The following is a 53,804-nucleotide window of genomic DNA, read 5'->3' as shown; positions in this document are numbered from 1 at the left end:
ACGGCTCCACAGGCCTCGGCCTTTGGAAATATCACTATGAGACCATAAAAGGCTATTGATTTTGAAGGAGGATACCAACCATGCAAACCAAACGACTTGCCGCCGCCGCCCTGTCCTTCACCCTGCTGTTGTCCGCCTGCGGCGGCGATCCCGTCCCCGCCGGCGGCAGCGCCCAGCCCAGTAGTCCCGCTCAGGAGAGCCCCTCCGCCCCTCCTTCCTCCGGCATCGACACCGGAGTCGAGATGTACCGGGACTATGTGGACGATTTTTATGGCTTTAAACTCAAGACCCCGGTACTCCAAAGCGAAAACACAGCGGGTGTGGGCTACTTTATTGAGCGTGGCGGCGGAGACGATAATGCTGCCATCGTATTCATCAACCACTACAACGAGAAGCAGGACGGGGACACCTACGACACCACCCAGTTTGACACCGCCGAGCATGCCCTGGCGGAACTCCACCAGGACAAGGTGGATGGAATGCTAAGTTATTTGTACGGTGAGCATGTGATGGATTCCTCCTACACCACTACCGACTGTGAGATCGACGGTCTGGAGGCGGTGCGCTATGAGGGCACCTATACCATAGGCCGCCACAAGGACGAGCCGGAGAAATGGCAGGAAGTGGGCGTGACCGGCTACTGTATCCTGGGCAGCCAGACCCCTGTGCTGCTCTGCGTCATTGATTTGAGCCAGGGCCAGGACAAGATGGAAGTCCTTGCCGCCATTATTGACGAGATGGCCTATACCTACGAGGACGGCCCCGCGGAGTGATTATTCTCCCATAGAAAGGAGGATACCAACCATGCAAACCAAACGACTTGCCGCCGCCGCCCTGTCCTTTACCCTGCTTTTGTCCGCCTGCGGCGGAAATCCCGTCCCCGCCGGCGGCAGCGCCCAGCCCAGTACGCCCGCCCAGGAGAGTCCCTCCGCCCCTCCTTCCTCCGGCATCGACACCGGGGTCAAGATGTACCGGGACTATGTAGATGATTATTATGGCTTTAAACTCAAGACCCCGGTACTCCAGACTGAAGACGTAGTAGGTGTTGGTTACTTTATCCAAAGGGGCGGTGGAGATGATAATCGCGCCGTAGTGCTGATCAACCACTACAACGAGAAGCAGGATGGTGACGCCTACGACACCGCCCAGTTTGACACCGCCGAGCATGCCTTGGCGGAACTCCAAAAGGGAAAAACTGAGTCAATGATGGGGTATCTCTACGGTCTTCATATACAAGATTGGACGTACACTACGACGGCTTGTGAGATTGACGGACTAGAAGCAGTTAGGCATGAGGGCACCTGTGTTTTTACATATGATGAAGAAGGTTTGGATACCCCTTGGGAAGTAGGTATGGTTGGCTATTGTATTTTGGGCAGTGAAACTCCTGTATTACTTTTTGGCATTGATATGAGTGATGCGCAGGATAAACTAGATGTGATGGCCGCCATTATTGACGAGATGGCCTATACCTACGAGGACGGCCCCGCGGAGTAATTGTTCAGAGAGAGGAAAGAAGGTGAAGTCCGATGGTACGGCAGGGAAAAAAGGGGGAGCGCGGTTCCATTTCCATTGAAGCCTCCATTTCGCTGACCCTGTTTATTTTTGCCATGCTGGGACTGCTGTTTTTTATCCGGGTCAGCCGCGTTCAGGCGGCGGTGCAATACAGCATCAATATGGCGGCGCTGGATATTTCTCAGTATACATACCTGTATTATTCCACCGGACTATACGATCTGGAACAGGACATCAAGGGCAGCGGCGAACAAGCGGAAGAAGCCCTGTCCGATGCTGGCAACCGGCTGGACCAGTCCGTCAAGGGTGTGGAAGCCATTTTTAACGCCATCAGCGGCACTGACCCCGGTGACGGCGAAAGTTCCAGTAGTCCAGGCGACCTCATGGACAAGTTAAAAGAGCAGGCCGAGACCATAGAGACGGAAGGAAAAAACATTGTCGAGCAGATCGACGGCCTGAAAGGCCTGGTGTCCCAGGTGGGCGACGATCCCATTTCCTTTGCCCGCAGCCTGGCTGCGCTGACCGCAGGTACCGGCCTGGATACGGTCAAGGGCCGGGTGTTGGGCGGCCTGTTCGGCAAATCCATGTGCCAGAAGTACATTGGAAACGGTGTGGAGAACGGCGCAGATGGATGGCTGAAGGGTATGGGCGTGGTGGACGGATTGGAGGGGCTGAACTTCAACTGGTCCTCCATCCTGGGCGGCACCAGCCAGGATGTGAACCTGGTGGTGACCTATGAGGTAAAGATCTTTCCCGGCCTCTACGACGGGCTGACCGCCACCTTTGCACAGAGCGCCTCCACCAGAGCATGGCTGGGCGGCGACGCCAACGTGAAGAAATTTGAGCCCCTGCCCCAGGAGTCCGAGAGCCCCAGCCCGGAGCCCTCCGGCACGCCGGAACCCTCTCCCTCGCCGGAGAGAACCAACATTTGGGACGAGACCAACAACCTTGTCAAAGGGGCGGCTATGAAGGAACTGGTGCGCTCTGAGTATGAGGGCGTGGGCTTCGTTTCGGAGGAGACCGGCATTTACGGCTATCATGCGACCAACAATACCTTCTATAACTGCACGGCTATGGACGTGTTTTCCGCAAGCTATCAAAAGGACAGCGGTATCAAGAGCCGGATCAAGGAAAGCGCGTCCAAGACCAGGGAAAAAGTAACCCGAATGGACAGCCTGTCCACCGACGACGGCGCCACCCACACCATTGATCCCAACCAGCCGGCTGGGGTGGAACTGCTGGTAGTCATCCCGGAAAACGCCGCCGACCGGAAAGAACATATCCAGGAGATTGCAAACAAGGCCGCCCAGGAGCTGAACAGCAGCCAGGCGGAGGGAGAACGTACTGTTACCGTCAGCATCCGCGTGGTCACGGGCGGCGGCAACTCATCCAAGGGCGAGGGAGGAAACGCATCATGACCATTGCAGTGTCTGTGTGCCTGCTTCTGCTCTTTGCCGCCGCCGCGGCCCTGTGCTGCGGCAGAGAGGTTGCCGTGCGGAGCCAACATCTGTCCGCCGGCGGGGAAGAGACCGGGCAGGCGCTCCCCCCAAAAGCAGAGAAAGTGGATCGGTTCAGCGCCCTGCTCTGCGGCGGGATCTGCCTGGTGGGCGGCGGCGGTTTGCTGCTGCTGCAACTGCTATTCTATCAGAGACCGCTGCTGTACAGCCTCCAGATGCTGTTCTGCTTTGACTATCTGGCGGTGGCGGCGCTGGTGGACAAAAAATTTCAGGTCATTCCCAACAGCCTGGTGCTGGGCGGATGTGTGGGCGCGGCGGGCTTTTTTGCCGCCCAGGTTCTGATGAGCGCCCCGCCGGTACCCCTGCTGAAAGAGCTTTTGCTGGGCCTGGCGATGGGCGGCGGCGTCTTCCTTATATGCGCGCTGCTGACCAAGGGCGGGATCGGCATGGGCGATGTAAAGCTCTTTGGCGTGCTGGGTATGGTGCTGGGCTGGACGGGCGTGTTCGATCTGATTTTTCTCTCGGTGCTGCTGGTGGCGCTATACGGTATTGTGCTGCTGCTGCGCCGGCAGCTCAACCGGAAAAGCCAGGTCCCCATCGGGCCCTTCGCCTTTGCGGGGATGGTCCTGATGATGCTGCTGGGTGTATAGGAGGACGTGTCTATGAAAAAAATCATCGTTGCCGGCGTTGTGGTCCTGTGCCTGCTGGGCGGCTGGGCGGTCACAATGCTGACGCTGCTTCGTCCAGACGATACCCAGGCAAAGATCGCCCAATACCAGCAGCTGGCCCAGGAACAGGCCGCCCGGGGCGGATACGGCCTGGCCGCCGACTGTTACAGTAAGATCATCGCCCTGCAGGACAGTCCGGAGGCCCGCCTGGCCATGGCGGAGATGTACCGGGAAGCAGGACTGACCAACACTTACAAGGCTACGCTGGAGGAGATGATCGCGGTCTATCCCAAGGACAGCAGAGGCTATGAGGCGCTGGCGGGATATTATGACAGCGTGGATGCCCACAGCGACTGCGTGGAGGTGGTGCGTCAGGCTTACCAAGCAGAGGCGGGTTCGGATACTCTGCAGCAGCTCTACTACGCCCACGCCTTTGAGTATTACGCCATGCGGGGCAGCTATGACAGCGTAACCCCCATGCTCCACGGCTGTGCCGCCGTATCCGACGGGGACCGGATGGGCCTGGTGGACAGTACCGGCTATATCATAGGCAATACCCTCTATGATATGGTGACCCCCTATAACGGCGACCTGGCCGCCGCCCGGGACGGAGAGCGGTGCGGCTTCCTGAAAGCCGACGGAACCTGGTATGTGGTGCTGGAGGAGCCCTTTGAGGAGGCCTATCCCTTCCACGACGGGCTGGGTGTGATCGTCCGGAACGGGCAGGCCCTGTTTGTGGACCGGATCGGCACGGTGCGCCTGGGCCCCTACGAGGATGCCACCGGTTTTGCCGGCGGGGTGGCCGCGGTAAAGACCAACGGCAGCTGGCAGCTCATTAACACCTCGGGGGAGGCGGTGTGCGCCGACTTGTACGAGGATGTGCTACGGGACACGGACGGCCTGTGTTCCACCGCGGGCGTGATCTTTGTCAAGTCCGCAGGTCAGTGGCGCCTGGTGAACACCAAGGGCGAGGCCTGCTCCGAGCTGACCTTTGACGAAGCGCGGCCCTTCTACAGCGATACCGAGCCCGCCGCCGTGTGTGTGGACGGGAAGTGGGGCTTTGTGAACACGGAAGGGGCCTGGTCGGCGGAGCCTCAATGGGAGGGCGCCGATTCCTACAGCGCGGGCCTGGCCGCCGTACAGGTGGATGGCGCGTGGGGCTATATGGATCACAACCTGCGGGTGGTGATCGAGCCCCAGTTTGACGCTGCGGGGCCCTTCTCGTCCTACAAGACCGCGCCGGTGGAGTCCGGCGGCGCGTGGTACTTTATAAAACTGTTGGTATAGGAGGCTGGTGGAGATGTTGGACTTTGTGGTGGAACAGCGGGAAGCGTGTACCTTTCTGACCTGCTCGCTGGAGGAGAAGCAGCTGGACAGCACCGTGTCGGGAATGCTGCTGCGCAACAATATTGAGGGATTGCTGCCCTATTCGGCGGCCCAGGTGGACGGCCGGAGAATCATCAGCTACAACATCACCTCGAAAATCCCGCTTAAGCAGTATTTTTCCAGGCCGGTCCGGCGGAACACGCTGCTCCAGGTCATGCTGGGTATTCTGGACGGGGTGGATCACGCCAAGGAGTATCTGATCCGCCAGAGCGATCTGGTGTTTGATCCGGAGTATATTTACATATCCGTGTCCGACGGAATGCCGTTTCTGCTCTGCCTTCCCGTGGCGCAGGACAACGCCGGCCCGGATCTGCTGGCCTTTTTCCGGGAGCTGCTGTTCAAGACTGTGTTTGACGAGCATGAGGACCGCAGCTATGTGGCGGAGCTGATCAGCATCATGAACCAGCCTGCCGGAGGCAGCTATCGGCAGTTCCATGACCGGCTGAAGAAAATGCTGGACGGCGCGCCCGGAAAGGAGCAGCCGGCTCCCCGGCCTCAGGCAGGCCCGGCGCCGGTCCAGTCCGCGCCGCCGCAGCAGCGGCCCCAGCCGGCCCCCCAACAGCCCCCTCGGCCTCAGCCCGTTCCGCCGCAGCCCCAGCCGGAGCCGGAGAAAAAGAAGGGCCTGTTCGGCGGCAAGCGGGAGAAGAAGCCCTCCGCCCCCAAAAAGGAGCGCAAGCAGAAGGCGGGAGCCGCGCCCCAGCCCGACCTGGGATTCCAGGTGCCCGGTATGGAGGCCCCTGTTGTCCAGCAGGCGGAGGTGAGTTCCCCCGCGCCGGAGCGGGTGTCCGCTCCGGCCGCCCAGCCCCAGAACGCAGCCCGCCCGGTCTATCAGGCCGCGCCGGCGGGCGGCGTGCCTGTGGTGGACCTGGTATCGGAGGAGACGGTGGTCATGGGCGCGGGCAGCTCAGCCGTGGCAGGCAAGCCCTGGCTGATACGCCTGCACACCGGCACGGCCCAGCCGGTGGATCGGCTGCCCTATCGACTGGGCAAGGAACCGTCCTATGCCGATTTCTGCATTACGGGCAACGCGGCGGTCAGCCGCAGCCATGCGGACATCCAGCAGGATGAACAGGGGTATTGGCTGACCGACAACAACTCCAAGAACCATACCTATGTGGACGGCAAGCGCCTGGTGCCGGGCCAGCCCTGCCAGATCTTCCACGGCACCCACTTTTTCCTGGCCAACGAGGAATTTGTGTTTGAACTTCGGTAGGAAAGGAGCGATGGAGCATGGCGCTTGCAGCCGGTGCGTACACGGATGTGGGCACGCGAAAAAACATCAATCAGGATGCCTTTGGCCTGCGTATCGTCAGCAACGGCCTGGATGAGAGCGCCATCGCCATTGTGTGCGACGGAGTGGGCGGCATGTCGGAGGGCGAGATCGCCAGCAGCGTGGTGGTATGCGCCTTTCTGGACTGGTTTCAGGCCAGTATGTCCCAGCTGATGACCGGTGGCCTGACAGAGGCGGACATTTTCAGACAGTGGGGAGAGATCACCAACAAGGCCAACCTGGGCCTGCTGGACTATGCGGGAGCTAAAGGGACCAGCATCGGGACCACCGCCACGGTGCTGCTGTTGGCCCAGGGGCGGGCCTATGCCATGAATATCGGGGACACGCGGCTTTACCATATGGCGGCCAAGCAGCTGCGCCAGGTGACACGGGATCATACGCTGGTCCAGCAGGAGGTGGAGCGGGGCCTGCTCACCCCGGAAGCCGCCCGGCACGACCGGCGGAAGAACATTCTGATACGCTGCATTGGCGCGGAAGCGGGGGCAAAGCCGGACTACTACTCCAGCGCCCAGGTACCGGACAGCGTGTACCTGCTGTGTACCGATGGATTCCGGAACGTGCTGGAGGAAAAGGAACTGTGCCAGGCCCTCCAGCCAAGGCGGTTTCCCTGCCGGGAGGACCTGGAGGAACAGCTGCGGAATTTGGGCGAGACCGTCAAGTCCCGGGGCGAGCGGGACAACATCACTGCGGTGACCATCCGTATGGGCAAGCAGAACGCGGCTATGGAAGATACCATAGACCTGGAAAGCACCATCCGTCTGTTATGCAAGCGGGAACGAATACAGCCCGAAGCAGAGGAGCTGTGGGGCCGGATCAACCAGCCCTAGGCGTCCCACAGGGCAAAAAGACCCGCCCATCCTGATCCATCAGGGTGGGCGGGTCTTACCATAAGCAGATTACAAGAACCACTCCGGCTGCCGGGGCGCGGCGGCCTTTTCCGAGAGCATGGCGGCGGTGGCCTGGAAGGCGGGGGCGGGGATGGCCCGGGCCTTCCGGGGGCAGAGGGAGACGCAGCGCATGCAGGTAATGCACCGCTCCGGGTCGGTATGGCCGGGCTGTCCCGGCGGGATGGCCCCCACCGGACAGCGGGAGGCGCACAGACCGCAGGCGATGCAGCTCTCACCGGCGGCGGGGTGGAAGGGGACGCCCTTCCAGTCCTTGTAGGGGAGATTTCCCGGCGGAGTGACCAGCGTGGGCGGAACAGGTTGGGCCAGCTTGTCCAGCACCGCCTGGCCGAAGCGGGCGGCGGCCTCCAGATCGCTCTCATCCGGACGGCCGGCGGCAATGGCGGGGACAATGGAGTGCTGAGCGACGAAGGCGGCGGCGGCAATGACCTGAAAACCTGCGCCGGTCAGAGCGTCGCACAACTCCAGCAGCGCGTCCTCGTAGGCGCGGTTGCCGTAGACCACCACGGCTGCCGCAGGTCCGCTTCCGTGCAGCGCGGCCAGCCGATCCAGGGCCACGGCGGGGATACGCCCGCCAAATACCGGGACAGCGGCCAGCATGACCGCAGAGGCGGGAACGGGCGTGTCGGGCGCGGGAACAGACAGGTCCACCACCTGCCCGGCGCCCCCCGTGATTGCTTTGGCGATGGCGGCGGTGCCGCCGGTGGGGCTGAACAGGGCGGAGAGCCAGTGCCGGTCATTCATGGTGAGACGCCTCCTCTTTCTCTGCACGGTTGCCTATAAACTTTTGCAGGATATCGGCGGGCGGGATGGAATCCTCCCGGGAGAGCAGGAGTTTTTTAATGAGGAAGATCAGGGCCACGGCGGCCACGCCCAGCAGCGCGTCCATGGAGCTGGAGTGGCTGACCACCAGCTGCCGGGCGATGGCAAAGAGCAGCACGTCGGTGACCGCCCGGGGGGTATGGAGGATGAGCATCTTCACAAACTCCAGGCCCACCACGATATTCATGGTGCTGATAAAAAAGTCGTTAAGGCTGAACTGGCCCAGGGTCAAATAGTTGAGAGAATCCTTTCCTGTCAGCACCATCTGCACCACGGTGACCATTAAGATAAACAGCGCGATGACCAGCTCCAGGATCCAGGCGGTCTTGAGCAGGAACTTTACGATGGTAGATTTCATGGGTGGGCTCCTTTCGGCCTGTTTTCTCTCCAAATTATACCGGATGGGGCGGTAGTCCGTCAACGGCGGGAAGGCATAGCGGCGGAAATTTTCGGGCATCCTACCAGAATAAGATTGACTTGCCGTTGAAACTATGCTATGATGACCGCAGTTGAAAAGGGAGTAGTTTAAAGCCATACCGTCAACACCACGGCTCTCTTACCGGCCTGGCGGTATGCACCCTGTGGGTAACAAGACTTTTCGACAACTGCCGGGAATGTTCGGCGGTTGGCGAAGGGTCTTTTTTCTTTTACTCTTCGCCGGAAAGTAAATTGTAAGGGAAGGATCTACATGGCAGAGGTATATTACCGAAAAACCGTCCAGCAGGCGCTGGAAGCCCAGCAGGCCGGGGCGGACGGCCTGAGTGAGCAGGAGGCCCGCCGCCGGGCGGAGCAATACGGCCCCAATAAGCTGTCCGAGGGCAAGAAGAAGAGCGTGATCCAGGTCTTTGCCGAGCAGTTCAAGGACCTGCTGGTGATCATCCTCATCATTGCGGCAATCATCTCCGCGCTGTCGGAAAATGTGGAGAGTACCATTGTGATTTTTGCGGTACTCATCCTCAACGCCGTCCTGGGTACCGTCCAGTACCTGAAGGCGGAGAAGTCGCTGGAGAGCCTGAAGGCCATGTCCTCCCCCAGTGCCAAGGTGCTGCGTGGGGGCGTGCGGGTGGAGATTCCTTCCGCCGACGTAGTGCCCGGCGACATCGTGCTGCTGGAGGCCGGGGACATGGTGGTGGCCGATGGCCGGGTGCTGGAGAATTTTTCCCTCAAAGTCAATGAGAGTTCCCTCACCGGCGAGAGCGAAGGGGTGGATAAGGCCGCCGACGCCATAAACGCCGACCAGGTGGCTCTGGGCGACCAAAAGAATATGGTGTTCTCCGGTTCTCTGGTGACCTATGGTCGTGCCACCGTGCTGGTCACCGCCACCGGTATGGACACCGAACTGGGCAAAATCGCCGCCCTCATGAATCAGACCCAGCAGCGCAAAACCCCGCTGCAGCAGAGCCTGGACAACTTCTCGGCCAAACTGGCGGTGGTGATCCTGGCCATCTGCGCCGTGGTATTTGCCCTGTCCATCTTCCGCACCGGCATGGAGGTGCTGGACTCCCTCATGTTCGCCGTGGCCCTGGCGGTGGCCGCCATCCCCGAGGCTCTCAGTTCCATCGTCACCATCGTACTGGCAATGGGTACCCAGAAGATGGCCAAGCAGAACGCCATTATGAAGGATCTGAAGGCGGTGGAAAGCCTGGGCTGTGTGTCGGTGATCTGCTCGGACAAGACGGGCACCCTGACCCAGAATAAAATGACCCCCCAGAAGGTGTACGCCGACGGTTCCCTGCTGGAGGGAGACGACCTGGAGCTGGTCAACGACGTACAGCGGCTGCTCCTCAAGGCCGCCCTGCTGGCCAGCGACGCCACCAACAACGAGCAGACCGGCGCCTCCATCGGCGACCCCACCGAGGTGGCCCTGGTGATGCTGGGGGAGAAGTTCGGCGTGGACGAAGAGTCCTACCGCGCCCAGCACCCCCGGCTGGGTGAACTGGCCTTTGACTCCGACCGCAAGCTCATGAGTACCCTCCACGACATTGACGGGACACCCACCCTCTTTACCAAGGGCGCCATTGATGTGCTGCTGGACCGCTCCAAGTGGCTGCTGACCCGGGAAGGCCGGGTGGAGCTGACCCCCGAACGGAAAGAGGAGATCGCCCGGATCAATATGGAACTGTCCATGGAGGGCCTGCGGGTGCTGGCCTTTGCCTACCGGGAGCTGGAGGCCGTCCGGCCCCTGACCCTGGAAGACGAGAACGAATTCACCTTCATCGGCCTCATCTCCATGATCGACCCGCCCCGGCCCGAGGCCATTCAGGCGGTGGCCGACGCCAAGCGGGGCGGTATCCGCACCATTATGATCACCGGCGACCACAAGGTCACCGCCTCCGCCATCGCCCGCCAGCTGGGGATCTTCCGGGACGGGGACCAGGCGGTGTCCGGCGTGGAACTGGACCAGATGAGCGATGCCGACCTGGATGTGCGCCTGGAGAAGATCTCGGTATACGCCCGGGTGTCCCCGGAGCATAAGATCCGCATTGTCAACGCCTGGCAGCGCCGGGGCAACATCGTGTCCATGACGGGCGACGGCGTCAACGACGCCCCCGCTCTGAAGAAGGCGGATATCGGCGTTGCTATGGGTATCACCGGCACCGAGGTGTCCAAGGACGCCGCCTCCATGATCCTGGCCGACGACAACTTCGCCACCATCGTGCGGGCGGTGGTCAACGGCCGCAGCGTATACGCCAACATCAAAAACGCCATCCAATTCCTGCTCAGCGGCAATACTGCCGGTATCTTCTGTGTGCTGTACGCCTCCCTGATGGCTCTGCCGGTGCCCTTCCAGCCGGTGCATCTGCTGTTTATCAACCTGCTTACCGACTCCCTGCCCGCCATTGCCATCGGCATGGAGCCCGCCCGCCAGGGCCTGCTGGACCAGAAGCCCAGAGACCCCAAGGAGCCCATCCTGAACAAGTCCCTGCTCTCCCGCATTGGCGGCCAGGGCCTGCTCATCGCCATCGTCACCATGATCGCCTTCTATCTGGGCTATCAGGGCGGAGACGCCGTGCTGGCCTCCACCATGGCCTTCTCCACCCTCACCCTGGCCCGGCTGTTCCACGGCTTCAACTGCCGGGGCAGCGAGTCCATCTTCCGGCTGCGCCTGTCCAGCAACCCCTACTCCGTCATGGCCTTTTTTGCCGGTGTGGTGCTGCTGATGCTGGTGCTGTTTGTGCCCGGCCTGAACGGCCTGTTCATGGTGGCCCCCTCCTTCCGCTTGATCCACCTGGGCCAGGTGGCGGGCCTTGCGTTCCTGCCCACCCTGGTGATCCAGATCGTGAAGATTATTGCCGGCCTGGGTAAGGGCCGAAACTGAGCCTGGACTGTTTTTTCTCCCCGTCGGTGTACTGCGGCGTGCAACCCACGCCGGTGTTGCGCCATAAGTAGAGAAGGGGAGGAATGGCCCATGTGGGAGCGTGCTTTGTTTCCGTTTGGCAGTGAGAGTGAGGCCCGGCAGTTCTGCCGGCTGCTGCAGATGTTTGCCGCGCAGCTGGAACCGTCTCAGGCCCTGGAAGTGCCCTGGGTCTTTCCGGAATTTGTACCGGGCGCAGTCTATCAGACGGGGGACTACCTCCGCTGGGGTACCAACGCCGTGGGAGACCCGCAGCTCTATCAGGTGACCTTGGATCACCGCGCCAGCGTCCACCTGCCGCCGGAGCGCACGCTGGAACTCTACGAACCCATCGGTACCGACAGCCGTGGCCTGCCGCTGTGGAGCCGCCCTGCGGGGGAAGGCGACGGGTACCAGATGGGAGATACCGTCAGTTTCCGGGGAAAGGCATACCGCTGTTTGGCGGCGGATTGTCTGTACAGCCCGGAGGAAGCGCCGGAGCGGTGGAAAAAGCTGCCCCGGATCTAAAAAAGAACAGGAGCCGCCGGTCAAACGACCGGCGGCTCCTGTTGTATGACGGGGCTTTTATCCCGATGGATGGCGTCTTACTTGCCAGCCATACCGTTCTCGTAGGCCTGGATCATCTTCTTCAACGTGTGACCCGTACGACCTCTGAGTTTAGAGAGGTACTTGTCCGTAGTTTCCCCGGTAAAAATCTTGATTTGCAGGCGCATGGTGCCGTCCGCCTCCGGGGTGACAAAAATCTTGTCAATATACTTGTCGATGAAATCCTTGTTGATAATCCCCTGAGCGGCGTCCCGTTTGGCGTCATGCAGCACCCGGCGGATGGTGTCGATGTGCTTTTTGAATTCCTCTTTGGAAAGCTGCTGCTGTTCCAGCTCGTAAATCTGCCGCTCGGCCTCCTCGATCTCCTTGTCACACTCCTTATTCATGGCGAGGAAGTCCTTGTCGGAGAGCTGACCGGCGGCATTGTAGCCCAGCAGCTTACTTTTTTTCTTTCGTGCTAAGTCTGCCTGATCCCGGAGAGCGTCAATCTGTTTTGCGGTGTCTCCGCCGTCTGCCAGGGACTTGTACATCTCAATATATTCCTCAATCAATGCCTCAGCGTCTGCCTCTGTCTCTTGGAACACCTCAAAAAGTAAGGGCTTTAATTCTTCTTCATAAATAGGGAAAGAGGCGCAGGCGTCAGCCCCGCTTTTGATTTTGTTGCTGCATACCCACTTGCTGTTTTTGTTTCCCTGCTTATCTTTGGACTCCCGGCGATAGTAGGCCGTGCCGCAGTCGGCGCAATACAGTTTCCCGGTTAGGAGGTTGGCGTGGTTACATATCCCTTGCCGCCCCTTTACGTCCTCGCTCCGCTTTTTCAATACCTTGTTGGCCTGTTCCCAAAGTTCTTCATCCACGATAGCCGGGACAATCTCGCCTGTCTCGTCCTTGAACATGACCCATTCCTCCGGGGGGAGGAATTTCTGTTTCTTGGTAAACAGGTCAATAACCTTCACCTTGTTACCCACGTAGTAACCCTTATATTTGGGGTTGGAAATCATGCCCGACATGGTGGTGTGGGCGATCTTCTTGCCGTTGTGGTTGCGGTAGCCCTTTGCCCAAAACAGGGTTTCGATCTGCTTCATGCTGTATTGTCCCGTGGCGTACAGTTCAAACAGTTCCCGTACCATGGGAGCCTCGTCCTGGTCAATCACCAGCCGCCCGCCGTCTTTGGTGTATCCAAAAATTCGGCTGTTTCCCAGCACCACATTTTTCTTGATGGCCTGGGCGTGACCAAATTTGACACGGCTGGACAGCTTGCGCAGCTCGTCCTGAGCGATACCGGACATGATGGTAAGGCGCAGCTCGCTGTCCTCGTCCAACGTGTTGATATTATCGTTCTGGAAGAATACCCCCACCCCGGCGTTAAGCAGTTCACGGGTAAACTGAATGGAATCCAGGGTGTTACGGGCAAAACGGGAAATCTCTTTCGTAATGATGAAATCAAAAACGCCCGCTTTCCCATCGTCCACCATGCGGTGGAAATTCTCTCGCTTTTTGGTGGTGGCGGCGGAAAGGCCCTCGTCAATGTAGCCCTCTACATAAGTCCAGTTGGGATTTTTCTTAATAAAGTCCTCATAATAGGAAATCTGGTTGCCCAGGGAGTTGAGCTGTTCGTCTTTCTCGGACGAAACACGGGCGTAGTAGGTAACCCGCATAGGAATGTCATAGATAGATTTTGTTTTGAGCTGCTGCCGTGCGGTATGTATGTCCATACTGGCTACCTCCAAAAAGTTCGTTTTATCATCATCTATATTATATCATATTCAAAGAAAAAAGCAAGAACAAAAGGCGTTCAGAGGTATCATTCTGAGCGCCTTTTAATTATCACTATCCAATTTTTTGCCGCATTTTCCGCCATTTCTCCTCGGTAATAATTCCACGCTCCCGAAGGTAGTCATTATAGTAGTGGAGCCAAGTTTGACGGACAAGGCTCTCCATGGATGATTTGCTGTCAATCTGCAAAGGTGGCTCCCCCCTTACAGATACCTTTCCCCAACAAAGAAAATATATTCTCCATACGATCTGCCCTCTCTGTCAGGCGGAAAGGCAGTATATGTGCAGCCCTGTATGCCTCCTATGTCATCGGGGGACATTAGGTATCTCCCCCGATCATATAACCGGCGATAGCCTCCAAATTGCGATAGTAGGCCGTCCAATCATCGTCATCGTGAAGATGGTCCAGATTGTCCTTGATATAAGTGACCAACAGGGCCGGGGCTTTTTTACGGTGTACCAGAGCCAGAGCCTTGGGGAGCATTTCAGCGGCAGCAGTCAAACGGGCTTCAAAGGGGAGCGTCTTTTTCTTGCTACGTTTCATCTCCCGAAGTAGACCGTTAAAATCAGTGGGTTTCATATCAGCCAGCAGAGAGGCCATCGTCTCAGCGTACTTGCCAACAAACTCGGGGCGAAGGTACTTAGCACCCTTGTCGGTAATGGCATAGTAGCCAGCAGAGAGATAGTCGGCAGGCAGATAAACGGGGGTGTTATCACTGGCGATGGTGCTGGTGCTGGGGGTGTCCACGGCGGGGGCCTGTTCAGTGACAGGCTCCCCGGTGGAGATAGTTGTATTGATGTTATCCATTGTTAGTGTCCTCCTTATCATCTGGTGTGAGCCTTTCCTTATGAAGAACAATTCGTCCCTCGGCGTCACACGTTACATTGACTTTTTCATCTATTGTCCCGTCCCAGTATTCTGGGGCGCAAACTGTCACATGATGCGTTCCTGTGACAATCCGCTCAATTTCGGCATCTCTCCATCCGAAATCATATACTTTGGGGTCAATAAAAACCTCAAACGTATACGACCTGTTTTCGTTGGGAATCAATATCGTGTAGATAACAGACACCTCGGTGGTGCTGGGGGTGTCCACGGTAGGGGCCTGCTCAGTGACAGGCTCTCCAGTGGCAATGGCGATCTTGAAGTTATCCATAATAGTTCCTCCTTAAATTTTTGAGGGGTTGTCCCTCTTGATGGCCTAATGGTATCACGGGGACAGGAATCCTGCAATGCCAATAGTGGCAAGATTTGTTGCCATTTCAGCAACCCTAAAATGGGAGGCCAAACTGCTCCGGGGGTGTTTCGTCGTTCTCGATCTCCCGGACCCAATCGGGGGTTGGTTTAGGCGGGGGAAATATGTAGTCCAGGGCGGTGCCGTGGTCCGTAGGGGGCTTGTCCCGGTTCTGTTCAACGACATGATGAATTCTTCGGAGAAACGCTTTCCAGGTGGCTGGCTCTGTCTCCTGCACGTTTTTGTATTGCTGGGAGAGGTCAATATTGCTGATAATATAGACCGTTGTATAACAGGCTTGTCGGTTGGCGTATCTTGCTGGGAGGGCCAGAGGGTAGCCGTCCAGGTAGTCCAACATATCACCGACCATAAGAGAGGAGCGAAATTCATCGAACAATAAAACCGGCTCCTGAGCATAGCGGTCAAATGGGTGGGTGTAGTCCGTGACACGGTAGACATTGGAATAACCATGCTTTTCCATAACCCCTCTGGTTTTTCCAGTTGCAGTGGGGCCGAAAATATAGGTCACATCCAGTTGCCGAAATTCGTCCCGGTATTTGGCTTCTAAAATATCCTGCCGTATTTTATCCATGCGGGAGATGTGGATTGCAAGGTCTGGATTTTGGGCCATGATTTCGGCGTTGCTCATGCCGTCTGAAATCATAGCGTAAAGTTGAGCAATATCGGAGCGGTAGCCTTGTCCGGGTTCGTCTGGCAGCTCTCCCCACTCCTCAAAGGTGCCGGGGGTGCTGGTGTCAGCCTTGGGATCATCAGCCCACTTACCCGACTTCTGAACATAATCCCTGCACTCTACGCTACTCCCATTAGCCGGGTCAATATGAGCGGTAGGAAACATTTTTTTAACAGTGGAAAACCGAACCGCTGAAGCCGCCGCTACAAAGTAGATATGCGTGTGAGGTGTCTGTTCTTGCAAGCCGATTTCGTCAGCCATACACCAATAACGCAAATTCAAGTTTTTCAGCACTGTGCGAATTTTTTCGTGTGACCAATCGTTGCCGGGATTGTTGATTGTCAAAAGGTATCGCCTGTGGCGTGTGTCAGTCATTTGTGTTCACCTCCTATCTGTTCGATGTGGGTCCAGTGCAAGGCAGAAGGCCATATCTTGTAATGCCAAAAGTGACAAGGAAACAATGATGGTACACGGTACAGAAGTGCCCTAAAGGTAATACTAGGCTTTAGGGCATCCGGGCGGCACATGGATGTGAGCCTTACAACTGACAAGAGGGTGGGCGGCAGCTTCGGCTTGCGCCTGCGCCGCTCGCTCACCCCCTTGGTGTTGGCTTTGGGCCAACACGATCATGTAGGACTTTGGGAAATAGATGTGCCGCCTATTATATAAACACCGTAATATAGTATTGAGTAAAATTACCATATTCGGTGGGATAGTCTTCTACGCTGTAAACTTGGGGCCTGAATTTGCCCACAGAATTGACAGCGCCCAACAGATCCTGAATAGCTTGGGTACCTATTGGCTCGTCATTACGGGTGATAACCTCCCATTGGTACAACCGGTGGGGGCCATAATCCCACCTGACGGGGACCGGGTCCCGGAGGAGCAGGGTAATCCCTAACTCCCCCAGGGCGGCCAGAACCTTGCCAATAACAGCCAGATCCTCTAACGAGATATAGTCACGATTAAATTTTAAGAGGTTCATCATTGATTTCCCTCTTTGCTGCAACCATATCCCTCGCAAATGCAAGTGCAAATTGAACCTGGTTGCACGCAAGATATTGTACAGTTACTTGAATCTTGGGAATGCCGCATTGCTTACACAGACGGCGCATCTCGATATTCAAAATGCGCTGTACATCCCTAGCAGAAATCTCAAAGCCAGGACGACGCCAACCAACAAGACACACTGCAAGAAAGCCCTTTTTGGCACGCCGAACCGGATGTTCAGAGTAAAAATCCTCAAACGAGTCTGGTTCAACCAGATGCGTCAATTCCACAGTGTTGTGGACAGCACTCTGGAACAGGCAAGCGAAGGTTGCCAGCCAATTCCCAGAAAATTGATTCTCCTCCGCTGTACGGGCTTGAGCTACCGCTAAAGCATTGGCTCTAGCCAAGTAACAGCGATAAGAAGCAGCGGCAGTACCGATGCCACGGGCTAGACCACGCTGCAAGCCGCCCGCCATTTCTTCAATCTTTGGCATAAAATCTTTCCTCCAAGATAATTATTACGCTCTTGCCCTGGTCCTGGACTTCACGGATGCGAAATCCAGCAGGCAGAGCCAGATTCAAAACTTCCCGAATACTCCGCACATCAGCGGCAGGAGGCTCACGGGGCCTGATTCCTTTGCGCTTGTAACCAAACCCCCGCTTGTAGACCCGAAGAACCACGGAGCCGTCAGGGGCCTGACTCGGCCCCAACTCCCTATAAGGGTAGCGGGGCCAGGTCATGACCTCCAAGGCTGGGTCCCAGGTTAACCTCCAGGCCATCAAAAAGACCTCAATGGCTTTCTGAATGGTCATCAGTCCACCTCCATGGTTGAGTCCAACGGATCAACCAGAACAAGGCTGGCGACCTTACCGAAACGGTTGTACAGAACTTGAACCTCCTGATTTAGCGCCGGGGCAAAGGCAAGAGCCGCTAACTTAGCAGCGGAGAGAAAGAAATGGTCCGTGACCTCTCCTCTTCCTTGACCTGCCTCTACCGGATTTGTTACGTGGAAAGTTTTTCCCGTTATGGTGTTGCCATCCTTGGTCGAGAAAGACACATCCACAATGCCCACAATCCTGCTCATTGTAAAATTCCTCCAATCTGAGATTGTTTTCCCTTGGTGCGCTCGCTCTGCTCAACACAGAGGTCGTGGCGGCACTTCGCCGGGAGGGAGAGGGGGGAGGCCCCGGAGGGCCTATCCCTTCCTTGCTAATATTGTCTCACATTATCGGCTAATCGCTTTGCTCGGCAGACAACTAAGTGTGCTGCTTTAGCAATCTTTACGGAGAATATCTACTATCATCCGTACGACTGCGGTTTCTCTAAAAGACAGACCGCCTACATAGATATAATCATTATTATCTCTATGGTCACTACCAAAGCTGATGTAGTCAGGACTAACCCCAAAGACATTAGCAATCTGTCCTGCCATCTCCCAAGTAGGCACTCTTTCGCCATTTTCCCAGCGAGAAATAACCGATTTATCGGTTGCTAGTAGGCCAGCGAGAACCTCTTGAGACATACCTTTTTTCTTTCGGAGTGCTTTAATGCGTCCTCCAATGGTAGAAGTATCAGGGGGCTCAGATTTAGGGGTATTCGCAGCAGGGTTAGACGTAGCGGTATGATGTAGCTTTTTCATGACATCTCTTTCCTTTCATTTAAGATGCCTGTTAATACCAACACGTCTAAAAACACGTATTCATTTTTGATTATGAAGTTGTATCAATCTTCATTAAATAAATACAGTTTGTAATGCATAAGGGTTAAAAAAAGAGGCCCCCGATTTGGGGACCTCAAAAGAGTGTCTATAAAACACGCATATTTCAAAAATGGTCGCGGCGGCAAGCGATGGGGTTTATGCCGGTTGCGCCAAGGGCGCAGGAGGCTGAATTGGTGAGAGATTGGAAATTACCTCTTTCCAATCTCTCAGTTCATATTATTAATTATATGTACCTAAAATGCAGTGAGCTTTACCTTCTTTAAATAATGGTTAGTCTAACTGTACATTACCAGATATCCAGTCATAATCTTCATCAGATAAAGCTCCGCCGTTACCTCCACCTGAATAACCCATGTCGTCTCTGCCTTGCTGTATCTGGTTGGCTAAGTCTCCTAAACCTCCACTGGAGCTTCCTCCAGAGCTACCAGAACCTCCAGGAGGTACTGGAGCTGTACTACCACCAGAAGAGCCACCTGAGGAGCTACCACTGTTTCCACCTGTGCTGGGCTTGCTGCTGGGCTTGCTGGTCTGACCACCAGAACTACCACTTGAACCAGTTGAGGTATTTACTTGTGGCTTGGTAGCACTGAGATAGTCACTAGATACATACGCTACCTTACCATTAAACTCTATCCGACTCCATCCCGCCGCATCACCAGTTCCTATGCCTGTACGAGTAACAGATTGAGCCTTGGTTAAGCTACCTAACTTATCGCTGTTGGTGCTATAACTGGAACGTACATTGACTGTGGTGGTTGCATACATGGTCTCGTCGGTTTCTGTAAACAGGGAGTCAGTTTCCTGGGGTGCAGTGGTATTCTCCTGGGCAGGAGTGGAAACGCTCTCCGGGGTGGGGGTGGTTTCGGGTGCGGTCTGGGTGGTCTGCTCTGGGGCGGGGGTACTGCTCTCCACGGACTGGGAGACTTCGGGGGTGCTGGTTTCCTGGCTCTTATCAGCGGCGTTTTCATTGGAACCACCACAGGCTGTCATGGATAAAATCAGTGCCAGGGACATACCATATATGATCGCCTTTTTCATTACGGTTTCCTCCTATGCCGTCACAGTGACGGCTCTTTTATTGGCTCTCAACGGTCCGGCCCGTTGGGGGTGGGATTTCTCCCGGTCCCCCGTTGGGCGTTCCCGCCGAGATAAACAAAAGCGGTGCAGGTTTCCCTACACCGCATGAGGTACGACACAAAGCCCATTATAACCACCTTGTCAAAAAAACACAAAACAGCTATAATGAGAAAAGGCGTAGCGAAATGCTATTGTGTGGGAGGGTCTGTCTCCTGCATAGGGGCGTGGGAGGTTGCCGCCTCTCACGTCCTGCCTCTATTTATCTCGATGGCACTATTTTACTCCATAACCTGAAAGATTGCAAGGTCATTTGAAACGGTCCGAAAGGGCCGTTTTTTGTTGTTCAGAAAAGGAGTGTGTGCGGTGACGGTGGCCGGGTAGCCCGCCACGGGTGAGGGCCTGGGTGCTGTGTCTGGCTGGGCATAAGGCGGGGTCAAAGGTTGGTCCCGCTCCATGGAATATCCCCGCCGTAGGTTTGGGCAAAAATAGAGGGCTGGTCCCCGTGGGATATTCCGTCGCTGTGATCCCCTGAGGGGGATGGGGTTTTAATAAAAAAGAGGCCGGGGTTATAACATCCTCGGCCTCTGGTTGTATGTCAGGCTGTGACAGTGGCTGTGTAGCAAATGCGCTGAACATGGCCCGGCGCGGTGCGGTCTGCCCGCTCATAGTTCGCGGTTCGTACGGGTTTCATGATGTTGACCATCTGGCCGCCCACGGAACCGGCCTCACGGCTGGTCAGGTCGCCGTTGTAGCCCTGCTTCAGGTTGACGCCCACTTCGGCGGCAGCTTCCATCTTGAACTTGTTCAGGGCCTCACGAGCGCTGGAAACCACGGGCTGATTGCTGTTGCTGTTAGACATGATGTTGCATCTCCTTTGCAAACGTTTTGTCTGGATCGGTTGATCCGAGCATAGCTTTGCCTCAGCCGAAATTTCTATGCGGATTTTCTCCTTCCAATCAATGGAGGGCAATTTTGTCCATCATCAATGACAAGGTTTCTTTTTTAAAGGAACATTAAAACAACAGGAGAAGGGCCCGCCAAACGGCGGGCCCTTCTCCTGTTGTTTTGAACAGAGAGGTAAGAGAGAGAGGAGAATGGTTTGTCATTTGTATCTGACACTGTAATCATAGCCGTTTTTGCACGGCGGGTGGTGAACAGGCTGTGAACAGATTCTAAAGGAATGATGAAGCTTTTCTTTCGCTGGCTTTGTATGGTTTTTTGGTATATTCTCATCCACTGCCGCCATACTAAGGCCATCAAGGAAGAAACAGGGGAACGCTCATGGAAGTATTCAAGCTGAAAACCGCGATTTCCTTCGGCCCGGACGCCCTGGCCGCCCTGGAGGAGCTGGCCGGGCAGCGGGTGATGGTGGTCACCGACGATTTTCTGGCCAAGTCCGGCCTGCTGGACAAAGTGAAAGCCCGGCTGCCCGGCTGCACCGTGGAGACCTTTACCGGCGTGGTGCCCGACCCGCCTCTGGAGGTGGTGGCAAAGGGCGCCAAAGCCCTGGCCGACTGTAAGCCCCAGGCGGTGGTGGCCTTCGGGGGCGGCTCCGCCCTGGACTGCGCCAAGGCTATGGTGGAGTACGGCAAAAAGCTGGGCGCGCCGGCGGAGATCACCTTTTGGGCGGTACCCACCACCGCCGGCACCGGCTCGGAGGTCACCTCCTTCGCCGTCCTTACCGACAGCCGGAAGGGAGTGAAGTACCCCCTGGTGGACGACGCCCTGCTGCCCCATCGGGCGGTGCTGGACCCGGTCTTTCTTGCTGGGGTGCCCGCCAAGGTGACAGCCGACACCGGCATGGATGTATTGACCCACGCCGCCGAGGCCTATGTGGCCAAGGGAGCTAACGTGTATACCGACGCCCTGGCGGAGAAGGCCTTTGCCCTGGCCTGGAGCAGCCTGCCCGCCGCCTTTCACGGGGAGCAGGAGGCCAAAGGGCGTATGCTGCTTGCCTCCAACCTGGCGGGCATAGCCTTCAACGCCGCCGGACTGGGGCTGAGCCACAGCCTGGCCCACGCCCTGGGCGGGCGGTTCCACATCCCCCACGGGCGGCTCAACGCCATGCTGCTGCCCCATGTGATCCGCTTCAACGCCGCTGACCGCCAAACGGCGGAGCGGTACGCCGCCCTGGCCAAGGCCTGCGGCCTGACGCCCACGGCCAGAGGTCTGGCCTTTGCCATGGAGCGGCTGCGGGGACGGTTGGAACAGCCGGGCCGCCTGTCGGAGTGCGGAGTGGACGCAAAGACAGTGCGGGACCAGGGGGACGAGATCGCCGCCGCCGCCCTGGCCGACCTGTGCGCCCCCTCCAATCCCCGGAGCGTCACCCCCCAGGATATCAAGGCCATTCTGCGGGAGTTGGCGTAATGGGAGAACAGTTACTCTCTGTAGGTATTGATATCGGCACCTCCACCACCCAACTGATTCTGTCCCGGCTGACCCTGGAGAACCGGGCCACCCCCTTTACGGTGCCCCGGGTGTCCATCGCCGGGCGGGAGGTGCTTTACCGCTCGGCTATCCACTTCACCCCGCTCCTGTCCGACACCGTCATCGACGCCGCCGGGGTGCGGGCCATTGTGGAAGAGGAGTACCGCAAGTCGGGCTTTGACAAGTCCCAGGTGGACACCGGGGCGGTCATCATCACCGGGGAGACCGCCCGGAAGGAGAACGCCCAGGAGGTGCTTGCCGCCCTGTCGGAGTTCGCCGGGGACTTCGTGGTGGCCACCGCCGGGCCCGACCTGGAGTCCATCCTGGCGGCTCGTGGAGCGGGTGCGGATGAATACGCAAAGGAACAACATACAACCGTATTACACTTTGATATCGGCGGTGGCACCGCCAACCTGGCTCTGTACCAAAATGGGGAGCTGGTGCGTACCGGCTGCCTGGACGTGGGCGGGCGGCTTATTAAGATGGATAAAGACGGACGAGTCACCTATGTATCGCCGGTCTTTGCACGGGCGGGATGTCCCGCCCCGGCGGTGGGTCAGCGGATCACGCCGGAGGGCTTGCAGCCCACCCTTCAAATCATGGCGGAGGCGTTGGAGCAGGCGGCGGGCCTGCGGCCCGGCCGGGACAGGCTGGACGCCTTTCTCACCCAGGGCACCCGCTGGACGGTGGAGGAGGTACCGGTGGTGTCCTTCTCCGGCGGGGTGGCCGACTGCATCTACGACCCGCCGCCGGACTGGCTGGCTTTCGGAGACATGGGCGTGCTGCTGGGGCGGGCCATCGCCGCCTCGCCCGCCTTTCAGAAGGCGGGCCGTTTCCGGGGGGCGGAGACTATAAGGGCCACAGTGGTGGGGGCGGGGAGCCACGCCACCGATTTGTCCGGCTCCACCATCTTCTACCGGGACATCACCTTCCCCCTGAAAAACATCCCCATCCTCAAACTGGCCAGCCGGGAGGAGGGGGGAGGGCCGGAGGAACTGGCCCGAAGGATCAAAGACAAACTGAGCTGGTACCAGGACCAGGGGGGACTGGTGCAGTTGGCCCTGGCCCTTAGGGGGGAGAGCAATCCCTCTTACAGCCGCATCCAGGAGCTGGCCCGGGGAGTGGCGGAGGGCCTGGCCCCTCTGGTGGAGGCGGGCTTTGTCCCTATCGTGGCGGTGGAGGCCGACCAGGCCAAGGTGCTGGGTCAGGCCATGGCCGCCCTGCTGCCCGGCCCCCTGCTCTGTCTGGACGGCGTGGAGATGGACAACGGGGACTATATCGACATCGGCGCCCCGGTGGCCGGGGGCGCCGTATTACCCATCGTTATCAAGACCCTTGTATTTCACAAATCGTAGCCGCAAAGGAGCGATCACATGATACTCAAGACCAAGCTGCTGGGGCATGTCTATGAATTCAAGTCAGTGAAGGACGCCCTGGCCAAAGCCAATGAAGAGAAGTCGGGAGACCGACTGGCGGGTATTGCCGCTGAGAACGCCGAGGAGCGGGTGGCGGCCAAGGTGGTGGTGGCCAACCTGACCCTGGCCGACCTGCGCAACCACCCCGCCGTCCCCTATGAGGAGGACGAGGTCACCCGCATCATTCAGGACGACGTGAACGAGAAGATCTACGACCAGATCAAGAACTGGACGGTGGCCGAGCTGCGGGAGTGGTTATTGGTGGAAAACCACGACGGCGACGCCATCCGGTGGGTGAGCCGTGGCCTGACGGCGGAGATGATCGCCGCCGTGGCCAAGCTGATGAGCAACATGGATCTCATTTACGCCGCCAAGAAGATCAAGGTCACCGCCCACTGCAACACCACCATCGGCCTGCCGGGCACTCTGTCCTGCCGGCTCCAGCCCAACCACCCCACCGACGACCCCGACGGCATCCTGGCCTCTCTGCTGGAGGGCCTGACCTACGGGGCGGGGGACGCGGTGCTGGGCCTCAACCCGGTGGACGATTCGGTGGAAAGTGTGCGCCGGGTGCTGGATCGGTTCCACGAGGTGCGCAACCGCTGGAACATTCCCACCCAGATCTGCGTGCTGGCCCACGTCACCACCCAGATGGAGGCGGTGCGCAAGGGGGCTCCCTGCGACCTGATCTTCCAGTCCATCGCCGGGTCCCAGAAGGGCAACGAGGCCTTCGGCCTGGACGGCAAACTCATTGAGGAGGCCCGGCAGCTGGCCCTGAAGGAGGGTACCGCCGTGGGGCCCAACGTAATGTACTTCGAGACCGGCCAGGGCTCCGAGCTGTCCTCCGAGGCCCACTTCGGTGCCGACCAGGTGGTAATGGAGGCCCGGTGCTACGGCTTTGCCAAGCGGTTCCAGCCCTACCTGGTAAACACGGTGGTGGGCTTCATTGGGCCGGAATATCTGTATAATTCCAAGCAAGTAATACGGGCTGGATTGGAAGATCACTTCATGGGCAAGCTGACCGGTATCCCTATGGGGTGCGACGCCTGCTACACCAACCACATGAAGGCCGACCAGAACGACATCGAGGATCTGGCGGTGCTGCTCACCGCCGCCGGGTGCAACTACTTTATGGGCATCCCCCACGGGGACGACGTGATGCTCAACTACCAGACCACCGGCTTCCACGAGACCGCCGCCCTGAGGGAGATGTTTGGCCTGACTGCTATTCCCCCCTTCCAGCGGTGGCTGGAGGACATGGGCTTTGTGGAAAACGGCAAGCTGACCCCCCTGGCGGGTGACGCGTCGGTGCTGCTGGGGTAAGGAGGTTTTGAATTTGGATGAAAAAGAACTGCGCTCCATGGTGGAGCGGATGGTGCTGGAGCTGGCGGGGAAGCCTGCCGCTGTGACCGCGACCCGGCCCGCCTCCCGGCAGGAGGACGTGAGCGGGGGCTGCCTGGAGGATATCACCCAGATCGACCTGCGGCGGCAGTACCTGGTGGACAACCCCCGCAGCGGCCAGGCCTTTCAGGATTTGAAGTTAAAAACCCCGGCCCGGCTGGGGCTGGGACGGGCGGGGGCCCGATACAGGACCATCTCCATGCTGCGGATGCGGGCCGACCACGCCGCCGCTCAGGACTCGGTGTTCTCCCATGTACCCGACGAATTTGCGGTACAGAACGGCTTTGTGCCCGTCCAGACCCTGTGCCAGACCAAGGACGAGTATTTGACCCGGCCCGACCGTGGCCGCCGGTTTGACGAGGAGAATCAGGCCGTCATCAAAAAGACCTTTGGGCAGAACCCGAAAATTGCCCTGGTGGTGGGGGATGGACTCAGCTCCGCCGCCATCGAGGCCAACGCCGTGGACTGCCTCCAGGCGGTGCGGGCGGGCCTGAAGGCCTACGGCCTGGAGGGCGGCCCGGTACTCTACGTGAAGTATTGCCGGGTGGGAGCCTCCGACCACATTGGTGATCTGACGGGCGCGGAGGTGGTCTGTATGCTGGTGGGGGAGCGGCCCGGCCTGGTGACCGCCGAGTCCATGTCCGCCTACCTGACCTACAAGCCCCACATCGGCATCCCCGAGTCCAAGCGGACGGTGATCTCCAACATCCACAAGGGGGGCACCACCGCCGTAGAGGCGGGGGCCCATATTGCAGAGCTGATTAAGACCATGCTGGAAAGGAAGGCGAGTGGAATTGACCTGCGTTGAGGATACCAGCGGCAACGGGGCCCCGCACGGCGGGGCGCGCGTCAGCGCGTACAAGCGTTTTGCCGCCAGGCAAAACCTTGATGCCGGGCGAATTCACTTCGCCCGAGCAGATGAAAATACACTTGGAGTCCCCGCGGGGCCTGCCCCGTGGGGAAAGTTTGAGGGGGTGAGGACATGACAGGCGATCTGATCCCGGCCAAGGTGCTGGCCACCCGCACCATTGCCAACGTCAGCGAGACTTTGGCCAAAAAGCTGGGCCTGCCCAAACAGTACCGCTCTATCGGCCTCATCACCGCCGACAGCGACGACATGACCTACTGCGCCCTGGACGAGGCCACCAAGGCGGCGGCGGTGGAGGTGGTGTACGGCAAGTCCCTCTATGCCGGTGCGGCCAACGCCTCCACCGCCCTGGCCGGCGAGGTCATCGGCATCCTGGCCGGGCCCAACCCGGCGGAGGTTCAGTCCGGCCTGCGGGCCTGCGTGGACTTTATGAACAGCGGGGCGGGGTTTCGCTCCGCCAATCAGGATGACTCCATCATCTACTTTGCCCACACCGTCTCCCGCACCGGCACCTACCTGTCCAAGGTGGCGGGGGTACGGGAGGGGGAGGCCCTGGCCTACCTGATCGCTCCGCCCCTGGAGGCCATGGTGGGTCTGGACGAGGCCATGAAGGCCTCCGACGTGGAGCTGGTGACCCTCTTTGAGCCCCCCAGCGAGACCAACTTCGGCGGCGGCCTTCTCACCGGTACCCAGAGTGCCTGCGACGCGGCGGCGGCGGCCTTTGCCGAGGCGGTGAAGGCGGTAGCCGCCCATCCTAAGGAGGTGTGACCCTATGGAATTTGATAAAGATCTGCGCTCCATCCAGGAGGTCCGGGACCTGCTGGCCCAGGCACAAAAGGCCCAGAGAGCCCTGGCCGTCATGACCCAGGAACAGCTGGACGCCATCACGGCAGCCATCTCCCGGGCCGGTGCCCAGCACGCCCGGCGGCTGGCCGACATGGCGGTGGAGGAGACCGGCTTCGGCCGGAAGGAGGACAAGGAGATCAAGAACCGCTTTGCGGCGGAGACCTTGTACCAGGCCATCCGGGACCAAAAGACCCACGGCATCCTGGCCGAGGACAGGGAGCATCGGACGGTGGACATCGGCGTGCCGGTGGGTGTGGTGGCCGGGCTGGTACCCTCCACCAACCCCACCTCCACGGTGATCTACAAAGCCATGATCTGCATGAAGGCGGGCAACCCCATCGTGTTCTCCCCCCATCCCGGCGCGGCCAACTGCATTCAGGAGACGGTGAATGTGATCCGCCGGGCGGCGGAGGAGGCGGGGGCACCGACGGGAGCCATCTCCTGCATCACCACCCCCACCATCGAGGCCACCAACGCCCTCATGCGCCACGACACCACCCGGCTCATCCTGGCCACCGGCGGCGCGGCCATGGTGAAGGCGGCCTACTCCTCCGGCACCCCCGCCATCGGCGTGGGTGCCGGCAACGGCCCGGCCTATATCCACCACACCGCCAACGTGGAGCAGGCGGTAAAGCGCATCCTGGACTCCAAGACCTTTGACAACGGCACCATCTGCGCCAGCGAGCAGAGCGTCATCATGACCCGGCGAATGGAACCGGCGGTCAAGGCCGCCCTCCGTGCCCAGGGGGCCTACCTGCTGGACGAGGAGGAGACAAAGCAGCTCTCCCGCTTCATTCTCCGACCCAACGGCACCATGAACCCGGCCATCGTGGGCAAGAGCGTGTCCACAGTGGCCCAGCTGGCGGGCCTGAACCGGGTGCCCCCCTCCGCCCGGGTGCTGGTGGCCAAAGAGACCGGGGTGGGCAAGGGCCACCCCTACTCCAGCGAGAAGCTGGGCCTCATCCTGGGCTGCTTTGTGGAGGAGGACGAGGAGGCGGTGCTGAACCGCTGCATCGAGATCCTGGAGTGGGAGGGCGCGGGTCACACCTTCTCCATCCACACCGAGGACGAGCAGGTAGCCAAGCGGTTTGCTGCCGCCGTTCCCGCCAGCCGTGTGCTGGTGAATACCCCCTCCGCCCTGGGCGGCATCGGGGCCACCACCTGCCTGTTCCCCGCCCTCACCCTGGGCTGCGGCGCGGTGGGCGGGTCGTCCAGCTCCAACAACATCGGGCCCCTGGATCTCATCAACATCAAGCGGGTGGCCTGGGGTGTGAAGGAACTGGAGGAGCTGCGGGGGAGCAGCCCGGCCCTTTCCTCCTGCACCGTGGACGAGACCCTGCTCAACCGCCTGGTGGAGCAGATCATGGGGAGGCTGAGGTAAGATGAGCGAAGTCAACGCCGACGGCGTGCTGCTGGACCCCCATGAGGCCATCTTGCAGGAGGCCCAGAACCTGACCAATGCCCTGCTGGCCGAAAAACCCCAGGGGCTGGAGGAGGACATGGAACACGATGTCCGCTCCGCCAACGGGGAGGAGGCCGGCCAGGCGGGGGGAGCCCCCCACATGCCGGTGGAGGCGGCCCTGGCCGCGCCGGGGCATAAGGGGGCGGGCAGCGGCAGCTACGCCGCCCAGCATCCCCCGGAGACCCAAAAGAAGAAGGCCCAGCCGGGCCGGGGCAGAAGAAGCAAACCGGCGCCCGCCCAACCGGCGGAGCCTATGAAACAGACAACTGACAGGAGGAAACAGAACATGGCAAATACGAACGCGCTGGGTATGGTGGAAACCAAGGGACTGGTGGGGGCCATTGAGGCCGCCGACGCGATGGTGAAGGCCGCCAACGTGCAGCTGGTGGGCAAGGAGCAGGTGGGCGGCGGTCTGGTAACCGTCATGGTCCGGGGCGACGTGGGAGCCGTCAACGCCGCCACCGACGCCGGCGCCGCCGCCGCCGAGAAGGTGGGCGAGCTGATCTCCGTCCACGTCATCCCCCGTCCCCATGCCGAGGTGGACCACATTCTGCCCCACGGCGGCGAGGGCATGAGCGAATAAATGGAGCTGCTCACCCGTGAGGACGTGCGGCGCATGTCGGACAACGGCACCCGGGGGCCGGTGGTGGTCAACCGCGACCAGAAGCTGACCCCCGGCGCCCGGGACTGGCTGGCCGCCCACAAGATTCAGGCGGTATTCCCTCAGGGGCGGGAGGATGCCGGCGCACCCGCCCCTGGTAAATACCGTACCCTCTTCGGCGCCACTTTGAACGAAAAGCCGGAGCATATGACCCACCTGAAGGGCAACATCCTGGTGCGTAAGGACCACCCCCGCATCGCCTTCCGGGGCATGATCGACGCCCTGGAGGGGGAGATCATGCTGGCCCAGCAGGCGTCCCAGGCCTATCCGCTTCTGGTAAAGGAACTGGAGGAGGCTCTGGCCCTGGTGCGGCGGCTCATCCGGTGCGATGTGCTGGACGAGCCGGTGGGGGAGCTGCACCTGTGCGGCTACGACGCCGGGCAGCTGCGGGAGTATTCCCACTACCCGGATAAGCACCTGGGCCAGCCCCACTTCCTGCCCGCCTACACCGACGGGCCCGCCCTGCTGGCGGTGAACAAGGTGCGCACTCTGGTGCGGCAGACCGAACTGTCGGCCTACGCCGCCTTCAAGGATGTGGAGGGCAATGTGACCCGGGGGGACATCATCCTGGCCCTGAACCGGCTGTCCTCCCTCATGTGGATCATGATGATCAAGTTAAAGGCGGGACAATATGAACACGCTTAATACCATCAATATTGAGGCCCTGGCGGCACAGATCGTAAACCGCCTGACGGTGGAGGTGGAGGCCAGCGGCCGCCACGTCCACCTGTCCCGGGCCGATCTGGAGACTCTGTTCGGCCCCGGCTTCCAGCTTGCCCGGGTGAAGGACCTGTCCCAGCCGGGGCAGTTTGCCGCCGCCCAGCGGGTGACTCTGGAGGGGCCGAAAGGGTCCATCCCCAACGTGGTGGTGCTGGGCCCCGAGCGGAAGGAGAGCCAGGTGGAGATCTCCCTCACCGACGGCGTGGTGCTGGGCATTACGCCCCCGGTGCGGCTGTCGGGGGACATTGAGGGCACCCCCGGCATCACCCTGCGCAATGGAGACCGGGTGCTGCGGCTGAACCGGGGGGTTATTGCCGCCAAGCGGCACATCCACATGACCCCGGCGGACGCCGCCCGCTTCGGGGTGGAAAACGGGCAGGAGGTGCGGCTCAAGTGCCTCACCCAGCGCCCCCTCACCTTTGAAGGGGTGGAGGTGCGGGTATCCCCCCAGTTTGCTGCTGCAGCCCACATTGACTATGACGAAGCAAATGCCTGCGGCTTCAAAAAGGGTGACCGGGCGTTGATCCTGCCAGGAGGATAGAGCCATGTCTGATGTTGGCCGAGGAGTTACCGCGCCTTTTGGCGCGTCACGAGCGTTTTGCCAGTGGCAAAACCTCGGCGCAGGGCGAATTCACTTCGCCCGAGCAGATAAAAAGTCCGGGGCCCCCGCAAAAGGCTATGCCTTTTGTGGGGAGACAGAGGCCAATGCCTGCGGGTTCAAAAAAGGCGACCGGGGACTGATTTTGCCGTGAGGCTGGAGTGGCGGGGGCGCACCCTGGTGATTACCTGGCTGCCGGTAGGGGCTATGGGACGGCTGGCCGCCCTGGCCCCGGCCAGTCCGGGGGAGACCGAGGTGCTGGCCGCCCTGCTGGCGGGGGCGCGGGTGTGTCTGGAGCGGAAGGCGCTGGAGTACCGGCTCTACCGCCGCACCGCCCCGCCGTCAATCTATCGCCGCTGCCTGGCCCTGGAGCGGCAGCTGAGGGAGATGGGGATCTGTGTTGCTGGGACAGGTGGCCGGTAAGGTATGGGCCACAAAAAAAGCCCCCAACCTCACCGGCCAGACCTTTCTGACGGTGGAGGTGGGGGACAGACTGATGGTGTGTGCCGACTGCGTGGGGGCGGGTGAGGGCGAGCGGGTCCTCATTGCCACCGGCGGGGCGGCCCGCATTGCCGCCGGTGCGGACGTACCGGTGGACGCCGCCGTCATTGGGATCATTGATCCATAAGGGGGCGGCCCCCGCGCCGCTCCGTTTTACAAAAGGGAGGGACAGTTTATGTCCATCAACGAGATCATCGTCTATCTGATGGTACTCTTTATGGCCCTGGGCGCCATCGACCGGATCATCGGCAACCGGTTCGGCCTGGGGGAGAAGTTTGAGGAGGGTATCCTGGCTATGGGCTCCCTGGCCCTGGCTATGGTGGGTATCATCTGCCTGGCCCCGGTGCTGGCCAACCTGCTGCGGCCGGTGGTGGTGCCTTTCTATCAGGCCCTGGGGGCCGACCCGGCCATGTTTGCCGGCACCATCCTGGCCAACGACATGGGAGGCGCCCCTCTGGCCCAGGAGCTGGCCCTGACCGAGGAGGCGGGCCAGTTCGGCGGCCTCATCGTGGGCGCCATGCTGGGGCCCACCATCGTCTTTACCATCCCGGTGGGCCTGGGTATCATTAAAGCCGAGGACCGACCCGCCCTGGCCACCGGCGTGCTGGCCGGCGTCATCACCATTCCCATCGGCAGCTTTGTGGGCGGCCTGGTGGCCGGGTTCCCGGTGGGGATGGTGGCCCGCAATCTGCTGCCCATCATCCTGTTCGCGGTACTCATCGCCCTGGGGCTGGCCTTTGTGCCTAACGGCATGGTGAAGGGCTTCCAGGTCTTTGGCCGCATCATTGTCATCATCATCACCATCGGCCTGGCCGCCGCCATCATTGAGGCCCTGACCCCCCTCACCGTCATCCCCGGCCTCAACTCCATTGACGAGGGCATCAGCATCGTGGGCGATATCGCCATCGTGCTGGCGGGGGCCTTCCCCCTGGTGTACGTCATTACCAAGGTGTTCCGCAAGCCCCTGATGAAGCTGGGCAGCCTTCTGGGCATGAACGACGTGGCGGCGGCGGGGATGGTGGCCACTCTGGCCAACAACATCCCCATGTTCCAGATGCTCCACGACATGGACCGCCGGGGCAAGATTATCAACGTGGCCTTCGCCGTGTCGGCGGCCTTCGTGTTCGGCGACCATCTGGGCTTTACCGCCGGCTTTGATTCCACCATGATCTTCCCCATGATCGTGGGCAAGCTGGTGGGCGGCGTCACCGCCGTGGCGGTGGCTATGTTCCTGACCCGAAAGGAGGAGCGGCATGGAGCGTAACCGGCTGGAAGAGATCATCCGCCAGGTGCTGCTGGAGCATCTGGGGGGCGGGGTGCAGGCGGTGAAAGTGCCTGCCATCACCGTTACAGAGGCCCACCGGATGATCACCGGCAACCCCGGTGACCAGGTATACACCTGTGACCTGTTCACCCTGGAGCAGTCCCCCAGGCTGGGGGTGGGTATCATGGAGATGACCGATACCACCTTCCCCTGGACCCTTAACTACGACGAGATGGACTATGTGGTGGAGGGGCGGCTGGACATCCTGTGCAACGGGCAGAAGGTGTCCGCCGGGCCGGGGGAGCTGATCCACATTCCCAAGGGCAGCGAGATCCAGTTCTCGGTCACCGGCCACGCCCGGTTTCTCTATTTCGTCTATCCCGCCGACTGGCAGAACCAGCAGTAGGGCATATCCTGGGACAAACCCGCATATAGATTCCACAGCTACCCAAAACAGGCAGGAGTGTGGATGGATATGCAGACAGGATGGAATGAAAACCGGGCGCTGCTCCGGGGTACCGCCGCGGCGGACCCGGTGTGGTCCCATGAGACTCACGGCGTGGTATACGAGACCTTTCCCCTCACCGTCCTCCGGCTGTCCGGGTCGGAGGACACCATCAACGTCATTGTCCCCAAAGGGATGCTGGAGGATTGCCCGGTAAAAGCGGGCATGCCGGTGGAGGTGGAGGGGGAGGTGCGCTCCTTCAACAACAAAAGCGGCACCGGCAGCAAGCTGGTTATCACCCTGCATGCCAAGAGCATCAAGCCGGGGGAGGGGCCCAACGAGAACCGGCTCACCCTGGCCGGGGTACTGTGCAAGCCGCCGGTGTTCCGACGCACCCCTCTGGGCCGGGAGATCTGCGATCTGATGCTGGCGGTGAACCGGAAGTACGGCCGGGCGGACTATCTGCCCTGCATCTCCTGGGGCGCCCTGGCCCGCTGCTGCGGCGAGCTGGAGGTAGGGGACGGGGTGCGGCTGGAGGGCCGCCTCCAAAGCCGGGCCTACACCAAGCTGGAGAATGGCGAAAGCCGTCAGCGCACCGCCTTTGAGGTGTCGGTCATGCGCCTGGAGGGGGTGGAAGTCTGACGAAAAACGGCTTGCATCCCAGCGGCCTCTATCGTATACTCATTTTGGAAACCCATTTGATGAGGAGGCGATGGTATGCAGTATGAGATCAAGGGAGAGCCCATGCCGGTAGTGATTTGTCAGGTGGCCGCCGGCGAGTCCATGATCACCGAGCGGGGGTCTATGGTTTGGATGTCCCCCAATATGGAGATGTCTACCGGCGCGGGGGGCATTGGCAAGGCCTTTGGCCGGATGTTTTCCGGTGACTCCATCTTCCAGAATACATATACGGCGGTAGGCGGCCCGGGCATGATTGCCTTTGGCTCCAGCCTGCCCGGCACCATTCGGGCCATCCCTATCGACCCGGCCCATCCGATCATCGTGCAGAAGCGGGGCTTTCTGGCGTCGGAGCAGGGAGTGGAGCTGTCCATCCACTTCCAGAAAAAGATGAAAACCGGCTTTTTCGGCGGTGAGGGCTTTATCATGCAGAAGCTGTCCGGTTACGGCATGGCCTTTGTGGAACTGGACGGCTCGGTGGTGGAATACGAGCTGAAGCCGGGGCAGAGCATTGTGGTGGATACCGGCAACCTGGCCATGATGGACGCCACCTGTTCCATTGATGTACAGATGATCAAGGGCGTGAAAAACGTCCTCTTCGGCGGGGAGGGCCTGTTCAATACGGTGATCACCGGCCCCGGCAAGGTGACCCTCCAGACCATGCCGGTCACCGGCCTTGCCGATGCGCTGCTCCCCTTCCTGCCCAAAGGCAGCAACTGAACAACAGCGGTAAGATACAGCAGGGGTCTCCGGGCGCTCAGCGCCCGGAGACCCCTGCTTGTTATCCTGTACCGGATCACAAGAGCCCCTTGGAAAAAGCCAGTATGGTTTTGGCATCCACAGCCAGGTTAAGGTTCTGGCCGTCGTCAAATCCGCCGGTGATGATGCCGATCAGGTTGCCGTACAAATCCAGCAGCGCCCCGCCGCTGCTGCCGTGGGAAGTGGGGGCGGTAAACTGGATCATGGAGCGTTCTCCCACCATGCGGAACCCTGAGATGATCCCGTCGGAGACCGTGTTGAACAGGCCCAGGGGACTTCCGATAGCCACCACTTTCTGACCCCTGACCAGTGGGGAGGAATCCTTCCAGATGGGGATGGGCGCTCTGCGCTTGTTCATGCGCAGGATGGCAAGATCCAGATCCTGATTATACTTGATCAGCTCGTCGGTGTAGCAGACGTCCTGCTCCTCTTCCAGCAGGATGCCGAAATAGCGGCCGCCGGCCACCACATGGAAGTTGGTCAGGATGTAGCCCGACTGGTTGACAATGACGCCCGAGCCGGTTTTGAAGCACTGGTCGTTCTGGTCATATACCTGGAGCATGACCACGGAAAGGGCCAGTTTGGCAAGTTCGGTATATTCCAGCGGCTGCCCGTTGGCAGCGGGCGCGGGTGGGGCCTGCCGCGGAACGGGGGGAGCCTCCGCCGGCCGCCGGGGAATGGAGACGCCGGGGCGGGTTCTGATCTCCTCCGCCGGGCGGAGCTGCGGCTGCTGCTGTTCCGGTTCTTCCAGCAGCACGGACAGGCGGAGCAGGTCGGGGTCGGTGACGCACACGTCCTGGTCCCGTCCCACATACAGCACGTCGCAGCCCATCTGGTAGAGCAGGCAGAGAAACAGGTATTCCGGCAGCTTCACCGTCCCGCCGCACGCAAACTTGGGGAAGCAGCGGATGGCGCGGGTCTGGGTGAAGAGCTGGGGGAAATACAGGTCGATCCAGTACAGCAGCTTAATGGCGGCGTTTCTGATGATGGATTCCTCCGCCCGGCCCCGGCTCTGCCGGAACAGGTCCAGGGTGTGACGAAACTGGGCCTGAAACACGCCCTCCAGGATGTTGTTTTCAAAGTGGAAGGGCAGCTGACAGTCCCCCTGGTGATAGAGCGTCACATAGTTGGCCAGCTCCGTCTGATCCGGCTGCCTGGCCAGGGCGGGTACAAACACATAGCCGCTGCGCCGGGCCGAGGGGTCCTCCTGCCACAGACGGAGCTTCTCCATGATGGGACCGTAGTTTCCCCGGCTCAGATAGCGGATGAAGCAGGTCTCTTTCTGAAAGTTGGAGTATCTGCCGCTCAGCGCAAAAAATTCCTCGATCATATGGTCGGAGGACGGCCGGAGGACCGCCTGGAAATACTGCCTGTAGTCTGCCATAGGTTCCGCTCCTTTGCAGATAAGGTGTTCTCAATGGAGGGATAGGTTGCAAGTACCGGCGGGGAAGGGGATCAACCGGTCTGGTTCGGGCAGGGCTGTGGAGAGACGCGGCGCAGCGCCTCCTGCAACACGAAGTCGTAGAAGCGGCCCGGCGGCGCGCAGACCACTTGGGCGGAGGACTGCGCGCCCTCCAGCAGCGCCGCATCAGGCAGGATGGCTACGTCCGCCTGTTGCAGCATGGGTACGTCAATCACGCTGTCTCCGGCGCAGATGACCCGATCCGCCTGAAGGCGGCGGCGCAGCTTCTGGACGGCGGCGCCTTTGTTGACCGGCGGGGGGAACAGGTAGACCTTCCGCCCCGTGACCGATACCTGGAGGGGGGTGACGCCCTCCAGCGCGCCGCTCAGCGCAAGGGCGTCCTGGGGGTTATCGCAGGCGGCAAAGGCGAACATCCCGTCCACAATGCGGCAGCGTTTGCCCTGGGGCAGGGCGGACAGAGCCTCCAGGGCGGCCTGAAGGGCGTCCTGCCACGGGGCCACCGCCTGGGTAAACTCCTCCCGCCATGCCGGGTCGATCTTGCCGTCCGTCAGCAGCAGCGCGCCGTTGGCCGCCACCGCATACCGGGGGCGGCAGCGGTGTGGAAACTGGATGCGCAGATACTGCTCCACCGACCGGCTGGTGACCGGGACAAAAAGGGCGTGCCGCATGATCCGTTCCAGGTACGACGGCGCCTCCCCGGTCAAATAGCCCTGGGGCGCCCCGTTGAGAAACTCCACGCAGAGGTCGCCCTCCACAGCGTGTTTCCATGAGAAGAGCAGCGTGTTGTCCAGATCGCTGGCAAAAATGGTTCCTGGCATAGTCAGCTGTCGGCGATGGACTGTATGAGCCCGCAGGCCCGGTAGTTGACCAGCGGGTACTCCATCAGCGGTACGCCTTTCTCCTTTGCAAGTTGATAGATGTGGCCCAGATGGGCCTCGTCGTGCATGCTGTGGACCAGCACCTTCCAGGGCATCCTCCGCAGCAGCACCCGGGTGGCCTCCCCAATGCTGGGCTTGACCAGATTGCGGTCGGAGATGGAAAAGCGCCTGCAAATCTCGTCCACTTCCTCCAGAGCGGGCCTGGACGGGGCCGCATTCTCCGGCACGGGAGCCGGCTGGGCGGGGAAGTGAGCCTCCACCGCCTGGATAAAGGAGTAGGTCAGGTCTTTCTCCTTCAGGTGGGGGTAATAGGCCGCGCCGTGGAAGTCGTCGGGGCCGATGAGGTCGCTTCGGTAGAACGTTCTGCTCAACAGGCCGGAGACGGTGGAGTTGAGGCAGGAGCTGGCAATGAGAAAGTCGTCGTGGGTGCCGCACTTCCCCGCCAGGTGGGCCGGGTCGGACAGGACGGCCAGCCCGGCGTCCACGCCGGGGTAGTCTGCCATGGCTTTATTCAGCTCCGACTGAATGGCGCCCTTCCCGGTCCAGCCGTCCACGAACTGGAGCTGATCCGGCCGGTGGCGGGCCAGGATGTACGACATGGCGTTGCGGTCGATCCCTCTGCCCCGGATGATGGAGATGGTATAGTGCTTCACATCCTCGTGATAGGCCAGGGCGATGTACCGTTTGATCAGCACGCCGATGGAGGTGCCGGCCCGGGCCAGGGAGACCAGAACGGCGTCCCCGCCCTTCTCCTGCCAGATCTGACGGGCCACGGAGGCCACCGCCCGGGCGGTTATGGGGGCGTAGCGGCGCAGCGCGTCCTGGTAGGCCGCAAGATAGGCCGGGGAAGGTTCGTATTCCAGCGGCAGCATCTCGGAGTAGTGTACGCCGCTCTGGATTCGTTTCTCCCGCTCCCCGGTGGGAAGGGGTTCCACCAACCCGGTGATATCCTTCAGCAGGATTGTGACATCCTGGGGCTTATAGGTACCAAACATGTTGCCCTCCTTGGAGATAAAAGACCTTCCGCACCCCGTCGGGCGGGAACGCGCCCACCAGACTGCACAGCGCGTCGGTCCCCTCCGCCGGTGTATCGGAGATGACGATCAGCACGTCGCAGGGTTCCAGATCGTAGAGATAGGTAGTCCGCTCCCCGTCGTAGAAGCTGGGGAGGCGGCATCCGGAGCGGATGGGATAGCCGGGATCGGGGCAGACGCCGATGGGACTTCTTGTGGTGGCATGGCAGCGCACCTGATAGTCCCGCCCCATCTCCTCCAGCATGGCTCCCAGCACAAGGGCGGGGTACATGCACTCCTCCGTGCCCAGAGTAAGGATGCGGCTGCCGGCGGGAATGTGGGGGAGGGCCTGCTCCAAAAAGGCCCGGGCCATGACCAGACAGCTTTGCCGGTAGTCGGAAAAGGGCACGCCCAGCCTGGGGTCGCCCGGCGGCGGGCAGGACAGCGTCCGGCGCTGAAAGGACAGGGGGCGGGGGAGGGCCGGGTCCGCCTCCCGGATCTCGATGGGAGCCACCAGGGCGGCGTAATCCTCCTGGGGCAGTTTGACCAGATATTCGCTTTGGACCCCCGCCTGCCGCATCCGCGCCTCATGTTCCGGGGACACCCGGTTCAGGATGGAGGCCGCTACAATCTGTTTTTCCGCCAGGCAGGGATGGCGCTGCCTGAGCTGGGCCACCATGTTGAGCAGGGTGGCGCCGGTGGAGATCTCGTCGTCCACCAGAATCACACAGTGAGTTTTGGAAAGCTGCTCCGACAGGGCGTCGTCGCTCAGCTTCTGCTCCACGGCGTGGCTGTGTTCCTCCTGAAATTCGATCCAGTGGAGCGCGCCGGGGAAGGACTCCCGGGTGGTGTGCAGGTAGACGCAGTGAGGGCCCATATGCCCGGCTACCACCGCGCCGATGGCGGTGGCCGTCTCTGCAAAGCCGATCACCAGTCCGGCGTCCGGGTACTTCCGGGCCAGCCGCGCCCCCAGCGCGTCCATCATGGCAAGGGCGCGGGAGGGCTGAACGGGGATGTGCTTTGCCTGCAGCGGGTTGACCAGCAGATAGGTCCGCTTCCGGTTATGGAAGCGTTTGGCGATGCGCAGGGTGTTTTGGCTTGTGTACTCAGGCATAGATGGTTTCCTCGCTGTTATAGTATCAACGGGCCGGACGTTTCCTGCCGGCCAGCAGCCCGAAGCCCGTGCCGCAGACGCCGCCGACGATGTGCATGAAGTTGGCCACGCTGTCATTGACGAAAACAATAGAGTAGATTTCCTGGCCCAGGTAGAGGGCGCCTACCAGGAGCAGGGTGAGGGGGATCTTTCCACCCCGCATGCCGGAGACGGAGGCCAGCATAATGAGCATGAATACGATACCGCTGGCGCCCAGGAGGGCGGTATGGGGGAAGAGAATGAATTGCAGAATGCCGGAGACCAGGGCGGTAAACAGGATGCCGGCCAGTAGGGCGCGGCTTCCGTACTTTTCCTCCAGCGGCGGGCCCACCACCAAAAGCAGCAGCATGTTCCCCAGGAAGTGGTTGAAGTCGGCGTGGCCCAGCACATGCCCCAGGAAGCGGACGTAGGTCAGGGGGTTGGCCAGAGACGCCCGGTAAACGGAAAAGAGGGCGGTGGTGGTCCAGCCCTTTGTCAGGTAGCCCAGCAGCAGGGCCAGCAGGGACAGGAAGAAAAAGCTCAGGATTACCGGAGCATTGTATTGCAGTTTTTTCATGGACAGGGATCTCCCATCGGTTGGGAAGGGGCGCCCTTTGCGGGCGCCCCTTCCTGTGTTACTTTTTGGGGGTCAGGGCTTTGCGGAGCATGTCCACGGGGATCATAGTTGCCGCCAGGATTCCTACCACTACCCAGCCCAGAGGGGCGAAGGGCACGCAGCTGAACATATTGCCGATCCATGCGCACGCTTCCACCGGAACCAGCGCCGCGTTGACGATGAGGGCCTGTACCAGGATAATGGCGAAGAATACCTTCATAAAACCGGTGTTTTCGTTCAGACCCTTGAAGATACCGAACCCGTCGACCCGGACATTAAAGCCGTTGAACAGGGCGCTCCAGATGAACAGGACGAAGTAGGCCGACAGCTTCTGCTCATAGGTGGCGAAGAACTGGTCGAAGAAGGGGGCCTTCAGGAATACGAAGCTCAGCACGGTGAGCCACAGGCCCATAATGACGATCTGGACCATCATTGCCTTGCTGACAATGCTCTCGTCCCGCCTGCGGGGCTTTTCGGTCATATAGTGTTCCTGGGCCGGTTCGTTGCCCAGCATGATGGCGCCCAGGCCGTCCATTACCAGGTTGACGAAGAGCAGATGGGTCACTTTCAGCGGTTCCTCCACCCCGAAGAAGGGGGAGATGGCGCTGACGATGACGGCAGCCACGTTGATCACAAGCTGGAACTTGCAGAACTTCAGGATATTGTGATAGATGGTGCGGCCGTACCAGATGGCGTCCTTGATGGACTTGAAGTTGTCGTCCAGGATGACGATCTTGCCGGCCTCCTTGGCGGCCTCGGTGCCGCTGCCCATGGCAAAGCCCACGTCGGCGCGCTTGAGGGCGGGGGAGTCGTTCACGCCGTCGCCCGTCATGCCCACCACCAGGTTCATCTCCTGGCACAGGCGCACCATGCGGGACTTGTCGGTGGGCAGCGCCCGGGCGATGACCCGGATGCGGGGGATGATCTCCTTAACCTCGTCATCGCTCAATTCATTCAGCTGGCCGGAGGTGAGGGCGATATCGTCTTCCGTTTTCAGAAGGCCGGCGTCCTTGGCGATGGCCACGGCTGTGCCCAGCCGGTCGCCGGTGATCATGACCACCTGGATGCCGGCGTGCTGAACGGCGGAAATGGCCTCCCGTGCCTCAGGCCGCACGTCGTCCCGAATGCCCACAAAGCCGATGATGGTGGTATCGGGATTGATCTGGTTCTCCGTCATGTTCTGGTTGGAGTAGCCGAAGGCCAGCACCCGCATGGAGCGGTTGGCCAGCTCGTCGATCTTGGCGTTGATGGCGTCCAGAGAGATCTCCCGCTCCTCGCCGCTGATGCTCAGATAGGTTTTGGCTACGGCCAGCAGCCGCTCGGGCGCGCCCTTGTAGAAGGTCTTTTTCAGCTCGCCCAGGTAGGCCTGGCTGAATTTGTTTGCGGAGTTGAAGCCCTGGGACAGAGTTACGGTGCAGGAGGACTCCAGACTGTTGAAGAGTTCCGCGCCCAGGAATTTCATCAGAGCCTGGTCGGTGGCGTTGCCGCCGATCACGTTGCCCTGGGCGTCGAACATGGACTGGGTGTTCTTGCCGATGGCCAGATCCACCATGCTCTTGATCTTGCCGTGCTTGGGCAGATCGGAGATGGGGATGGTGATCCCGTCCGCCGTAAAGAACTCCACCACCTCCAGGTGTCCCTTGGTGATGGTGCCCGTCTTATCACTGAACAGGATGTTGAGGGACCCGGCGGTCTCGATGCCCTCCGCTTTGCGGACCAGCACGTTGTGGTCCAGCATCTTGCTGGTATTCTGCATCAGCACCAGGGAGATCATCAGGGGCAGCCCCTCGGGCACGGCGCACACAATGATCACCACCGCCAGGGAGACCGCCTCCACGATATCTTTGATGATCACGGTGGCGTCGGAGGCGAAATAAGGCCCAAATCCGCCTGCGGACAGGATATAGTAGCCGAAGTACATGGCGGCGATGACGATGGCGCCGATGTAGCCGAACTTGGAGATCATGTTTGCCAGGCGGGCCAGCTTGACCTTGAGGGGGGAGTCGGGCTCGTCGTCCTGCATCTCCTCCGCCATCTTGCCCATCATGGTGGACAGCCCCACTTTTTGAACGTCCAGAACGCCCTCACCGTCAAACAGTACGGCGCCCCGGAACAGGGAGTGCTTGTCCACAAAGGTGTCGCCGGTGATCTCGTCGGCCAGACGGAAGTGTTCGGGCGCCTCAAACTTGGGGCACTCCTCCGCCTCGCCGTTGAGGGCGGAGTTGTCCACCCGGATGCTGCCGTGGATCAGCACGCCGTCGGCGGGAATCTTGTCGCCGGACTGCAGCAGGACCTTGTCGCCCACCACCACGTCGTCGATGTCGATGACGGCCACAAGGCCGTTTCGGTAGACTTTGCACTGGTCCTTCTTGGTGCGGTCCTTCAGCTGACGGAATTTGGTGTCGCTGGCCACGCCGGTCTTGGCGGAGACAAAGGCCACGATGAGGACGGCGACGATGGTCCCGATGGGTTCATAGATGTCCGCATAGCCAAAGATGCACATGACGATCATGAGCGCGGCAATGGCCAGCAGGATACGGATCATGGGGTCGCCGAAGGTCTCCTTAAATTCTGCCCAGAATGTGGTGGGTTCTGAGTCCGGGATCTGGTTGCTGCCGTATTTCGCTCTGGATTCGGCAACTTCTTTGTCTGTAAGTCCGTTATAGTGCATGTCTCTTTCTCCTGTAGACACAGGATAAGAGAAGGAATGGGTCCATTCCCTTCTCCTCCCTGCCTGTGTATATAAGTCGTTTCAAACTGTGGATAGGCGTAAGGCTTACATATAGCGTCTGCACAGATCGGAGAGCGCAGGATCGGTGGTGGCCTGACCCACGGCGTTGAATTTCCACTCGCCGTTGTGGCGGTAGACCTCGCCGAAGATCATGGCGGTCATGCCGTTGTAGTTTTCCGACAGGTTGAACTTGCAAAGCTCCTGATTGTTGCGGGCGTCCACAATGCGGATAAAGGCGTTCTGGATCATGCCGAAATGCTGCTGCCGGGCCATGGCCTGATAGATGTTGACCACCAGCACAATCCGGTCGTATTCCGCAGGCACCCGGTCAAGCTCAATGGTGATCTGCTCGTCGTCGCCGTCCCCGGCGCCGGTCAGGTTATCGCCCATGTGCCTTACGGTGCCCGATCTGTGGGTCAGGTTGCCGTAATAGATCACGTCTTTGCCGTCCGCCAGACGCCCGTTTTGCAGCATGAGGGCCGAGGCGTCGCAGTCGATGGCCTGGGTGGGCTTGGAGAAGAGGGAACCGAAGAGCCCGCCCTTGCCGGCGGGGTTGGCCTCGTCCCAACCCAGGCCAACGATCACTTTGTTAAGGCCCTCTCTGCTCTCTTTGGTCAGGCTGACCTTTTGCCCTTTTTGTAAGCTGACAGACATATCTGTGTTACCTCCTCGTTATTTGCGGCCCGCCGTCCAGCGCAGGCCCCAGTGGAAGGCCTGGTCCAGCGCCTTGTGGCCGGGATAGAACTGGACAATCTTTTCCACGCTGAAGGTCTCGTCATTGACGTTTTCCAGAAGCACCAGGCCGCACATGATGTCTCTGGAGTTGTAGGAGTCCATCTTTACCACCAGGTCCTCTGCGCCGGGGTACTTGATGGTGACCACGGCGTCGGCCTGCTGCCAGTTGGCCACGCCCTCATAGATGAAGGTGTAGACCAGCACCCGCTGGATCTCGGAGATCCGGTTGCCGTCGATGCGCAGGTTCTCGCCTGTGGTGACGGCGCCCGTCCGGTCGTCGCCGTCCAGGGCGATGTAGGGCTCCTGCCGGAGGGAACCGAATGCGTTCCCCAGGGCCTGCACAGTACCCTTCCTTCCGTTTTTCAGCTCGTACAGGCAGCCCAGATCCAGGTCAATACCGCCCTTGTTGCCGCCCATAAGGCTGGCAAAGAAGCCCTGTTTGGCGGGGCGGGTGTTCCAGTTTAAGTTTACCAGGATTTCCCCCAGGCCGGTGTTCTGCTGTTTCTGGAGATTTACCTTTTTGCCCTTTTCAAGACTGATGGCCATGGCTGCCTCCTCTTATTCCACATCAATGCCATAGTTGGCGCACAGGGCCGCCAGACCGCCCTGATAGCCGCTGCCGATGGCGTTGAACTTCCACTCGCCGTTGTTCTTGTACAGCTCGCCGAACACGGCGGCGGTCTCGATGGAGAAATCCTCGCCCAGGTCGTATCTCAGGATCTCCTGGCCGTTGGTTTCGTCAAAAATGCGGATAAAGGCGTTGTTGATCTGGCCGAAATTCTGACGGCGCTCCTCCGCCTCATAAATGGTTACAGTGAACGCCACCCGGCTGATGTTGGGGGGGATACGGGTCAGGTCAATTTTGATCTGCTCGTCGTCGCCGTCGCCTACGCCGGTCAGGTTATCGCCCAGATGCTCCACGGCGCCGGAGGGATGGCGCAGGTTGCCGTAGAACACAAAATCTTCACTGCAGGTGGTCTTGCCGTTCTCCCCCAGCAGGAAGGCCGCGGCGTCCAGGTCAAACGCGCCGCCGGTATCAAAGGCGTTCACATCCCAGCCCAGGCCCACAACCACCCGGCTCAGACCGGGATTGTCCTTGGTCAAGCTGACCTTCTGCCCCTTTTTCAGACTGACAGGCATACAATATCCTCCTTTTTATGCAACTTCAATGCCGTAGTGGCCGCACAGGGCCGCCAGGCCGCCCTGGAAGCCGCTGCCGATGGCGTTGAACTTCCACTCGCCGTTGTGGCGGTACAGCTCGCCCACCACGATGGCGGTCTCAATGGAGAAATCCTCGCCCAGGTCGTACCGGATCAGATCCGCTCCGGATACCATGTCCTGGATGTGGATGTAGGCGTTGGAGACCTGGCCGAAGTTCTGATTGCGGGTCTCGGCGTCGTAGATGGTGACGGTAAAAGCGATGCGCTCCACGTTGGCGGGAACTTTGGACAGATCCACCGCGATCTGCTCGTCGTCGCCGTCGCCTTCGCCGGTCAGGTTATCGCCCATATGCTTGACCGAGCCGCTGGCGTGTTCCAGGTTGCCGTAAAAGACGAACTCTTTCTCCGTGGGGCACTTGCCGGAGGCGTTGGTCATGAAGGCCGCCGCGTCCAGGTCGAACGCCGCGCCGGAGTCAAAGGCGTTGACGTCCCAGCCCAGGCCCACCACGATCTTGGTCAGGCCGGGGTTGCCTTTGGTCAGATCCACTTTTTGTCCCTTAGTCAGATTGATAGGCATAGCCGTGATCCTCCTTATTTCAGTTGTCTTTATTTCTTACCGGGTACGTTGTATCTGGAATTAAAGTCGGCCTTGATGGCCTCCAGGCGCTTCTGATCCTCAACCCGCTGCTTGCGGGCGTTCTCCTGGATCTGCTTGGTCTCATCAATACCGGAAACAATGGTCTGCCAGGTCTTTTCCAGAGTCTCGATCTTGATGGAGCTGCCAGAGGCCAGCCGGGCGGTCATCTTGGACTGCTCGGCGGTATTCTGGGCGTTGCGGATCAGCATCTCGTTGGTCTTTTCATCCAGGGCGGACATGGCCTCGGCCTGGATGCGCTGGCGCTTGAGCATGATGGCCTGGGTGAGGGCCTGCTTGAAGACGGGCAGGGTGATGATAAACGCGGAGTTGATCTTGCGCACCAGGTTCATGTTGCTGAACTGCATGGTCTTGATCATGGGGATGGCCTGCATAGCCACGTTTTCCGCGGTGCGCAGGTCCTGGGTGCGCTGCTCCAGCATCATCAGGGCCTGATTCAGCGTGGTCAATTCAAACTGGATGGAATTGTCGCCGGAGGATTCCATGTCCGCCTGACGCTGGCTGATATAGGCCTCCAGCTCACGGCAGCCCTGCTCGCCGGCCAGGATGTACTTCACCAATTCGTGGTAGTAGTTGACGTTGGCCTGGAACATCTCCTCCAGCTTGCGGTTGGACTGCTTGATCTCCGACTCGTACTTCTTCAGCTGGACGTAGATCTTGTCCACTTCGTCGCCCATCGTGTGGTACTTGGCCAGGATCTTGTCCAGCTGCTTGCGCAGATTGCCGAACAGCTTGCCGAAGAAGCCGGGGTTTTCCTTGATCTCCTCAATGTCGAACTTGTCCATGATCTTCGCCAGGGTGTTGAGCATGGCGCTGGACTCGTCCAGCTGGGACATGTTCATGCTGTTGAGGACAACGTCGGAGCATTTGGAGATCTCCTCCGCCGCGCCTGCGCCGAAGGACACGATGGACTCCAGATTATAGACCTCGATCTGACTGGCGATCCGGTCCACTTCAGGGGAGTTGGTCATGGCCTCGTTCATCTGCTGACGGTCGGCCACAATGTCGTACTGCTGGAAATCTTCCTGCTCGGCAGGCGGGGCGGATACAACCTGACCTTGCATCTGGGGCGCGTCTGAGGCGGGTCTGCTAAAGTCCAATCCCATAATGATTAACTCCTTCCAAATAATCTTCTGATGGAACCGCGCCCGCTCTCCTGGACGGAATGGAAATCGGGAACGGACAGATCGTACACATAATCGCCCAGCGTATGCTCGTTTACATACCCGGCGGGGAGGTATTTCTCAATGCACTGGTACCCCGTGGGGACAAAGAACAGGATGTCGAATCCCACAAGATTCAGGTAGGCCACCAGGATGCTGTCCTCCAGGGACAAGATCTTTTCGGTGGTGTTGATGATGATGAGCTTGGGATTCTTCTTGGTGAAATCAAACTTCTGAATCTGCCGCAGCAGGTCCTTGTTCAAATTGAGGGCGGTGGCGATGACGGTGTATTCCGTCCCGTTCTGATAAGTGCCCGCGATGGTCCGCTGGTCCAGCAGCAGCTGCAGCTTATCCAAAAGATGCTCCTGCATTTCCGGACGCAGGATGCCGTATGGGTAGGCCTTGTGGTTTTTGATGGCGGCCTTCTGGAGACGGCCGTTCTTCAAAAACTGGGTGGCAAAGGGCTTGATGGGGTTGGGATCCAGGGAGGAGAGCCAGGGTACGCTGCGGATCACCGTGGTGTCGGGGGTGATCAGCTTTTTGATGCTGGCCCAGTAGGGGTTCATTTGCCCGTCTTTCACGCCGCATATTTTTTCCAGAAGCACTGGGACCGTCACGGTTTGGCCCGTCACGGCGAAACTGGGGCGGTACTTCAATTCCTGATCCCACAGCAGCTCAATTTCCTCATACATGGTTTGCAGGGTCACCGTCTCCGCGCTGCCGTACTGCTGGTTGCGGTAGAGACCGGAGTCCTGATACATCAGGGTATCCAGCTCCCGCTCCGCCTGGTAGGCCGCGGTACTGACCCGCATCTGGGACGGTTCGGCGGGGAAACGCTCCATAGGCAGGGATGCCTCGAACCGCAGCTCCAGCAGGGAGGGGTCCTGAAGGGGGCAGTTCTCATTCAGGTCGGGCAGCAAAACCAGCACGTCCACCGGCAGCCGGGCGAGAAACCGCGCAAACAACGCCTCGTTTGCGGTGGCGCACTTGCCGAAGAGGATCCACACTGCCGTCTCCGGCATCTTCCAGTTGGAAAACAGTTCCTTTTGATACCGCCTGAGCCATACCAGCAGATAGACGGCTTTGTTGGTGAGTCTGGATATCATGCCGCCGGAGGCTTTGGACTCCTCATACAGAAGGTCGATAAACGCCTTGACCATACACCGCTGGAGGTCGGGATTGGCCGGATACTGGATGTTGGGTACAAGGCCTGCCGCCAGCTGATCCATATTGGTATAATTCTGACGCCGGATGGAGGAGATCTCCTCGGGCGTGGGGGCGGGGATGCCGCCGCTGAGCAGGCACACCCGCCGCTGCTGGCTTTTCAGCTGCTTGTAAAAGGAGAAGATGTCGTTGGAGAAGAGCAGCTTGTCCTCCACGCCACGCTGGAGGATGAACCCGTTGTAGAACAGGCCGGGGTCGGTTCCCCGTGCCTTGGGATCGGTGAGGATCTCTTTGATCTCAGGCTTTTTCATCCAGGCGTTGGTACAGTTGCGGACGGCGGGAGGCGCGCCGTAGAGGCGCTGGCGATTGGCCTGCTTGGCCAGCTCGGACTGGACCCACTTCAGATCAAATTGCTGGGGGAAGGGGGTCATGCCCGGTTCCTGGTAGAGAGAAGCGTATTCCGAACGGGGATCCAGCTGGAGGTAAGGGGAGTCTCCCGCCCGCTCCAGCAGCACAATGTCGCAGCCGGCCCGGGACAATACCACCAGTAGCTGTAACTCGTAATTGCTGATGGACCCGTCGTATAGGATTTTGGGCAAGGATTCCCCACCCAACTGATTTACGATCCGCTCAAATTTGTAGTAGAGCCAGCACATGTATTTGATGTACGCATTGCGCAGCATATTTTCGTTTTTGCCGTGGCGCAGCATGTCTTGCAAGGTGGAAAAAATGGCTGAGACCACGGTATCCCGGGCCCCGTCAGACATGCGGGGCAGCCACTTTTGCAGCTTGGCCTGGAGGAAGGGAAGATCCAGCCGGAACTCCGCCCCCATCATCTCGGAAAAGTAGGACAGATTATTGGTATCGGGATTGGGGATTCTGCCGTCGATGATGACGCCGGTGCGCCGGGCGCAGTCGTAATACTGCTTGATAAATTCCTCAATGGCGGGGGTATACCCTGCAATTCGGCAAAAATATACGCCCTTTTCCGGACGGTTGGAAAGGGGGAGGAAGAAATCATTCAGCTTTCCCGGCACCACATGTTTCAGCATCACATCAATAATCCCCAACTGAATTATAAAGTATATTTCATTATATCATCTTTCCGGTTTTTTTCAACAGAAAGCAGGGCGCATATCCTGAATAATTATGGAACAAAAAATAAAGGCCTCCTTTTGATTTGCCATTTATTTATTGGGTATATTGTGATACAATCATCAGAATGGCAGCAAACTCTGCTGCGAATCACTTGCAGTTAAAAGAGGGATTCTGATGGTGGAACAGATCAGCGGTTATGACGTGGGCGCTTTGCTGTATTGTCCGGCAAACGCCCACAGGACCATTGCCGATGCGCTGCTGCGGGAACAGTATCCAAAGCCCTTTTCCCTGGCGTTTTGCCTGGAAGACACGGTGGCGGACGCCGCTGTGGACAGGGCGGAGCAGGAACTGTTTGAGACGCTGCGGCAGATCAGTGCCAACACGGCCAAGCGGGACTTTTATCTGCCCCTTGTCTTTGTTCGGGTGAGAAGCCCCCAACAGCTGAAAAAGCTGGCCGCCGCATACAGCCCCTTTTCCAATGTGCTGCGGGGATTTATTCTGCCCAAATTCTTTGTGGACAACTGCGGGGCCTACGTTCAGGCCATGGAAGAGATCTCCGCCTGCCAGCCGGGATACTGTTACATGCCCATCTTTGAGTCTGCGGCCATGATCGACCTCAGCACCAGGTATCAAAACCTGGCGCGGGTAAAGGATGAACTGGAGCGGGTGTCGGACAAGATCCTGAACATCCGTGTGGGGGGCAACGACCTCTCCCACGCCTTCGGGCTGCGCAGAGGGGTGGGGGACACCATCTATGACGTCAGGCCGGTGGCGGATCTGCTCATCGACATTGTGACCACCTTTGCCACCCGCTATGTGGTTTCCGGCCCTGTGTGGGAGTATTACTCCGGCGCCGGCTGGGAGGAGGGCCTGCGCAGGGAGCTGTCTTTGGATCTGCTCAGCGGCTTTGTGGGAAAGACGGTGATCCATCCCAACCAGATACCCGTGGTCAATGATATGCTGAAGGTGTCCGCCCGGGACTATAAAGACGCCTGCGGGATCGTGAGTTGGGAGCAGGACAGCGGGCTGCTGGTCTCTTCCAGCGCGGACGCCACGCGGATGAATGAATATAAGACCCACTTCAACTGGGCCAACCGGATCCTGCATCTTGCCAGGATCTATGGGATACGCCAGGAGTGAAGAGACAAAACAAACAGGCCGCTGCTTTTGCAGCGGCCTGTTTGTTTTGGACAAAAGAATGCCGCCCATTTGGGCGGCATTCTTGAGACGTGGCAGATAAATCAGCGCTTGCTGAACTGGGGAGCGCGACGGGCGGCCTTCAGACCGTACTTCTTACGCTCCTTCATACGAGGATCGCGGGTCAGGAAGCCGGCGGCCTTCAGGGCAGCGCGGTACTCGGGATTGACCTGCAGCAGGGCACGGGCGATGCCGTGACGGATGGCGCCGGCCTGGCCGGTCACGCCGCCGCCGGTAACGGTGGTCTCGATGTCCACCTTGCCCAGGGTGTCGGTGGTGGCCAGAGGCTGACGCACGATGAGCTTCAGGGTCTCCAGGCCGAAGTAGTCGTCGATGTCACGGCCATTGATGGTGATGGCGCCAGTGCCGTTGGGGAACAGATGCACGCGAGCCACGGAGGACTTCCGGCGGCCGGTGCCATACAGATAAGGCTTCTTGCTCTTATACATTGCTTTGTACCTCCTGCTTAGTTGGCCGCCCAGGCTTCGGGCTTCTGGGCGTTGTGGGGATGCTCGGCACCGCGGTAGACGTGCAGGCGGGACAGAGAATCCTTGGTGATGATGTTGCGGGGCATCATGCCGCGGATGGCCACACGCATGGCCAGCTCGGGCTTCTGCTGCATCAGCAGGCGGTAGGGAGTCTCCTTCAGGCCGCCCACCCAGCCGGAGTGGGTGCGGTAGTACTTCTGCTCCAGCTTCTTGCCGGTCAGAACGGCCTTCTCGGCGTTGACAACCACGACGAAGTCGCCGCAGTCGGCATGGGGAGTATACTCGGGCTTGTGCTTGCCGCGCAGCAGGGTGGCCGCGGTGGCGGCAGTCTTGCCCAGGGGCTTACCAGCCGCATCGAGGATATACCACTTGCGGACGATGTTCCCCTTGTTGGCCATAAAAGTGGACATGGTGAAACCTCCAATTTTGATGATATCTTAAAAAATATGTCTAAACAGAATACAGGCCCCAATCTTTACGATTGGAGCGTTTTGTATTATAATACGGGGGTTATCTGGTGTCAACACATTTTCTGATTTTTTTCAATAGAAAAAGTGTATGCTCTTGAAACCGCGCAATATCTCTTGTTTTCTCTTGAATGCTCTATTTCGATTTTCAATTTTTCGAGGTGCCTATGAACAAGATTTTGAGCTATGTCCGCCGCTGTGTGGAGGATTACGACATGATCCAGGCCGGAGACCGCATTGCCGTAGGGGTGTCCGGCGGCAAGGATTCCCTGGTGCTGCTCACCGCGTTGGCCCGGCTGCGGGAGTTCTATCCCAAGCCCTTTACCGTGGAGGCCTACACCTTGGACATGGGCCATGTGGACGGGGGAGAGGGGATGGACTTTGCCCCGGTGGCCGCCTACTGTGAGCAAATTGGTGTGCCCTTCACCCTGCTGCCCTCCGAGATCCACCACATCATCTTCGACCTGCGCAAGGAGAAGAACCCCTGCTCCATGTGCGCCAAAATGCGGCGGGGCGCCCTCCACAACGCTATCAAGGAGCGGGGCATCAGCAAGATTGCCCTGGGCCATCACTTTGACGACGCGGTGGAGACCTTCTTCCTGTCCCTGTTTTACGAGGGGCGGCTGAGCTGCTTCCAGCCGGTGACCTGGCTGGACCGCATGGGCATCAGCCAGATCCGGCCCATGCTCTACTGCGGGGAGGGCCTCATCCGCAATGCCGCTGAGCGAAACCATCTGCCGGTGGTGTTCAATCCCTGCCCCGCCGACGGCTACACCAAGCGGCAGGAGGTCAAGGAGCTGATCCACACCCTGGACCAGCAGTACCCTGGTCTGAAAAGCCGGGTGTTCGGGGCCATGCAGGGCCTGCCTCTGCCCGCCTGGGGGCCGGTGGAACACCGGCGGGTACCCCTGCCCGAGGGATAACATCCAAGCATAAACAAGCCGCTGCGGAAGCGTCCGCAGCGGCTTTCTTTTTAGGGTTCTTTCAAAAATTGCTCCACCGTCCGGACGGCCTGGGTGAGGAAATCCCCCTCCATATCCAGCCACAGTACGTCCCTGTCTCGGTTGAACCACTGGACCTGCCGCTTGGCAAAGCGCTTGATGGCCCGGCCCAGCTCATCCTTTAGAGCCTCCAGAGAGGGGATCTCCCCCTTCAGGTAGCGGAGGATGTAGCGGTATTCCAGCCCCAGACCCTCCAGGAACTCGTCGGTGGCCCCTGCCTCCCGCAGGCCCGCCACCTCCTCGATCATACCCGCGTCAATCCGGGTCTGGAGCCGGTCGTCAATGCGCTGACACACTTTGTCCCGCGGAAAGTTTACTCCCAGCAGCAGGCAGCGGTACCGGGGCTGGGCCTGTGGGGCCTCCCAGCCGTCGGCCAGGGCCTTCTCCACCGAGCGCACCAGCCGCTGGTGGTTGTTTTCCTCCCCGTTGGCCAGGGTGACCCCCGTCTTTTCCCGCAGAATGGCGTACAGCTCCGCGGCGGTCTTGCCCTCCAGCTCGGCCCGCAGGGCGGGGTCTGGGGTGGCGTCGGTGAAGGCAAAGCCCTCGGTCACGGCCCGGACGTACAGCCCGGAGCCCCCCACCAGGAAGGGGACCTTCCCCCGGGCGATGATGTCGTCAATGGCGGCGTAGGCCCCCACCTGGAAGTCGGCCACCGAGTAGGGCTGATTAGGGGCCACCACGTCCAGCATATGGTGGGGTACCCCGTCCATCTCCTCCTGGGTCACCTTGCCGGTACCCAGGTCCAGGCCGGTGTATACCTGCCGTGAGTCGGCGGACACGATCTCGCCGCCAAAGCGCTTGGCCAGTTCCACCCCCAGGCCGCTTTTGCCGCAGGCGGTGGTGCCCAGCACCACCACCAGCTTGGGCAGCTTTTCCTCCGTCAGGGCGGCCAGCAGGGCGGAGCAGCCGGCGTACACATCCCGCCAGGTGGCCTCAAAGTCACCGGAGTACCAGGGGTCGGAGATGTCCCGGTCCTCGCCGATATAAGACAGCAGGGCCTTGACCTTCCCCGACCGGTCGCCGGCAAAGAGCCGGCGCATATTCCGCAGGTTGGCGCTGTCCATGCCCAGAAACAGGTCCCACCGGCGGTAGTCCGCCGCATTTAGCTGGCGGGCGGCGTGGCCGGAGCAGTTGATACCATGTTCGGCCAGCTTCCTCCGGGCGGGGGGATAGACCGGGTTGCCCAGTTCCTCGGCGCTGGTGGCGGCGGAGGCGATCTCAAATTGACCCTCCAACCCCGCCTTTTTCACCAGATCCTTCATGACAAACTCGGCCATAGGGCTGCGGCAGATATTGCCGTGGCACACAAAAAGTATTTTTATCATCTCGTATATATTCCTTCACAAGTCGAAAATCGAATGATCGTACGTATTTTTCAACATGATCAAACGCCTTGCCGTGCTGAAAACGACCCAGCTATAACGCTTTGATTGTACCATATTCAAGCAGTCTTTCCCACCACAAATTTCAGATAGAACCTGCTTGGCCCTTTTCATTGTGAGACGATAGATTTATTCGCTCTCTTCTGATAAAATCATTGTGGTTTCTCTCTTGCGCCGTTTGTGCGGCTCTCGCCGGTGGAATTGCCGTCCGCAAAACGTTTCTCCGCCAGCAAGTGAAGAATGCATTCTTTTACTTTTTGGGAGGAATTAAGAATGACTATCACAGAAATAATCAATGACAAATCATTAAAACGTTTGGAAAAGAGAAATGCCATTGTTGCAGCAATGATCAATTGCGAAGCCAATTTTCCAATGGTTTCAGAGGCCTGTGAATCTTTGTCTGAAAAAAACATTTCACTTTTGCTCGAAGCCGTTGAAGAAGTAAGCCGCTCCAAAGAGTTTACTTTGGAACCGGAGTATCTGGATTTGGCGGAAAAATATATTTTATCTTCTGACAATTCCTGCAAACGGGAAGCTTCCCGCATTGTAGGGAATCTTGCAAATAAATTTCCCGCTAAACTTGAGAATGCGATAGCGGCTTTATTGCAAAACGCGGGAAATGACGGCACCGTAATTAGATGGGCAAGTGCTTATGCATTATCTTGTATTATTATGATTCCTCATTACGCCAAGGGCCCCTTATTTGAACGGATTTCTGATTTATGCGCAAAAGAAAACGAAAGTGGCGTGAAAAATCAATATATTAAGGCATTAAAAAAAGCGGAAAAACTCAGATGAGTTTTTCTCGATCATGTTCTGCGTCAAAACCCCCGGCTAATGGGGCGGTGAATTAAGAAAACATTGAAGCAAGGGACGGTATAGCCAAACGGCTATGCCGTTCTTTGCTGTTTTTGAGTTGTATTTTGGGCTTTTTCTTTTGCCCGTTCAAAATCAAATGCACCGATGAAGTTATAGACAATCGTGATTTCCCTTGTCTTGGATTTCTTGTCGGTATGGGAAACCTCGATACGGTCTATAAACTCCCGCAAAATGGAAGCGTCAAGTTCCTGCATATCGGTGTACTTCTTTACGACGCTGATAAACGCCTTAACGTTGGTTTTTTGCTTTTCCTGCTGCTTGATTTCTTCCCGCAACACTTCTGCCATTGATTTTAAGTTTTCCTGCTCCAACTCATAATCACGGGACATTTTGATAAACCGTTCATCTGATAATTTCCCGGTTACATTGTCCTCGTATAAATGCTTGAACAGGTTATCCAATTCGGCAATCCGGCTTTCGGCTCTGGAAAGTGTTTCGCGCTTGCGGGAAAACTCCGCGTCGCGCTCACGCAAACGGCTGTCCGCTGCTTCTTGGATAAACTCGGCTTCGTACTGCGTTACATACTCGATTGCTTCCCGCAAGTTCCGCAAAACAATTTCATGCAGGACAACATTTTTTATGGAATGGGTCGTACACAAATCTTTGCCTTTCCGATAGGTTGAACAGATAAAATACTTCTGTTCCTCGGTAAAGTTCGTTGCTCGGCATTGATACATCTTGCCGCCACACTCTGCACAATAAAGCAGCCCGGAGAAAATACCCATATCGCCCATTTTGGTAGGGCGGCGGCGTGATCGGCGTATGTTCTGCACAATGAGGAATACGCTTTCTTCCACAATCGGCGGCTGTGTGTTTTCAAAGATTACCCATTCCGACGGGTCGTTCCACAACTTCTTCTTGCTCTTATAGGATTGCTTGCGGGTCTTGAAGTTCACCGTATGCCCTAAATACTCTATGCGTTCTAAAGTGCGGGAAACCGTTTCATTTGTCCATTTATATGGGTTAGCCGTCGGCTTGTTGGTAACAGGCCGCCCCTTTGCTTGGGAGTAAGCTGTCGGATTATAGATTTCGTGCTTTTCTAACCATTTTGCAATCTGCGTCGGACCCATGCCGGAAACGCACAACGCGAAAATCTGCTGCACAACGGCTGCGGCTTCCTCGTCTATAATCCACTTCTTTTT

55 protein-coding genes and 1 pseudogene are annotated in these 53,804 nt (G+C 59.3%); 27 read left to right on the top strand and 29 right to left on the bottom strand.

The annotated features are described in order from the left end of the window. Nucleotides 1-80 precede the first annotated feature (80 nt). From Q0K43_RS01650 to Q0K43_RS01620, 7 genes are read left to right on the top strand one after another with little or no spacing between them, the layout of a single operon-like run. Nucleotides 81-773 carry a hypothetical protein gene (locus Q0K43_RS01650; RefSeq protein ID WP_297288824.1) on the top strand — a complete coding sequence of 231 codons (693 nt, stop codon included), beginning with the start codon at nt 81-83 and terminating at the stop codon, nt 771-773. 31 nt (nt 774-804) lie between these two features. Beyond that, the gene (locus Q0K43_RS01645) at nt 805-1,497 is read left to right on the top strand and encodes a hypothetical protein (RefSeq protein ID WP_297288823.1); all 693 of its coding nucleotides are present in this window, start codon (nt 805-807) and stop codon (nt 1,495-1,497) included. A gap of 32 nt (nt 1,498-1,529) precedes the next feature. Then, nucleotides 1,530-2,933, top strand: a complete 1,404-nt coding sequence (locus Q0K43_RS01640) for a TadE/TadG family type IV pilus assembly protein (RefSeq protein ID WP_297288822.1) — start codon at nt 1,530-1,532, stop codon at nt 2,931-2,933. Then, a complete protein-coding gene (locus tag Q0K43_RS01635; protein ID WP_297288821.1) occupies nt 2,930-3,622 on the top strand; it encodes a prepilin peptidase in 693 nt (230 codons plus the stop codon). The genes Q0K43_RS01640 and Q0K43_RS01635 overlap by 4 nt, the downstream gene beginning before the upstream one ends. Nucleotides 3,623-3,634: 12 nt before the next feature. Beyond that, nucleotides 3,635-4,927, top strand: a complete 1,293-nt coding sequence (locus tag Q0K43_RS01630) for a WG repeat-containing protein (protein WP_297288820.1) — start codon at nt 3,635-3,637, stop codon at nt 4,925-4,927. Between the two features lie 13 nt (nt 4,928-4,940). Then, nucleotides 4,941-6,239: a DUF6382 domain-containing protein gene (locus tag Q0K43_RS01625; protein ID WP_297288819.1), complete on the top strand. Its 1,299-nt coding sequence runs from the start codon at nt 4,941-4,943 to the stop codon at nt 6,237-6,239. Nucleotides 6,240-6,256: 17 nt separating this feature from the next. Beyond that, nucleotides 6,257-7,144 (top strand): PP2C family protein-serine/threonine phosphatase, encoded by an 888-nt coding sequence (locus Q0K43_RS01620; protein ID WP_297288818.1) that lies wholly within the window; start codon nt 6,257-6,259, stop codon nt 7,142-7,144. A 69-nt stretch (nt 7,145-7,213) separates the two neighbouring features. Here Q0K43_RS01620 and Q0K43_RS01615 read toward each other — a convergent pair whose 3' ends face one another. After that, nucleotides 7,214-7,966 (bottom strand): 4Fe-4S binding protein, encoded by a 753-nt coding sequence (locus Q0K43_RS01615; RefSeq protein WP_297288817.1) that lies wholly within the window; start codon nt 7,964-7,966, stop codon nt 7,214-7,216. Next, nucleotides 7,959-8,402, bottom strand: a complete 444-nt coding sequence (locus tag Q0K43_RS01610) for a hypothetical protein (protein WP_297288816.1) — start codon at nt 8,400-8,402, stop codon at nt 7,959-7,961. The genes Q0K43_RS01615 and Q0K43_RS01610 overlap by 8 nt, the downstream gene beginning before the upstream one ends. A gap of 330 nt (nt 8,403-8,732) precedes the next feature. Here Q0K43_RS01610 and Q0K43_RS01605 point away from each other — a divergent pair, with 330 nt between their 5' ends. Together Q0K43_RS01605 and Q0K43_RS01600 are read left to right on the top strand one after the other, a co-directional pair. Then, on the top strand, nt 8,733-11,363 hold the full coding sequence (locus Q0K43_RS01605) for a cation-translocating P-type ATPase (protein ID WP_297288815.1): 2,631 nt from the start codon (nt 8,733-8,735) through the stop codon (nt 11,361-11,363). 90 nt (nt 11,364-11,453) lie between these two features. After that, nucleotides 11,454-11,906 carry a hypothetical protein gene (locus Q0K43_RS01600; RefSeq protein WP_297288814.1) on the top strand — a complete coding sequence of 151 codons (453 nt, stop codon included), beginning with the start codon at nt 11,454-11,456 and terminating at the stop codon, nt 11,904-11,906. Between the two features lie 77 nt (nt 11,907-11,983). Here Q0K43_RS01600 and Q0K43_RS01595 read toward each other — a convergent pair whose 3' ends face one another. The 10 genes from Q0K43_RS01595 to Q0K43_RS01550 all read right to left on the bottom strand — a co-directional run bounded on the left by Q0K43_RS01595 (nt 11,984) and on the right by Q0K43_RS01550 (nt 20,294). Next, nucleotides 11,984-13,660, bottom strand: coding sequence for a recombinase family protein (locus tag Q0K43_RS01595; protein ID WP_297288813.1), 1,677 nt, complete (start codon nt 13,658-13,660; stop codon nt 11,984-11,986). Between the two features lie 380 nt (nt 13,661-14,040). After that, the gene (locus Q0K43_RS01590) at nt 14,041-14,529 is read right to left on the bottom strand and encodes a hypothetical protein (protein WP_297288812.1); all 489 of its coding nucleotides are present in this window, start codon (nt 14,527-14,529) and stop codon (nt 14,041-14,043) included. Further along, nucleotides 14,522-14,878 carry a hypothetical protein gene (locus Q0K43_RS01585; RefSeq protein ID WP_297288811.1) on the bottom strand — a complete coding sequence of 119 codons (357 nt, stop codon included), beginning with the start codon at nt 14,876-14,878 and terminating at the stop codon, nt 14,522-14,524. Before Q0K43_RS01585 ends, Q0K43_RS01590 begins: the two co-directional genes overlap by 8 nt. 115 nt (nt 14,879-14,993) lie before the next feature. Further along, nucleotides 14,994-16,022, bottom strand: a complete 1,029-nt coding sequence (locus Q0K43_RS01580) for a hypothetical protein (protein ID WP_297288810.1) — start codon at nt 16,020-16,022, stop codon at nt 14,994-14,996. Nucleotides 16,023-16,612: 590 nt separating this feature from the next. Then, nucleotides 16,613-17,131: a hypothetical protein gene (locus Q0K43_RS01575; protein WP_297288809.1), complete on the bottom strand. Its 519-nt coding sequence runs from the start codon at nt 17,129-17,131 to the stop codon at nt 16,613-16,615. Next, nucleotides 17,118-17,450, bottom strand: coding sequence for a hypothetical protein (locus Q0K43_RS01570; protein WP_297288808.1), 333 nt, complete (start codon nt 17,448-17,450; stop codon nt 17,118-17,120). The genes Q0K43_RS01575 and Q0K43_RS01570 overlap by 14 nt, the downstream gene beginning before the upstream one ends. Beyond that, nucleotides 17,450-17,722: a hypothetical protein gene (locus Q0K43_RS01565; RefSeq protein WP_297288807.1), complete on the bottom strand. Its 273-nt coding sequence runs from the start codon at nt 17,720-17,722 to the stop codon at nt 17,450-17,452. The genes Q0K43_RS01570 and Q0K43_RS01565 overlap by 1 nt, the downstream gene beginning before the upstream one ends. 186 nt (nt 17,723-17,908) lie before the next feature. Beyond that, nucleotides 17,909-18,277, bottom strand: coding sequence for a helix-turn-helix domain-containing protein (locus tag Q0K43_RS01560; RefSeq protein ID WP_297288806.1), 369 nt, complete (start codon nt 18,275-18,277; stop codon nt 17,909-17,911). 351 nt (nt 18,278-18,628) lie between these two features. Further along, complete coding sequence (locus tag Q0K43_RS01555) at nt 18,629-19,396, bottom strand: SH3 domain-containing protein (protein ID WP_297288805.1); 768 nt, start codon at nt 19,394-19,396, stop codon at nt 18,629-18,631. Nucleotides 19,397-20,030: 634 nt separating this feature from the next. After that, complete coding sequence (locus Q0K43_RS01550) at nt 20,031-20,294, bottom strand: alpha/beta-type small acid-soluble spore protein (RefSeq protein ID WP_204705956.1); 264 nt, start codon at nt 20,292-20,294, stop codon at nt 20,031-20,033. A 422-nt stretch (nt 20,295-20,716) separates the two neighbouring features. On the opposite strand from Q0K43_RS01550, the gene Q0K43_RS01545 reads away from it, so the two are divergent. The 15 genes from Q0K43_RS01545 (at nt 20,717) to Q0K43_RS01475 (ending at nt 33,441) form a co-directional block, all read left to right on the top strand. Beyond that, nucleotides 20,717-21,802 carry a 1-propanol dehydrogenase PduQ gene (locus Q0K43_RS01545; protein WP_297288804.1) on the top strand — a complete coding sequence of 362 codons (1,086 nt, stop codon included), beginning with the start codon at nt 20,717-20,719 and terminating at the stop codon, nt 21,800-21,802. Further along, entirely contained in the window at nt 21,802-23,217 is a 1,416-nt protein-coding gene (gene eutA, locus Q0K43_RS01540; RefSeq protein ID WP_297288803.1) for an ethanolamine ammonia-lyase reactivating factor EutA, read from the top strand. Before Q0K43_RS01545 ends, eutA begins: the two co-directional genes overlap by 1 nt. 18 nt (nt 23,218-23,235) lie before the next feature. Further along, the gene (locus Q0K43_RS01535; RefSeq protein WP_297288802.1) at nt 23,236-24,600 is read left to right on the top strand and encodes an ethanolamine ammonia-lyase subunit EutB; all 1,365 of its coding nucleotides are present in this window, start codon (nt 23,236-23,238) and stop codon (nt 24,598-24,600) included. 13 nt (nt 24,601-24,613) lie between these two features. Further along, entirely contained in the window at nt 24,614-25,486 is an 873-nt protein-coding gene (gene eutC / locus Q0K43_RS01530) for an ethanolamine ammonia-lyase subunit EutC (RefSeq protein ID WP_297288801.1), read from the top strand. Between the two features lie 174 nt (nt 25,487-25,660). Continuing rightward, nucleotides 25,661-26,314, top strand: coding sequence for an ethanolamine utilization microcompartment protein EutL (gene eutL / locus Q0K43_RS01525; protein WP_297288800.1), 654 nt, complete (start codon nt 25,661-25,663; stop codon nt 26,312-26,314). Nucleotides 26,315-26,318: 4 nt separating this feature from the next. Beyond that, nucleotides 26,319-27,773 (top strand): acetaldehyde dehydrogenase (acetylating), encoded by a 1,455-nt coding sequence (locus tag Q0K43_RS01520; RefSeq protein ID WP_297288799.1) that lies wholly within the window; start codon nt 26,319-26,321, stop codon nt 27,771-27,773. Between the two features lie 367 nt (nt 27,774-28,140). Beyond that, the gene (locus tag Q0K43_RS01515) at nt 28,141-28,437 is read left to right on the top strand and encodes a BMC domain-containing protein (RefSeq protein WP_087188677.1); all 297 of its coding nucleotides are present in this window, start codon (nt 28,141-28,143) and stop codon (nt 28,435-28,437) included. Next, the gene (locus tag Q0K43_RS01510; RefSeq protein ID WP_297288798.1) at nt 28,438-29,160 is read left to right on the top strand and encodes an ATP-binding protein; all 723 of its coding nucleotides are present in this window, start codon (nt 28,438-28,440) and stop codon (nt 29,158-29,160) included. Then, nucleotides 29,147-29,776, top strand: a complete 630-nt coding sequence (locus Q0K43_RS01505; RefSeq protein ID WP_297288797.1) for a phosphate propanoyltransferase — start codon at nt 29,147-29,149, stop codon at nt 29,774-29,776. The genes Q0K43_RS01510 and Q0K43_RS01505 overlap by 14 nt, the downstream gene beginning before the upstream one ends. A 207-nt stretch (nt 29,777-29,983) precedes the next feature. Then, nucleotides 29,984-30,256: a hypothetical protein gene (locus Q0K43_RS01500; RefSeq protein ID WP_297288796.1), complete on the top strand. Its 273-nt coding sequence runs from the start codon at nt 29,984-29,986 to the stop codon at nt 30,254-30,256. Continuing rightward, a complete protein-coding gene (locus tag Q0K43_RS01495) occupies nt 30,231-30,461 on the top strand; it encodes a EutN/CcmL family microcompartment protein (RefSeq protein WP_297288795.1) in 231 nt (76 codons plus the stop codon). The genes Q0K43_RS01500 and Q0K43_RS01495 overlap by 26 nt, the downstream gene beginning before the upstream one ends. 48 nt (nt 30,462-30,509) lie before the next feature. Continuing rightward, nucleotides 30,510-31,598: an ethanolamine utilization protein EutH gene (gene eutH, locus Q0K43_RS01490; protein ID WP_297288794.1), complete on the top strand. Its 1,089-nt coding sequence runs from the start codon at nt 30,510-30,512 to the stop codon at nt 31,596-31,598. After that, entirely contained in the window at nt 31,588-32,004 is a 417-nt protein-coding gene (locus tag Q0K43_RS01485; protein ID WP_297288793.1) for a cupin domain-containing protein, read from the top strand. Before eutH ends, Q0K43_RS01485 begins: the two co-directional genes overlap by 11 nt. 69 nt (nt 32,005-32,073) lie before the next feature. Further along, entirely contained in the window at nt 32,074-32,685 is a 612-nt protein-coding gene (locus Q0K43_RS01480) for a single-stranded DNA-binding protein (protein WP_297288792.1), read from the top strand. A gap of 75 nt (nt 32,686-32,760) precedes the next feature. Then, a complete protein-coding gene (locus Q0K43_RS01475; RefSeq protein WP_297288791.1) occupies nt 32,761-33,441 on the top strand; it encodes a TIGR00266 family protein in 681 nt (226 codons plus the stop codon). Between the two features lie 76 nt (nt 33,442-33,517). On the opposite strand, the gene Q0K43_RS01470 is transcribed toward Q0K43_RS01475, so the two are convergent. The 12 genes from Q0K43_RS01470 to Q0K43_RS01415 all read right to left on the bottom strand — a co-directional run bounded on the left by Q0K43_RS01470 (nt 33,518) and on the right by Q0K43_RS01415 (nt 47,202). Further along, nucleotides 33,518-34,864: a serine protease gene (locus tag Q0K43_RS01470; protein WP_297288790.1), complete on the bottom strand. Its 1,347-nt coding sequence runs from the start codon at nt 34,862-34,864 to the stop codon at nt 33,518-33,520. A gap of 71 nt (nt 34,865-34,935) precedes the next feature. Further along, nucleotides 34,936-35,721 carry an HAD-IIB family hydrolase gene (locus Q0K43_RS01465; RefSeq protein WP_297288789.1) on the bottom strand — a complete coding sequence of 262 codons (786 nt, stop codon included), beginning with the start codon at nt 35,719-35,721 and terminating at the stop codon, nt 34,936-34,938. A 2-nt stretch (nt 35,722-35,723) separates the two neighbouring features. After that, nucleotides 35,724-36,776: a cysteine protease StiP family protein gene (locus Q0K43_RS01460; RefSeq protein WP_297288788.1), complete on the bottom strand. Its 1,053-nt coding sequence runs from the start codon at nt 36,774-36,776 to the stop codon at nt 35,724-35,726. Then, entirely contained in the window at nt 36,760-37,908 is a 1,149-nt protein-coding gene (locus tag Q0K43_RS01455) for a phosphoribosyltransferase domain-containing protein (protein ID WP_297288787.1), read from the bottom strand. Before Q0K43_RS01455 ends, Q0K43_RS01460 begins: the two co-directional genes overlap by 17 nt. Nucleotides 37,909-37,933: 25 nt before the next feature. Then, nucleotides 37,934-38,503: a rhomboid family intramembrane serine protease gene (locus Q0K43_RS01450; RefSeq protein WP_297288786.1), complete on the bottom strand. Its 570-nt coding sequence runs from the start codon at nt 38,501-38,503 to the stop codon at nt 37,934-37,936. A gap of 58 nt (nt 38,504-38,561) precedes the next feature. Next, nucleotides 38,562-41,213 carry a calcium-translocating P-type ATPase, PMCA-type gene (locus tag Q0K43_RS01445; protein ID WP_297288785.1) on the bottom strand — a complete coding sequence of 884 codons (2,652 nt, stop codon included), beginning with the start codon at nt 41,211-41,213 and terminating at the stop codon, nt 38,562-38,564. Nucleotides 41,214-41,318: 105 nt separating this feature from the next. Then, nucleotides 41,319-41,927 carry a TerD family protein gene (locus Q0K43_RS01440; RefSeq protein ID WP_297288784.1) on the bottom strand — a complete coding sequence of 203 codons (609 nt, stop codon included), beginning with the start codon at nt 41,925-41,927 and terminating at the stop codon, nt 41,319-41,321. A gap of 18 nt (nt 41,928-41,945) precedes the next feature. After that, nucleotides 41,946-42,554, bottom strand: coding sequence for a TerD family protein (locus Q0K43_RS01435; RefSeq protein WP_297288783.1), 609 nt, complete (start codon nt 42,552-42,554; stop codon nt 41,946-41,948). A gap of 12 nt (nt 42,555-42,566) precedes the next feature. After that, complete coding sequence (locus Q0K43_RS01430; RefSeq protein ID WP_297288782.1) at nt 42,567-43,148, bottom strand: TerD family protein; 582 nt, start codon at nt 43,146-43,148, stop codon at nt 42,567-42,569. 15 nt (nt 43,149-43,163) lie between these two features. Further along, entirely contained in the window at nt 43,164-43,745 is a 582-nt protein-coding gene (locus Q0K43_RS01425; protein ID WP_297288781.1) for a TerD family protein, read from the bottom strand. 29 nt (nt 43,746-43,774) lie between these two features. Continuing rightward, nucleotides 43,775-44,929: a toxic anion resistance protein gene (locus tag Q0K43_RS01420; protein WP_366086119.1), complete on the bottom strand. Its 1,155-nt coding sequence runs from the start codon at nt 44,927-44,929 to the stop codon at nt 43,775-43,777. 5 nt (nt 44,930-44,934) lie between these two features. Continuing rightward, entirely contained in the window at nt 44,935-47,202 is a 2,268-nt protein-coding gene (locus tag Q0K43_RS01415; protein ID WP_297288826.1) for a YceG family protein, read from the bottom strand. Nucleotides 47,203-47,422: 220 nt separating this feature from the next. Here Q0K43_RS01415 and Q0K43_RS01410 point away from each other — a divergent pair, with 220 nt between their 5' ends. Beyond that, a complete protein-coding gene (locus Q0K43_RS01410; RefSeq protein WP_297288780.1) occupies nt 47,423-48,388 on the top strand; it encodes an HpcH/HpaI aldolase/citrate lyase family protein in 966 nt (321 codons plus the stop codon). Nucleotides 48,389-48,489: 101 nt separating this feature from the next. Here the strand turns inward: Q0K43_RS01410 and rpsI are convergent, their stop codons facing one another. Together rpsI and rplM are read right to left on the bottom strand one after the other, a co-directional pair. Beyond that, nucleotides 48,490-48,894: a 30S ribosomal protein S9 gene (rpsI, locus tag Q0K43_RS01405; RefSeq protein WP_087188633.1), complete on the bottom strand. Its 405-nt coding sequence runs from the start codon at nt 48,892-48,894 to the stop codon at nt 48,490-48,492. A gap of 17 nt (nt 48,895-48,911) precedes the next feature. Further along, nucleotides 48,912-49,343, bottom strand: a complete 432-nt coding sequence (gene rplM, locus Q0K43_RS01400; protein WP_297288779.1) for a 50S ribosomal protein L13 — start codon at nt 49,341-49,343, stop codon at nt 48,912-48,914. Between the two features lie 224 nt (nt 49,344-49,567). Between rplM and Q0K43_RS01395 the strand changes: the two genes are divergently transcribed. Continuing rightward, entirely contained in the window at nt 49,568-50,323 is a 756-nt protein-coding gene (locus Q0K43_RS01395; RefSeq protein ID WP_087188631.1) for a tRNA lysidine(34) synthetase, read from the top strand. Between the two features lie 50 nt (nt 50,324-50,373). Here the strand turns inward: Q0K43_RS01395 and miaA are convergent, their stop codons facing one another. Beyond that, on the bottom strand, nt 50,374-51,318 hold the full coding sequence (gene miaA / locus Q0K43_RS01390) for a tRNA (adenosine(37)-N6)-dimethylallyltransferase MiaA (RefSeq protein ID WP_366086120.1): 945 nt from the start codon (nt 51,316-51,318) through the stop codon (nt 50,374-50,376). Beyond that, a pseudogene (locus tag Q0K43_RS01385) lies at nt 51,292-51,726 on the bottom strand (low molecular weight protein-tyrosine-phosphatase); the annotation flags it as partial. The gene miaA and the pseudogene Q0K43_RS01385, both read right to left, overlap by 27 nt. 330 nt (nt 51,727-52,056) lie before the next feature. Between Q0K43_RS01385 and Q0K43_RS01380 the strand changes: the two are divergent. Next, nucleotides 52,057-52,581 (top strand): hypothetical protein, encoded by a 525-nt coding sequence (locus tag Q0K43_RS01380; protein WP_297288778.1) that lies wholly within the window; start codon nt 52,057-52,059, stop codon nt 52,579-52,581. A gap of 92 nt (nt 52,582-52,673) precedes the next feature. On the opposite strand, the gene Q0K43_RS01375 is transcribed toward Q0K43_RS01380, so the two are convergent. Continuing rightward, a partial coding sequence (locus Q0K43_RS01375; protein ID WP_297288777.1) for a DUF4368 domain-containing protein occupies nt 52,674-53,804 on the bottom strand: 1,131 nt, incomplete at its 5' end.

Origin of the sequence: uncultured Flavonifractor sp., from assembly GCF_944383115.1 — a bacterium.
GTDB lineage: Bacteria > Bacillota > Clostridia > Oscillospirales > Oscillospiraceae > Flavonifractor.
The sequence above is the reverse complement of the archived record's forward strand: the minus strand, read 5'-3'. Positions and strand labels throughout refer to the sequence as shown.

Coding starts and splice junctions, on each gene's coding strand:
- eutH (WP_297288794.1), top strand. CDS start 30,510: ATGTCCATCAACGAGATCATCGTCTATCTGATGGTACTCTTTATGGCC.
- Q0K43_RS01650 (WP_297288824.1), top strand. CDS start 81: ATGCAAACCAAACGACTTGCCGCCGCCGCCCTGTCCTTCACCCTGCTG.
- Q0K43_RS01445 (WP_297288785.1), bottom strand. CDS start 41,213: ATGCACTATAACGGACTTACAGACAAAGAAGTTGCCGAATCCAGAGCG.
- Q0K43_RS01630 (WP_297288820.1), top strand. CDS start 3,635: ATGAAAAAAATCATCGTTGCCGGCGTTGTGGTCCTGTGCCTGCTGGGC.
- Q0K43_RS01640 (WP_297288822.1), top strand. CDS start 1,530: ATGGTACGGCAGGGAAAAAAGGGGGAGCGCGGTTCCATTTCCATTGAA.
- Q0K43_RS01585 (WP_297288811.1), bottom strand. CDS start 14,878: ATGGATAACTTCAAGATCGCCATTGCCACTGGAGAGCCTGTCACTGAG.
- Q0K43_RS01410 (WP_297288780.1), top strand. CDS start 47,423: ATGGTGGAACAGATCAGCGGTTATGACGTGGGCGCTTTGCTGTATTGT.
- Q0K43_RS01580 (WP_297288810.1), bottom strand. CDS start 16,022: ATGACTGACACACGCCACAGGCGATACCTTTTGACAATCAACAATCCC.
- Q0K43_RS01465 (WP_297288789.1), bottom strand. CDS start 35,721: ATGCCAGGAACCATTTTTGCCAGCGATCTGGACAACACGCTGCTCTTC.
- Q0K43_RS01550 (WP_204705956.1), bottom strand. CDS start 20,294: ATGTCTAACAGCAACAGCAATCAGCCCGTGGTTTCCAGCGCTCGTGAG.
- Q0K43_RS01595 (WP_297288813.1), bottom strand. CDS start 13,660: ATGGACATACATACCGCACGGCAGCAGCTCAAAACAAAATCTATCTAT.
- Q0K43_RS01470 (WP_297288790.1), bottom strand. CDS start 34,864: ATGGCAGACTACAGGCAGTATTTCCAGGCGGTCCTCCGGCCGTCCTCC.
- Q0K43_RS01510 (WP_297288798.1), top strand. CDS start 28,438: ATGGAGCTGCTCACCCGTGAGGACGTGCGGCGCATGTCGGACAACGGC.
- Q0K43_RS01455 (WP_297288787.1), bottom strand. CDS start 37,908: ATGCCTGAGTACACAAGCCAAAACACCCTGCGCATCGCCAAACGCTTC.
- Q0K43_RS01435 (WP_297288783.1), bottom strand. CDS start 42,554: ATGGCCATCAGTCTTGAAAAGGGCAAAAAGGTAAATCTCCAGAAACAG.
- eutA (WP_297288803.1), top strand. CDS start 21,802: ATGGGAGAACAGTTACTCTCTGTAGGTATTGATATCGGCACCTCCACC.
- rpsI (WP_087188633.1), bottom strand. CDS start 48,894: ATGTATAAGAGCAAGAAGCCTTATCTGTATGGCACCGGCCGCCGGAAG.
- Q0K43_RS01615 (WP_297288817.1), bottom strand. CDS start 7,966: ATGAATGACCGGCACTGGCTCTCCGCCCTGTTCAGCCCCACCGGCGGC.
- Q0K43_RS01505 (WP_297288797.1), top strand. CDS start 29,147: ATGAACACGCTTAATACCATCAATATTGAGGCCCTGGCGGCACAGATC.
- Q0K43_RS01575 (WP_297288809.1), bottom strand. CDS start 17,131: ATGCCAAAGATTGAAGAAATGGCGGGCGGCTTGCAGCGTGGTCTAGCC.
- Q0K43_RS01565 (WP_297288807.1), bottom strand. CDS start 17,722: ATGAGCAGGATTGTGGGCATTGTGGATGTGTCTTTCTCGACCAAGGAT.
- Q0K43_RS01625 (WP_297288819.1), top strand. CDS start 4,941: ATGTTGGACTTTGTGGTGGAACAGCGGGAAGCGTGTACCTTTCTGACC.
- Q0K43_RS01460 (WP_297288788.1), bottom strand. CDS start 36,776: ATGTTTGGTACCTATAAGCCCCAGGATGTCACAATCCTGCTGAAGGAT.
- Q0K43_RS01535 (WP_297288802.1), top strand. CDS start 23,236: ATGATACTCAAGACCAAGCTGCTGGGGCATGTCTATGAATTCAAGTCA.
- Q0K43_RS01475 (WP_297288791.1), top strand. CDS start 32,761: ATGCAGTATGAGATCAAGGGAGAGCCCATGCCGGTAGTGATTTGTCAG.
- Q0K43_RS01645 (WP_297288823.1), top strand. CDS start 805: ATGCAAACCAAACGACTTGCCGCCGCCGCCCTGTCCTTTACCCTGCTT.
- Q0K43_RS01480 (WP_297288792.1), top strand. CDS start 32,074: ATGCAGACAGGATGGAATGAAAACCGGGCGCTGCTCCGGGGTACCGCC.
- Q0K43_RS01395 (WP_087188631.1), top strand. CDS start 49,568: ATGAACAAGATTTTGAGCTATGTCCGCCGCTGTGTGGAGGATTACGAC.
- rplM (WP_297288779.1), bottom strand. CDS start 49,343: ATGTCCACTTTTATGGCCAACAAGGGGAACATCGTCCGCAAGTGGTAT.
- Q0K43_RS01485 (WP_297288793.1), top strand. CDS start 31,588: ATGGAGCGTAACCGGCTGGAAGAGATCATCCGCCAGGTGCTGCTGGAG.
- eutL (WP_297288800.1), top strand. CDS start 25,661: ATGACAGGCGATCTGATCCCGGCCAAGGTGCTGGCCACCCGCACCATT.
- Q0K43_RS01635 (WP_297288821.1), top strand. CDS start 2,930: ATGACCATTGCAGTGTCTGTGTGCCTGCTTCTGCTCTTTGCCGCCGCC.
- Q0K43_RS01380 (WP_297288778.1), top strand. CDS start 52,057: ATGACTATCACAGAAATAATCAATGACAAATCATTAAAACGTTTGGAA.
- Q0K43_RS01620 (WP_297288818.1), top strand. CDS start 6,257: ATGGCGCTTGCAGCCGGTGCGTACACGGATGTGGGCACGCGAAAAAAC.
- Q0K43_RS01605 (WP_297288815.1), top strand. CDS start 8,733: ATGGCAGAGGTATATTACCGAAAAACCGTCCAGCAGGCGCTGGAAGCC.
- Q0K43_RS01545 (WP_297288804.1), top strand. CDS start 20,717: ATGGAAGTATTCAAGCTGAAAACCGCGATTTCCTTCGGCCCGGACGCC.
- Q0K43_RS01425 (WP_297288781.1), bottom strand. CDS start 43,745: ATGCCTATCAATCTGACTAAGGGACAAAAAGTGGATCTGACCAAAGGC.
- Q0K43_RS01560 (WP_297288806.1), bottom strand. CDS start 18,277: ATGAAAAAGCTACATCATACCGCTACGTCTAACCCTGCTGCGAATACC.
- Q0K43_RS01590 (WP_297288812.1), bottom strand. CDS start 14,529: ATGGATAACATCAATACAACTATCTCCACCGGGGAGCCTGTCACTGAA.
- Q0K43_RS01440 (WP_297288784.1), bottom strand. CDS start 41,927: ATGTCTGTCAGCTTACAAAAAGGGCAAAAGGTCAGCCTGACCAAAGAG.
- Q0K43_RS01420 (WP_366086119.1), bottom strand. CDS start 44,929: ATGGGATTGGACTTTAGCAGACCCGCCTCAGACGCGCCCCAGATGCAA.
- Q0K43_RS01555 (WP_297288805.1), bottom strand. CDS start 19,396: ATGAAAAAGGCGATCATATATGGTATGTCCCTGGCACTGATTTTATCC.
- Q0K43_RS01520 (WP_297288799.1), top strand. CDS start 26,319: ATGGAATTTGATAAAGATCTGCGCTCCATCCAGGAGGTCCGGGACCTG.
- Q0K43_RS01415 (WP_297288826.1), bottom strand. CDS start 47,202: ATGCTGAAACATGTGGTGCCGGGAAAGCTGAATGATTTCTTCCTCCCC.
- Q0K43_RS01570 (WP_297288808.1), bottom strand. CDS start 17,450: ATGACCATTCAGAAAGCCATTGAGGTCTTTTTGATGGCCTGGAGGTTA.
- Q0K43_RS01450 (WP_297288786.1), bottom strand. CDS start 38,503: ATGAAAAAACTGCAATACAATGCTCCGGTAATCCTGAGCTTTTTCTTC.
- Q0K43_RS01515 (WP_087188677.1), top strand. CDS start 28,141: ATGGCAAATACGAACGCGCTGGGTATGGTGGAAACCAAGGGACTGGTG.
- Q0K43_RS01610 (WP_297288816.1), bottom strand. CDS start 8,402: ATGAAATCTACCATCGTAAAGTTCCTGCTCAAGACCGCCTGGATCCTG.
- Q0K43_RS01600 (WP_297288814.1), top strand. CDS start 11,454: ATGTGGGAGCGTGCTTTGTTTCCGTTTGGCAGTGAGAGTGAGGCCCGG.
- Q0K43_RS01430 (WP_297288782.1), bottom strand. CDS start 43,148: ATGCCTGTCAGTCTGAAAAAGGGGCAGAAGGTCAGCTTGACCAAGGAC.